This is a genomic window from Phytohabitans aurantiacus (genome assembly GCF_027923225.1).
Lineage (GTDB): Bacteria > Actinomycetota > Actinomycetes > Mycobacteriales > Micromonosporaceae > Phytohabitans > Phytohabitans aurantiacus.
The window spans coordinates 1-56,215 of sequence record NZ_BSDI01000008.1; the positions used below are offsets into that span (position 1 = coordinate 1).

General features: G+C 71.6%; 53 protein-coding genes, 2 pseudogenes and 3 riboswitches. Of the genes and pseudogenes, 26 read left to right on the top strand and 29 right to left on the bottom strand.

The features are described 5' to 3' along the window. Window positions 1-783: 783 nt before the first annotated feature. Both QMG73_RS11320 and QMG73_RS11325 read right to left on the bottom strand, forming a co-directional pair. Window positions 784-2,175: pseudogene (locus QMG73_RS11320) on the bottom strand (mechanosensitive ion channel family protein); the annotation flags it as partial. Between the two features lie 136 nt (window positions 2,176-2,311). After that, window positions 2,312-2,635, bottom strand: a complete 324-nt coding sequence (locus QMG73_RS11325) for a hypothetical protein (protein ID WP_281894410.1) — start codon at window positions 2,633-2,635, stop codon at window positions 2,312-2,314. Window positions 2,636-2,696: 61 nt separating this feature from the next. Here QMG73_RS11325 and QMG73_RS11330 point away from each other — a divergent pair, with 61 nt between their 5' ends. After that, the gene (locus tag QMG73_RS11330; protein ID WP_281894411.1) at window positions 2,697-2,981 is read left to right on the top strand and encodes a GNAT family N-acetyltransferase; all 285 of its coding nucleotides are present in this window, start codon (window positions 2,697-2,699) and stop codon (window positions 2,979-2,981) included. Between the two features lie 12 nt (window positions 2,982-2,993). Beyond that, window positions 2,994-3,593, top strand: a complete 600-nt coding sequence (locus QMG73_RS11335; RefSeq protein WP_281894413.1) for a GOLPH3/VPS74 family protein — start codon at window positions 2,994-2,996, stop codon at window positions 3,591-3,593. 103 nt (window positions 3,594-3,696) lie between these two features. Here the strand turns inward: QMG73_RS11335 and QMG73_RS11340 are convergent, their stop codons facing one another. Continuing rightward, window positions 3,697-4,461: a DUF6042 family protein gene (locus QMG73_RS11340; RefSeq protein ID WP_281894416.1), complete on the bottom strand. Its 765-nt coding sequence runs from the start codon at window positions 4,459-4,461 to the stop codon at window positions 3,697-3,699. 60 nt (window positions 4,462-4,521) lie between these two features. After that, window positions 4,522-6,003: a glycoside hydrolase family 3 protein gene (locus tag QMG73_RS11345; protein ID WP_281894419.1), complete on the bottom strand. Its 1,482-nt coding sequence runs from the start codon at window positions 6,001-6,003 to the stop codon at window positions 4,522-4,524. 246 nt (window positions 6,004-6,249) lie between these two features. Between QMG73_RS11345 and QMG73_RS11350 the strand changes: the two genes are divergently transcribed. From QMG73_RS11350 to cobM, 6 genes are all read left to right on the top strand, one after another. Further along, window positions 6,250-6,864, top strand: a complete 615-nt coding sequence (locus QMG73_RS11350) for a MarR family winged helix-turn-helix transcriptional regulator (RefSeq protein WP_281894421.1) — start codon at window positions 6,250-6,252, stop codon at window positions 6,862-6,864. A gap of 40 nt (window positions 6,865-6,904) precedes the next feature. Further along, window positions 6,905-8,539 (top strand): RecQ family ATP-dependent DNA helicase, encoded by a 1,635-nt coding sequence (locus QMG73_RS11355; RefSeq protein ID WP_281894423.1) that lies wholly within the window; start codon window positions 6,905-6,907, stop codon window positions 8,537-8,539. Between the two features lie 22 nt (window positions 8,540-8,561). Next, window positions 8,562-9,065, top strand: coding sequence for a hypothetical protein (locus QMG73_RS11360; protein WP_281894425.1), 504 nt, complete (start codon window positions 8,562-8,564; stop codon window positions 9,063-9,065). A 175-nt stretch (window positions 9,066-9,240) separates the two neighbouring features. Continuing rightward, a complete protein-coding gene (locus QMG73_RS11365) occupies window positions 9,241-9,615 on the top strand; it encodes a pyridoxamine 5'-phosphate oxidase family protein (RefSeq protein ID WP_281894428.1) in 375 nt (124 codons plus the stop codon). Beyond that, on the top strand, window positions 9,608-10,801 hold the full coding sequence (cbiE, locus tag QMG73_RS11370; protein ID WP_281894430.1) for a precorrin-6y C5,15-methyltransferase (decarboxylating) subunit CbiE: 1,194 nt from the start codon (window positions 9,608-9,610) through the stop codon (window positions 10,799-10,801). Before QMG73_RS11365 ends, cbiE begins: the two co-directional genes overlap by 8 nt. Further along, on the top strand, window positions 10,798-11,538 hold the full coding sequence (gene cobM / locus QMG73_RS11375; protein WP_281894432.1) for a precorrin-4 C(11)-methyltransferase: 741 nt from the start codon (window positions 10,798-10,800) through the stop codon (window positions 11,536-11,538). The genes cbiE and cobM overlap by 4 nt, the downstream gene beginning before the upstream one ends. Window positions 11,539-11,607: 69 nt before the next feature. On the opposite strand, the gene QMG73_RS11380 is transcribed toward cobM, so the two are convergent. Next, window positions 11,608-12,804 (bottom strand): cobalt-precorrin-5B (C(1))-methyltransferase, encoded by a 1,197-nt coding sequence (locus tag QMG73_RS11380; RefSeq protein ID WP_407676782.1) that lies wholly within the window; start codon window positions 12,802-12,804, stop codon window positions 11,608-11,610. Here QMG73_RS11380 and QMG73_RS11385 point away from each other — a divergent pair. Further along, window positions 12,739-14,217: an outer membrane protein assembly factor BamB family protein gene (locus QMG73_RS11385; RefSeq protein ID WP_281894437.1), complete on the top strand. Its 1,479-nt coding sequence runs from the start codon at window positions 12,739-12,741 to the stop codon at window positions 14,215-14,217. The two genes, QMG73_RS11380 and QMG73_RS11385, sit on opposite strands and share 66 nt — an antisense overlap. Window positions 14,218-14,261: 44 nt before the next feature. Continuing rightward, window positions 14,262-14,984, top strand: coding sequence for a cobalt-precorrin-6A reductase (locus QMG73_RS11390; protein ID WP_309299456.1), 723 nt, complete (start codon window positions 14,262-14,264; stop codon window positions 14,982-14,984). On the opposite strand, the gene QMG73_RS11395 is transcribed toward QMG73_RS11390, so the two are convergent. From QMG73_RS11395 to cobG, 3 genes are read right to left on the bottom strand one after another with little or no spacing between them, the layout of a single operon-like run. Continuing rightward, window positions 14,962-16,452 carry a precorrin-2 C(20)-methyltransferase gene (locus QMG73_RS11395; protein WP_281894440.1) on the bottom strand — a complete coding sequence of 497 codons (1,491 nt, stop codon included), beginning with the start codon at window positions 16,450-16,452 and terminating at the stop codon, window positions 14,962-14,964. The two genes, QMG73_RS11390 and QMG73_RS11395, sit on opposite strands and share 23 nt — an antisense overlap. Continuing rightward, window positions 16,452-17,072, bottom strand: a complete 621-nt coding sequence (locus QMG73_RS11400; RefSeq protein ID WP_281894443.1) for a precorrin-8X methylmutase — start codon at window positions 17,070-17,072, stop codon at window positions 16,452-16,454. Before QMG73_RS11400 ends, QMG73_RS11395 begins: the two co-directional genes overlap by 1 nt. After that, window positions 17,069-18,163: a precorrin-3B synthase gene (cobG, locus tag QMG73_RS11405; protein ID WP_281894445.1), complete on the bottom strand. Its 1,095-nt coding sequence runs from the start codon at window positions 18,161-18,163 to the stop codon at window positions 17,069-17,071. The genes QMG73_RS11400 and cobG overlap by 4 nt, the downstream gene beginning before the upstream one ends. A 54-nt stretch (window positions 18,164-18,217) precedes the next feature. Then, window positions 18,218-18,291: riboswitch (cobalamin riboswitch) on the top strand. A gap of 56 nt (window positions 18,292-18,347) precedes the next feature. On the opposite strand from cobG, the gene QMG73_RS11410 reads away from it, so the two are divergent. Continuing rightward, a complete protein-coding gene (locus tag QMG73_RS11410) occupies window positions 18,348-21,863 on the top strand; it encodes a cobaltochelatase subunit CobN (protein ID WP_281894447.1) in 3,516 nt (1,171 codons plus the stop codon). A gap of 166 nt (window positions 21,864-22,029) precedes the next feature. Here QMG73_RS11410 and QMG73_RS11415 read toward each other — a convergent pair whose 3' ends face one another. Further along, a complete protein-coding gene (locus QMG73_RS11415; RefSeq protein WP_281894450.1) occupies window positions 22,030-22,197 on the bottom strand; it encodes a hypothetical protein in 168 nt (55 codons plus the stop codon). A 92-nt stretch (window positions 22,198-22,289) separates the two neighbouring features. Further along, window positions 22,290-22,742: a phosphoribosyltransferase gene (locus QMG73_RS11420; protein ID WP_281894451.1), complete on the bottom strand. Its 453-nt coding sequence runs from the start codon at window positions 22,740-22,742 to the stop codon at window positions 22,290-22,292. A gap of 174 nt (window positions 22,743-22,916) precedes the next feature. Here QMG73_RS11420 and QMG73_RS11425 point away from each other — a divergent pair, with 174 nt between their 5' ends. Then, window positions 22,917-23,363, top strand: coding sequence for a hypothetical protein (locus QMG73_RS11425; protein WP_281894452.1), 447 nt, complete (start codon window positions 22,917-22,919; stop codon window positions 23,361-23,363). Window positions 23,364-23,379: 16 nt separating this feature from the next. On the opposite strand, the gene QMG73_RS11430 is transcribed toward QMG73_RS11425, so the two are convergent. From QMG73_RS11430 to QMG73_RS11440, 3 genes are read right to left on the bottom strand one after another with little or no spacing between them, the layout of a single operon-like run. Then, window positions 23,380-24,717, bottom strand: a complete 1,338-nt coding sequence (locus QMG73_RS11430; RefSeq protein WP_281894453.1) for a cobyrinate a,c-diamide synthase — start codon at window positions 24,715-24,717, stop codon at window positions 23,380-23,382. After that, window positions 24,711-25,313 (bottom strand): cob(I)yrinic acid a,c-diamide adenosyltransferase, encoded by a 603-nt coding sequence (cobO, locus tag QMG73_RS11435; protein ID WP_281894455.1) that lies wholly within the window; start codon window positions 25,311-25,313, stop codon window positions 24,711-24,713. The genes QMG73_RS11430 and cobO overlap by 7 nt, the downstream gene beginning before the upstream one ends. A gap of 16 nt (window positions 25,314-25,329) precedes the next feature. Beyond that, window positions 25,330-27,270 (bottom strand): magnesium chelatase subunit D family protein, encoded by a 1,941-nt coding sequence (locus QMG73_RS11440; protein ID WP_281894456.1) that lies wholly within the window; start codon window positions 27,268-27,270, stop codon window positions 25,330-25,332. 40 nt (window positions 27,271-27,310) lie between these two features. Then, a riboswitch (cobalamin riboswitch) is annotated at window positions 27,311-27,439 on the bottom strand. Between the two features lie 8 nt (window positions 27,440-27,447). Then, window positions 27,448-27,622: riboswitch (cobalamin riboswitch) on the top strand. A 32-nt stretch (window positions 27,623-27,654) separates the two neighbouring features. On the opposite strand from QMG73_RS11440, the gene QMG73_RS11445 reads away from it, so the two are divergent. From QMG73_RS11445 to QMG73_RS11455, 3 genes are read left to right on the top strand one after another with little or no spacing between them, the layout of a single operon-like run. After that, on the top strand, window positions 27,655-27,840 hold the full coding sequence (locus QMG73_RS11445) for a CbtB domain-containing protein (RefSeq protein WP_281894457.1): 186 nt from the start codon (window positions 27,655-27,657) through the stop codon (window positions 27,838-27,840). 6 nt (window positions 27,841-27,846) lie between these two features. Beyond that, window positions 27,847-28,566, top strand: a complete 720-nt coding sequence (locus tag QMG73_RS11450; RefSeq protein WP_281894458.1) for a CbtA family protein — start codon at window positions 27,847-27,849, stop codon at window positions 28,564-28,566. Then, window positions 28,563-28,967 carry a hypothetical protein gene (locus QMG73_RS11455; RefSeq protein WP_281894459.1) on the top strand — a complete coding sequence of 135 codons (405 nt, stop codon included), beginning with the start codon at window positions 28,563-28,565 and terminating at the stop codon, window positions 28,965-28,967. Before QMG73_RS11450 ends, QMG73_RS11455 begins: the two co-directional genes overlap by 4 nt. A gap of 18 nt (window positions 28,968-28,985) precedes the next feature. On the opposite strand, the gene QMG73_RS11460 is transcribed toward QMG73_RS11455, so the two are convergent. From QMG73_RS11460 to QMG73_RS11505, 10 genes are read right to left on the bottom strand one after another with little or no spacing between them, the layout of a single operon-like run. After that, a complete protein-coding gene (locus QMG73_RS11460; RefSeq protein ID WP_281894460.1) occupies window positions 28,986-29,957 on the bottom strand; it encodes a DNA topoisomerase IB in 972 nt (323 codons plus the stop codon). After that, window positions 29,941-30,822: a glycosyltransferase family 9 protein gene (locus QMG73_RS11465; protein WP_281894463.1), complete on the bottom strand. Its 882-nt coding sequence runs from the start codon at window positions 30,820-30,822 to the stop codon at window positions 29,941-29,943. The genes QMG73_RS11460 and QMG73_RS11465 overlap by 17 nt, the downstream gene beginning before the upstream one ends. After that, window positions 30,819-31,496, bottom strand: a complete 678-nt coding sequence (locus QMG73_RS11470) for an SDR family oxidoreductase (protein WP_281894464.1) — start codon at window positions 31,494-31,496, stop codon at window positions 30,819-30,821. The genes QMG73_RS11465 and QMG73_RS11470 overlap by 4 nt, the downstream gene beginning before the upstream one ends. Continuing rightward, entirely contained in the window at window positions 31,493-32,845 is a 1,353-nt protein-coding gene (locus QMG73_RS11475; RefSeq protein WP_281894671.1) for a PfkB family carbohydrate kinase, read from the bottom strand. The genes QMG73_RS11470 and QMG73_RS11475 overlap by 4 nt, the downstream gene beginning before the upstream one ends. Next, window positions 32,845-33,459: a D-sedoheptulose-7-phosphate isomerase gene (locus tag QMG73_RS11480; protein ID WP_281894465.1), complete on the bottom strand. Its 615-nt coding sequence runs from the start codon at window positions 33,457-33,459 to the stop codon at window positions 32,845-32,847. The genes QMG73_RS11475 and QMG73_RS11480 overlap by 1 nt, the downstream gene beginning before the upstream one ends. Further along, a complete protein-coding gene (locus QMG73_RS11485) occupies window positions 33,459-34,670 on the bottom strand; it encodes a glycosyltransferase (RefSeq protein ID WP_281894467.1) in 1,212 nt (403 codons plus the stop codon). Before QMG73_RS11485 ends, QMG73_RS11480 begins: the two co-directional genes overlap by 1 nt. After that, window positions 34,655-35,599: a glycosyltransferase gene (locus QMG73_RS11490; protein WP_281894470.1), complete on the bottom strand. Its 945-nt coding sequence runs from the start codon at window positions 35,597-35,599 to the stop codon at window positions 34,655-34,657. Before QMG73_RS11490 ends, QMG73_RS11485 begins: the two co-directional genes overlap by 16 nt. Continuing rightward, entirely contained in the window at window positions 35,596-37,185 is a 1,590-nt protein-coding gene (locus QMG73_RS11495; RefSeq protein WP_281894472.1) for an HAD-IIIA family hydrolase, read from the bottom strand. The genes QMG73_RS11490 and QMG73_RS11495 overlap by 4 nt, the downstream gene beginning before the upstream one ends. After that, on the bottom strand, window positions 37,185-38,153 hold the full coding sequence (locus tag QMG73_RS11500; protein WP_281894474.1) for a glycosyltransferase: 969 nt from the start codon (window positions 38,151-38,153) through the stop codon (window positions 37,185-37,187). Before QMG73_RS11500 ends, QMG73_RS11495 begins: the two co-directional genes overlap by 1 nt. Next, window positions 38,150-39,802: a carbamoyltransferase family protein gene (locus QMG73_RS11505; protein WP_281894477.1), complete on the bottom strand. Its 1,653-nt coding sequence runs from the start codon at window positions 39,800-39,802 to the stop codon at window positions 38,150-38,152. The genes QMG73_RS11500 and QMG73_RS11505 overlap by 4 nt, the downstream gene beginning before the upstream one ends. A 64-nt stretch (window positions 39,803-39,866) precedes the next feature. Between QMG73_RS11505 and QMG73_RS11510 the strand changes: the two genes are divergently transcribed. Continuing rightward, window positions 39,867-40,307 (top strand): SRPBCC family protein, encoded by a 441-nt coding sequence (locus tag QMG73_RS11510; protein WP_281894480.1) that lies wholly within the window; start codon window positions 39,867-39,869, stop codon window positions 40,305-40,307. 49 nt (window positions 40,308-40,356) lie between these two features. Further along, on the top strand, window positions 40,357-41,094 hold the full coding sequence (locus QMG73_RS11515; RefSeq protein ID WP_281894483.1) for an ABC transporter permease: 738 nt from the start codon (window positions 40,357-40,359) through the stop codon (window positions 41,092-41,094). On the opposite strand, the gene QMG73_RS11520 is transcribed toward QMG73_RS11515, so the two are convergent. Continuing rightward, complete coding sequence (locus tag QMG73_RS11520) at window positions 41,091-41,786, bottom strand: DUF4097 family beta strand repeat-containing protein (protein ID WP_281894485.1); 696 nt, start codon at window positions 41,784-41,786, stop codon at window positions 41,091-41,093. The genes QMG73_RS11515 and QMG73_RS11520 overlap by 4 nt on opposite strands. 135 nt (window positions 41,787-41,921) lie before the next feature. Here QMG73_RS11520 and QMG73_RS11525 point away from each other — a divergent pair, with 135 nt between their 5' ends. Both QMG73_RS11525 and QMG73_RS11530 read left to right on the top strand, forming a co-directional pair. Beyond that, window positions 41,922-42,692, top strand: a complete 771-nt coding sequence (locus QMG73_RS11525; RefSeq protein ID WP_281894673.1) for an SAM-dependent methyltransferase — start codon at window positions 41,922-41,924, stop codon at window positions 42,690-42,692. Next, the gene (locus tag QMG73_RS11530; protein ID WP_281894487.1) at window positions 42,689-44,515 is read left to right on the top strand and encodes a putative bifunctional diguanylate cyclase/phosphodiesterase; all 1,827 of its coding nucleotides are present in this window, start codon (window positions 42,689-42,691) and stop codon (window positions 44,513-44,515) included. The genes QMG73_RS11525 and QMG73_RS11530 overlap by 4 nt, the downstream gene beginning before the upstream one ends. Before the next feature lie 58 nt (window positions 44,516-44,573). Here the strand turns inward: QMG73_RS11530 and QMG73_RS11535 are convergent, their stop codons facing one another. Then, complete coding sequence (locus tag QMG73_RS11535; RefSeq protein WP_407676779.1) at window positions 44,574-46,157, bottom strand: phytoene desaturase family protein; 1,584 nt, start codon at window positions 46,155-46,157, stop codon at window positions 44,574-44,576. Window positions 46,158-46,209: 52 nt separating this feature from the next. Between QMG73_RS11535 and QMG73_RS11540 the strand changes: the two are divergent. Continuing rightward, window positions 46,210-47,628, top strand: a pseudogene (locus QMG73_RS11540) (aldehyde dehydrogenase family protein). On the opposite strand, the gene QMG73_RS11545 reads toward QMG73_RS11540, so the two are convergent. Beyond that, complete coding sequence (locus tag QMG73_RS11545) at window positions 47,625-48,023, bottom strand: ChaB family protein (RefSeq protein ID WP_281894493.1); 399 nt, start codon at window positions 48,021-48,023, stop codon at window positions 47,625-47,627. The pseudogene QMG73_RS11540 and the gene QMG73_RS11545 overlap by 4 nt on opposite strands. 91 nt (window positions 48,024-48,114) lie before the next feature. Between QMG73_RS11545 and QMG73_RS11550 the strand changes: the two genes are divergently transcribed. The 4 genes from QMG73_RS11550 (at window position 48,115) to QMG73_RS11565 (ending at window position 51,279) form a co-directional block, all read left to right on the top strand. Beyond that, window positions 48,115-49,068 (top strand): YihY/virulence factor BrkB family protein, encoded by a 954-nt coding sequence (locus QMG73_RS11550; RefSeq protein ID WP_281894495.1) that lies wholly within the window; start codon window positions 48,115-48,117, stop codon window positions 49,066-49,068. 1,022 nt (window positions 49,069-50,090) lie between these two features. Then, window positions 50,091-50,495, top strand: coding sequence for a DUF2795 domain-containing protein (locus QMG73_RS11555; RefSeq protein ID WP_281894498.1), 405 nt, complete (start codon window positions 50,091-50,093; stop codon window positions 50,493-50,495). Window positions 50,496-50,507: 12 nt separating this feature from the next. After that, a complete protein-coding gene (locus QMG73_RS11560; RefSeq protein WP_281894499.1) occupies window positions 50,508-51,005 on the top strand; it encodes an SRPBCC family protein in 498 nt (165 codons plus the stop codon). Between the two features lie 67 nt (window positions 51,006-51,072). After that, window positions 51,073-51,279 (top strand): hypothetical protein, encoded by a 207-nt coding sequence (locus QMG73_RS11565; RefSeq protein WP_281894501.1) that lies wholly within the window; start codon window positions 51,073-51,075, stop codon window positions 51,277-51,279. Here QMG73_RS11565 and QMG73_RS11570 read toward each other — a convergent pair. Further along, complete coding sequence (locus tag QMG73_RS11570) at window positions 51,276-52,448, bottom strand: MFS transporter (protein ID WP_281894503.1); 1,173 nt, start codon at window positions 52,446-52,448, stop codon at window positions 51,276-51,278. The genes QMG73_RS11565 and QMG73_RS11570 overlap by 4 nt on opposite strands. Window positions 52,449-52,560: 112 nt before the next feature. Here QMG73_RS11570 and QMG73_RS11575 point away from each other — a divergent pair, with 112 nt between their 5' ends. Both QMG73_RS11575 and QMG73_RS11580 read left to right on the top strand, forming a co-directional pair. Further along, window positions 52,561-52,776 carry a hypothetical protein gene (locus tag QMG73_RS11575; RefSeq protein WP_281894504.1) on the top strand — a complete coding sequence of 72 codons (216 nt, stop codon included), beginning with the start codon at window positions 52,561-52,563 and terminating at the stop codon, window positions 52,774-52,776. A 73-nt stretch (window positions 52,777-52,849) separates the two neighbouring features. Continuing rightward, window positions 52,850-53,188, top strand: a complete 339-nt coding sequence (locus QMG73_RS11580) for a DUF6401 family natural product biosynthesis protein (RefSeq protein ID WP_281894507.1) — start codon at window positions 52,850-52,852, stop codon at window positions 53,186-53,188. 212 nt (window positions 53,189-53,400) lie between these two features. Here the strand turns inward: QMG73_RS11580 and QMG73_RS11585 are convergent, their stop codons facing one another. Continuing rightward, window positions 53,401-54,363: a mechanosensitive ion channel family protein gene (locus QMG73_RS11585; protein WP_281894509.1), complete on the bottom strand. Its 963-nt coding sequence runs from the start codon at window positions 54,361-54,363 to the stop codon at window positions 53,401-53,403. A gap of 93 nt (window positions 54,364-54,456) precedes the next feature. Then, on the bottom strand, window positions 54,457-55,305 hold the full coding sequence (locus QMG73_RS11590; RefSeq protein ID WP_281894512.1) for a cellulose binding domain-containing protein: 849 nt from the start codon (window positions 55,303-55,305) through the stop codon (window positions 54,457-54,459). Window positions 55,306-56,215: the final 910 nt, after the last annotated feature.

The window sequence follows — 56,215 nt, forward strand, 5'->3', positions numbered from 1 at the left end:
AACACAAGACCCCGAATGACCCTCGGCTGGGCCAACCCAGCTGACAAAATGGCCCAACTACTCGGTGTTGCAACCACCGGTTGAGCTCGCCAGGGGCGACGGTAGCGCTCCAAGATCTACGGCCAGCAGCACCGCCACGCCCGAGCGCCGCGCGGGCACCAGGCCGACACGACCCCACGGCCAGGCCGCATCGCCACAAACCGGACCTCACGACCCCCAGCCGAGCCTCGCCGCCGAACGTCCCACCTCGGCCGGATCTCGCCGCAGCCAGGCCTCACCGCCACGCCAACCCGCCGCCTCCGCTAGGCACGCCCGCGCGCCGGCCATCTCGCCAGGCCCATCGGACATTGTCGACGAATGTCGGCATAGCGCGCAGCCATTCACCCCTCCTGGCCGCGTCGATCAAGGAGATCTGCATGGATCAAGGGCAAACACACGCGGAAAGAGATCGAATCACGCGCATTCGCCCTTGATCGACGAACCAGGAAGATCAAGCGGACCAAGCAAGCCACGCAGAGAGCGGACCAAGCAGGACCAAGCGGACAAAGCAGCCCACGGACCAAGCAGGGCCACGGACCAAGCAGGGCCACGGACCAAGCAGGCCACGCGGACCAAGCGGGCCACACCGAGAGCGGGCCACGCGTGCCGAGCGGAAGCGGATCAGGCGGGCCGGGTGGGGCGGCCGGCCTCGCCGGCCGCTGTCCCCGCCGCGACCCCGGCAAGGGTCGGCAAGGGCGGCTCGGGCCGCGGGGCAGCAGGGTCGGGACTGGCCGGTTCCGGACGAGCGGGCTCGTCCGGGCCGACGAATGCCTCCGCGCGGGAGTCACCATCGTCGCTGCCACCGAAAACGCGAGCATCGTCGTCCGGCGCCGCACCATCACGGCCCGCCCGTTCCCGGGCGGCGGCCCCATCCCGCGCGCCGCCGTCACGAACACCACCGCCCGGCCCAAAGCCGTCACGAGCAGCACCATCGCGCCCAACACCGCCACGGCCCGCGCCATCACGCGAAGCGGAACCGCGCCCAACACCGCCGCGGCCAGCGCCATCACGCGAAGCGGAACCGCGGCCAGCGCCATCAAGCCCAAAACCGCCGCGCGCAGCGCCATCATGGGAAACGCCATCGCGGCCAACGGGTGAAGGCCAGAGGGCGCCATCGGCAGCAACGTCGGCACGCATGCGCGGCAACGCGTCCGCGTGGTGGTCGCGGATCCAGTTGACCAGGTGCTCACGCACCAAGCAGCGCAAATCCCACAGCGTCGGCGCGTCGACGGCACTCACCAGCGCGCGTACCTGGATCATCCCGCCGGTCGCCTCGGTGACCTGGAGTACGCACACCCGGCCGTCCCAGAGCTCGCTGCTCTCCACGAACCGGCGAAGCTCCTCGCGCATCTCCGTCACCGGCACCGACCAGTCCAGGTCGAACTCGGCCGTACCCAGTACCGCCGCACGAGTGCGGGTCCAGTTCTGGAAGGGCTTGGTGGTGAAGTACGACGTGGGCAGGATCAGCCGCCGATCGTCCCAGATCTGCACGACAACGTAACTGAGGGTCAGCTCCTCGATCCGGCCCCACTCGCCCTCGACGACGACCACGTCGTCGAGCCGCACCGCGTCGCTGAACGTGAGCTGGAGCCCCGCGAACACGTTGCCCAGTACGCTCTGTGCGGCCAGCGCCGCCACCACGCCGATGACGCCGGCGGACGCCAGCAGGCTCGCGCCGATGGCCCGTACGTGCGGGAAGGTCATCAGCATCACGCCGGCGGTGACCACCACGATCCCGGCGACGGTGACCCGGCGCAGCATCACCACCTGGGTGTGGAGCTTCCGGGCGCGGCGGTTGTCGGGTACGTCGGTGCGGAACCGGGCCAGCGCCACGTCTTCGCTCACCAGCAGCAGTGCCGCGACAAGCCACGCGAACCCGGCGATCGCGGCGAGCACCAGCAGGTGCAGCACGACCGCCCGGCCGGGAAACTCACCGGCTGAGCTGCGTACCGCCGCCTGGCAGGCCACGAGCACGACGGCGACCTGGAAGGGCCGGTGCGCGTGCTCGGTGAGTTCGCGCAGGAGCACGGACCGGCTGCCCAGCCGGCGGATCACCCGGTGTACGACCTCGACCACTGCCAGTGCGATCGCCACGGCGGCGACGGTCATGGTGACCGTCCACAGGGCGGCCTCCACTGGAGTACCTCCTTCTCATCGGCGTCGGGCGGAACGCCCGCCGAGGCGGCGTCGCACGGAGACGCCCGCCGAGGCGGCGCCCGCCGAAAGGGGCAAGCCGCCAACGATGCCCGAGTTGGAGGGGTTGTAACCAGCGTCAGCGCGAGATCTTGATTACTACTTCGGTGTCGGTGACGCTCTGCACAGCGACGTTGAGGCCACCCACGTCGGTGCCCTGCTCGCCGACGGTGAGGGAGAGGCTCTCGCCGGCGACCTCGACGGTCACCTTGTCGCCGTCTACACCGACCAGCTTCGCGTCGACGCCGAGGACGCTGGTCTTTGCGTCGACGCCGCGATCGAAGGTGACGGTGCACTGGTCGAGGCCGCAGTTGGTGTCGGAGCCCTCCGAGCCGCAGCCAGCGAGAAGGACCAGGCCGAGGGCCAGACCGGAAGCGAGCCGGGCGGCGGTCAGTCGGTTCATCACATGATCCAGGGTACGTGGCGGGATCCACGGGGTTGCCGTTGCCGCTACCCTGGCCCTCGTGAACGTGCTCGTGGCCGACAATCCCGCCCGGCGCCGCTTCGAGATTCTGGTCGATGGCGGGCTGGCCGGTTTCGCGGCTTACCGCGTCCGCGACGGCCTCATCGTCTTCACCCACACCGAGATCGACGACGCGTTTCAGGGCAAGGGCGTCGGCGCCCAGCTCGCGGCGGGCGCGCTCGACCAGGTGCGCGAGCGGGGCGAGAAGGTCGTGCCGCAGTGCCCCTTCATCGCCGCGTTCGTCAAGCGGCACACCGAGTACGCGGATCTCGTCGTCGAGGAATGACCGAGTCGGCGCATGAACCACCCGCTCGCTGACGAGCTGTTCCTCGTCGGCCATGACGAATACACCGGCAAACCGACCGGCAACGCCGAGGTGCTGGCCAGCGCGCTCGCTGGCGCGGTAGTCGGGGAGTTGCTGCTCGACGGCCGGCTGACCATCGTCGAGGGTCGCGTCGCGGTACAGGCGGCTCGCGCGTACGGCGAGAAAGTGACCGATGCCGTCCTGGGTGAGGTGTGCCGGCAGGGCGATCCGCAGCCGGTCCGGCACTGGGTGGATTACCTGCGCGGCGACGTGCGTGACGTGGTGGCCCGGCGGCTCGTGGCGACCGGGTTGGTGCGGCGCGAGCAGCCGCGCGGCCTTGCGCGGCGCGGGCACGCCCGCTATCCGGCATACGACCCGCAGCGCTACGCCGAGCCGCGCCGCCGCCTCGCGCAGGCGCTGGCTGGGCAGGGTCCGATGGACGCGCAGCTCGCGACCCTGGCCGCGCTGGCCGGGATCGCGGTCCTGGTCCCGGATCCGGCGCGGATCCGCGAAAACCTGCCGTGGGTCCTGCGCGACCTGGTGTCCGGGGTCGACGAAGCGGTCCACGCCCTGGCCCTGGCCACGGCAAGCTAAAGCAAAAGAAAAAGCTGCGGGCTACCGCGATGTCCGCCGCGGTGCGGACCGCCGCTCCCGCGGCCTCACCCTGCGCGGCACACACCCCGACCGGCGGAACTGGTCAAACCGCGTGCTCCGGCGCCGGCAGGTCTTCGAAGGGAAACCGCCGCGCGAAGTCCGGCCAGGTCACGGTGATGCGAATGCGGTCGGCAGCGGCCTCGGGCGCCGGCTCGGTGGCCAGATCGGCGATCTCACCAAGCTGCGCCAACGCCCGCCGCACCTCGCTCACCGGCATGCGCAACCCCGTGGCAAGCGCCCCCAGATACGTGGTGAGCTGCCGGCGCCGCCACCGCCGCCGGCCGCGGCTGGCCATCTCGCGCACCGTGATCGCGACGAGCACAGTGCGGTCGTCTTGCTGTGCCTGCTCCTCGTGCACCAACTCCTGCCCGACGAGCGGCAGTACGTCGATCGGGTTCTGGTCAAGTCGCGGCCGCACCACCTCACCGTCCAATGTAAACAGTCCGAAGCCGCAGAGGCAGGTCAGCAGCTCATCGAGGGTGTGTGGCACGGGCAGCCCGCGACGGTGGCACATCTCGGTGAACAGCTCGATGCGGGCCGCCCGCACCTGCACCACCCGGTCGTAGTGCTCGCGCGCGCGGCGCTCGGCGTGACCGGCGTCACGCCGCGGATGCCGCCGGCGAGCACGGGCGATCCAGTCGTCGACCGATCCGGGGTCGCACCACACCGGCGTGTCCCAGGGCAGGATCGACCACGCCGATCGCGGGAACTGCTCCTGGTCAGGGACCACTGTCAGGTAGGCGAACGAACAGGGAAGCCAGCGAATCCAGGACGGCACCATCACTGCCCGCTGCCAATCGACGGCCACGACAGGCACGATACTGCCACAGCGCGTATCCGTGGGGGCACGCTCCGCTGTGGACAGTAGTCACAGCCCCGCGAGCACCTCGGCCGCCGCCTCGCCGCACGCCCGGGTCGCCCCGTACGTGGCCAGGTGCACCGCACCGGTGACGCGTTCCGGTACCCCCATCTCGACGACCACGGCGTCCGGCCGTTCGGCGAGCAGCATCGCCACGGCATGCGCCATCCACCGGTACCGGTGGATGTCACGGACGACGACCACCAGCGGACGCCCGCGGGCCGGGCGGAGCGCCGCTTCGGGGTCGGCGGCGCTGAGCCGCACCGCGGTCGTGCCCGGCATGCGCGCGCGCAGCGGCGTCGCGATGCCCCACGGCGTCTGCGTCCCGGCGGCCATGTTGGCCGGCGGCGCGAACTCCACGACGTGCGGCGCGGCGGTCAGCGGCGGCGGTGTTGCCCCGCCGGCGACGGTGAGGCGGATCGCGCGCCGGGCGGCGAGCAGGCCGACCGGGGTCCCGTCCGGTCGGTCCGGCGCGGCTGAGCCGGCCTGAACTGTCCACTCAGCCAGTTGCTGCACCCGTTTCGCAGCCTCGGCGAGGCGCTCCTCGGGCAGCTCGCCGGTGGTGACCGCCTCGACCACGGCGTCGCGCAGCCGCAGGGCGTCGGCCTCGTCGAAGTGGTCGCCGCCCACGCACACCGCGTCGGAGCCGGCGGCGAGCGCCCGCACGGCGGCGCCTTCGAAGCCGTATCGCCGCGCGATGGCCGCCATCTCGATGCCGTCGGTGACCACCACCCCCGCGAACCCGAGCTCGTCGCGGAGCAGGTCGATCAGCACCCGGCGGCTCAGGGTCGCCGGCCACTCCGGATCGATCGCCGGCACGACCAGATGTCCGGTCATGATGGCCTGCGTGCCGGCGGCGATGGCCGCCCGAAAGGGCGGCAGCTCCACCGCGTCCAGCTCCGCACGAGAGGCATTGATCTTTGGTACGTCGACATGCGAGTCGACGCTGGTGTTGCCGTGACCCGGAAAGTGCTTGGCGCAGGCCGCGACGCCCGCGGACTGGAGTCCCGTGATCCAGGCGACCGTGTGCCGCGCGACCAGGGCCGGATCAGACCCGAACGAGCGCACGCCGATCACCGGGTTGCGGGCGTCGGTGTTGACGTCGGCGTCCGGCGCGTAGTTGAGCGTCACGCCCGCCGCCGCGAGATCGTGGCCCAGGTCGCGGGCGACCGCCTCGGTGAGCGCCACGTCGTCGACCGCACCGAGCGCCAGGTTGCCCGGTCGCGAGCTGCCCCGCCGGGTCTCCAAACGGGTGACATCGCCGGCCTCCTCGTCGATGGCCACGATGACGTCGGGCCGTTCGGCGCGCAGGGCGGCGGTGAGGGCGGCCAGCTGCTCCGGGTGCTCGATGTTGCGCCCGAAGAGCGCGACGCCCCCGAGTCCCTCGCCCAGAAGGCGCGGCACCCACGGCGCCGGCGTCGTGCCCGCGAAGCCGGGCTGCAGCACCATGCCCGCGAGCCGGACCAGGTCACGGCTCCTCTGTCCTGTCATGCTGCCATAGTAAACAAACTTTTCTATTTTCGTGTGGGACAGTTTTCAAGCATGGAAACCAGTTGGTACGACATCCCGGCGGTCCGGGTGGTCGGTGCGATTCTTGGCACGCTGCTGCTGGTGGCTGCGATACGGTCGATGTTCGGAAAAGGCCGTTAAGCCGATTTGTGACTCGTCACGCGCGGTACGCCTCGGGTAACGTGACCGCCGTCACAACCAAGCGCTTCGATCGTGGGGCAGATACGCGTGGACCTGGAAACCTCTTCCCGCCAGCTCGCCACCGGCCTGGCACGCGTCGCAGTGGCGGTGCACGCCGCTGAAGGCCCCGGCGGCGAGCTGGAGCGGACGATCGCTCAGCAACAAGTGCTGCTGCTGTTGAGCCGGCGCAGTGAGGTCTACCCGCTGACCGACCTCGCCGGTGACCTCGGCATGACCACGCAGGCCACCATGACGGCGGTGTCGACGCTGGTCCGCGAGGGGCTGGTGTCGATGGGCCCGTCCCCGTCATACGCGCCGGCCGCCGTGCGCGTGACGCTCACCGAGGCCGGCCGCCAGCACGCCCCCGAGGTGCGCGGATGGGCCGCCGACCTCCTCGCCGAGCTGCACAACCTCGACCACGAGGGCCAGCATCGGCTGCTCGCCGTCGTCGCCGGCCAGATCCGCCGCATGCAGCGCGAGGGCCAGATTCCGGTCACCAAGATGTGCGTGTCGTGCCGGTTCTTCGACGGGTACGCCCATCCGGGCAGCGCCCAGCCGCATCACTGCTGGCTGGTCGACACCCCGTTCGGGCACCAGGAGCTGCGGCTGCGCTGCCCCGAGGCCCAGCCCGGCGAGGGCCCGGTCAAGCCGACGCGAATCTAGCTGTTTCTGCCTTGGTCCACTGGGGCAAGATGGCGGGGCCATGAGACTGCTGCTGCCGCTGTTGCACGCCCGCCGCCTTCGCCGGGCCGCCCGTGATCACTTCGGTTGGCGGCGGCTGCGCGCCGGCCAGCTCGATGCCATGAAGGCGGTCCTGCGCCGCCGCGACGTCCTCGTCATCCTGCCGACCGGTGGCGGCAAGTCCGCCGTGTACCAGGTGCCGGCCTCCGTCCTACCCGGACCGACGGTGGTGATCTCGCCGCTGCTGGCTCTCCAGCAGGACCAGATCGCCGCGCTCAACGAGCGCGGCAAGCCAGAGCTGCGTGCCGTGCGCGTCAGCTCCGCCGAGTCACCCAACCAGCAGGCCGCGGCCTTCGAAGCGGTACGCCGGGGCGAGGCGCGCTTTCTGTTCATCACGCCCGAGCAGCTCAGCAACCCCGACCGGCTCACCGAGGTGCGCCTGCTCCGCCCCGCCCTGGTGGCCGTCGACGAGGCACACTGCATCTCCGCCTGGGGCAACGACTTCCGCCCCGACTACCTGGCGCTCGGCCACCTGATTCGCGGCATGGGCCGGCCGCCGATCGCGGCGCTCACCGCCACCGCCTCCCCTCCGGTGCGCGACGACATCATCCGCCACCTCGGGCTGCGGCGCCCGCGCGTGGTGGTGTCCGGCCTCGACCGCCACAACCTCTTCCTGGAGGTCGGCCACTGCCCGACCGAGGACTACCGGTGGCGCCGGCTTGTCGCGCTGCTGAAGGAGGGCGAGAGGCCCGGCATCGTGTACGTGCCGACGCGGCGCGCCGCCGAGGAACTGTGCGAACGGCTCACCGCCGCCGGCTTTCCCGCGCAGGCGTACCACGGTGGGATGGCGGCCGGCCCGCGCGAGCAGCGGCACAACGACTTCCTCGACAACCGGGTACCGCTGATGGTGGCGACCTCGGCGTTCGGGATGGGCATCGACAAGGCCGACATCCGCTGGGTGGCGCACATGGCGCTGCCCGACTCGCCCGACAGCTACTTCCAGGAGATCGGCCGCGCCGGACGAGACGGCGCACCGGCACGGGCCCTGCTGCTGTGGCGGGCCGAAGACGTGGGCCTCCAGCGCTTCTTCACCGGCGGCGCCCCGGACGAGACCGAGTTGCGTGACCTGGCCGCCGTCCTGCGCACCGGCGACCCGCTCAGCCGCACCGCGCTGCGCGACCGCAGCGGCCTCAGCCCGCGCAAGCTCGGCCGCCTGCTCAGCCTGCTGGAACAGGTCGACGCGGCCGTCACGCTCGGCACCAACAAGATCACCGCGCCGTCCTACGCGCCGGCTCCGGCCGAAGCGGCGCGCGCGGCGCTCGCCGAGGCCGAGCGCCAGCAGACGGTACAGCGATCGCGCACCGACATGATGCGAGCCTTCGCGGAGAGCCGGTCGTGCCGCGGGCAGGCCCTGCTCGCGTACTTCGGCGAACACATGGAGCGACCGTGCGGCCACTGCGACAACTGCGCCGCCGGCTCCTCCGCCGAGACGGTGACCACCGGACCGTTCCCGTTACACAGCACCGTGCGACACGCCGACTGGGGCACGGGAATGGTGATGGGCTACGAAGCGGACCGGATGACGGTGCTCTTCGACGACGTAGGGTATAAGACTTTGTCGGTGCCGGTGGTCCGTGAGCAGGGACTGCTAACTTGACTCGTTGGAGAGGGGCGCGCACGTGACGGAGCAGCCGATGTACTCGAGGCTGGGGTTCACTGACGAGGAGTGGGGGCTGCTGGTCGGCCTGCCACAGTCGGTGCTGACCGCGGCCAGCGCGGCCGAGCCGGACGGTGCGAAGCGCACCCACCAGGAAAACGCCGCCGGCCTGGAAGCCATCGCAGAGGGCCGGGAAGACGCCGACCCGCTGGTCGCGGCCGTGGCACAGGAGCTGGTCAACCGCGTCGGCGACCCCGAGATGGGCGAGGAGCTCCCGTCCATCCAGCCCGCCGACCCGGAGGCGTACATCGCCGACGTGCTCGCCAGGGCCGGCGAGGCCGCGAAGCTGCTGGCCACGAAGGTCGACGAGGGCGCGGCCGGCGCCTACAAGCACTGGCTGGTAACCATCGCCGAACAGGTCGTAACGGCCGCCCCGAGCGGCGGCATCCTGGGCATCGGCGGCGACGTAGTGACAGACCCCGAACGCCGCTTCCGCGACCGCCTAGCCCACGTCCTAACCGACTAACCGCGCCGCGGGCGGCCGCGCCGCCGGCGCCCCGCGCCCGGCGCGCCGCCGGCCCCCTTTCCGTCGATCAAGGGCGAATGCACGTGGTTGGATCTCTTTTCCGCGTGCATTTGGCCTTGATCGATGCGAATGCCCTTGATCGCCGCGCGGCGGCGGCGCGGTAGCGTGGCGCACGATGATGACCAGCGAAGAGTTCCGGCTGTTCTGGCGCGAGCGGCACCTGTGCACGCTCACCACGCTGCGCCGCGACGGCACACCGCACGTCGTGCCGGTCGGCGTGACGCTCGACCCTGACGCCGGCATAGCGCGCGTCATCACCTCCGGCTCGTCGCGCAAGGCGCGCAACGCCGCCACCACCGGGCGCGTGGCCGTCTGCCAGGTCGACGGCCGTCGTTGGTCCACGTTGGAGGGACAAGCCGTCGTCCGCGCGGACCCGGAGGCCGTCGCCGAGGCCGAGCGCCGCTACGCCGAGCGGTACCGTACGCCGCGCGTCAACCCCGAGCGCGTGGTCATCGAGATCACGGTCACTCGGGTACTGGGCAATGTCTGACGTCACCGTCGTCGGCATCGGCGCCGACGGTTGGGCCGGCCTGTCCGAGCCCGGGCGAGAGGCGGCCCGCTCAGCGGAGGTACTGCTCGGCAGCCGCCGCCAGCTCGACCTGCTGCCCGACGAGGTCAAGGCCGACCGGGTGCCATGGCCGTCGCCTCTGCTCGCCGCCCTGCACGGACTACTCGACGCACACCGGGACCGCCGCGTCTGCGTACTGGCCAGCGGCGACCCGATGTTCCACGGCATCGGGTCCACTGTGGTCAAGCTGCTCGGCGCCGGTCGCGTAACCGTGCTGCCGCACCCGTCGTCGGCGTCCCTCGCCTGCGCCCACCTCGGTTGGCCGCTGGACACCGTCGAGGTCGTCAGCGCGGTCGGCCGCCCGGTCACGTTGCTGCATCCGGCACTCCACCCCGGACGCCGGGTTATCGTCTTGAGTGCCGATGGCGCGACTCCGGCAGCGGTCGCGGCTCTGCTGGACGCGCGCGGGTACGGCGACAGCGAGCTGACCGTGCTCGAACAGCTCGGCGGGCCGGGCGAACGCGTCGTCACGGGCCTGGCCCGCGACCACTGGCCGGTCGCCGACCCACTCAACGTGGTCGCGGTGCACTGCCGCGGCACCGCCCTGGTGCCGACCGTGCCAGGCTTGCCCGACGACGCATACCTTCATGATGGACAGCTCACCAAGCGTGAGGCACGCGCCGTCACGCTGGCTCGCCTGCAACCGGTGCCCGGCCAGTTACTCTGGGACGTCGGCGCGGGCGCCGGCAGCATCGCCATCGAATGGTCACGCGCGCATCGCGCGTGCCGGGCGATCGCCGTCGAAGCCGACAGCGAACGCGTGTCGCGCATCGGTGCCAACGCGCAGGCGCTGGGCGTACCATATCTGTCTGTTGTGGAGGGTCGTGCGCCCGAGGCTCTCGACGGCCTCGACCCGCCCGATGCCGTCTTTGTCGGTGGCGGGGTGACCGCGCCCGGCATGCTGGAGGCGTGCTGGGCCGCGCTATTGCCCGGCGGGCGTCTGGTGGTCAACGCGGTGACGTTGGAGTCCGAGCGCTTGGTGGCCGAGTGGCACGCTCGGGTGGGCGGCGACCTGGCCCGCATCGCGATCCAGCGGGCGGCGCCGATCGGCGGCTTCACCGGCTGGCGCCCGCTCCACCCTGTGACACAGTGGACAGTGGTGAAGTGACAGTCCACTTTATAGGCGCGGGCCCCGGTGCTGCCGACCTGATCACCGTCCGGGGGCGCGACCTCATCGCGCGCAGTCCGGTCTGCCTGTACGCGGGCAGCCTCGTGCCGGCGGAACTGCTGACCTACTGCCCGCCCGGTGCGCGCACAGTGGACACCGCGCGGCTCACGCTCGACGAGATCGTGGCCGAGATGGTGGCCGCGCACGCCGCGGGGCTCGACGTGGCGCGGCTACATTCGGGTGACCCGTCGGTGTTCAGCGCGATGGCCGAGCAGATGCGGCGGCTCGACGCGGCCGGAGTGCCGTACGCGGTGACGCCGGGCGTGCCCGCGTTCGCCGCGGCGGCCGCCACGCTGAGCCGCGAACTGACTGTGCCGACAGTCGGCCAGACCGTCATCCTGACCCGCATATCAGGCGGCGCGACCCCGATGCCGCCGGGCGAGGACCTCGCCACGCTGGCGGCCAGCCGTTCCACCGTGGTGCTCCACCTGGCGGTCCAGCGCATCGACGACGTCGTACGCGAGTTGCTGCCCCACTACGGCGCCGACTGTCCCGTGGCCGTGGTGGCGTACGCGAGCCGCCCGGACGAGGTGATCCTGCGCGGCACGCTGGCCGACATAGCCGGCAAAGTGCACGAGGCCGGCCTGGTCCGCACCGCGGTGATCGTCGTAGGCAAGGTCCTCTCCGCCGAATCTTTCCCCGACAGCCACCTCTACTCCCCCAAGCGCACCCGCTAGCTCCCCGCTCCGCGCTCCCGTGATCAGGGCGTCCCTGAAGTCGCTCTAACGACTTGAGGGACGCCCTGATCACGAAGGGGTGGTGCGGCCTACCACTCGGCCGGCGCGGTCGATTACAACTACGTCGACCGTCACGGGGGCCTCGCGGAGGACGGACAGTGCTGTCTTGCGGGCGCCGGCCGCGACCGCGTCACCGAGCGGGATGCCCGCGGCCTCGCAGTGCTGGAGGGCTTCGAGCGCGGTGTTGGACGCGACCACCCGCTCGGCCAACTCCCCCGTGCCGCCAGAGGAACGCGCCAGTGCGGCAAGGCTCCTCAGGTCCACTTGCGAGCGTCCAGAGTGGAGGTCGAGGTGGCCGTCAGCGAGCTTGGCGAGCTTGCCAATCCCGCCCGCGATGGTCAGCCGCGGCACCGGGTGCCGTCGCAGATACTTCAACACCGCACCCGCGAAGTCGCCCATGTCGAGCAGCGCGTCCTCCGGCAGGCCGTACAGCTCCGCCGCGACCCGCTCGGATGTGCTCCCGGTGCAGCCGGCGACGTGCTGGCGTCCGGCGGCGCGGGCGACGTCGATGCCGCGGCGGATGCTGTCGATCCAGGCGGCGCACGAGTACGGGACGACGATCCCGGTGGTGCCGAGGATGGACAGGCCACCCAGGATGCCGAGGCGCGGGTTCCAGGTGCGGGCGGCCAGCTCCTCGCCGCCGTCGACGGAGATCTCGACGATGACGTCGCCGGTGCCGCCGTGCTGCGTGGCCACCTCGGCGACGGCGTCCCGCATCATCTGGCGCGGCACCGGGTTGATCGCCGGCTCGCCGACCGGGAGTGGCAGGCCGGGTTTGGTGATCGTGCCCACGCCCGGGCCGGCGCGAAAGACCACACCCGCTCCGGGCCGGGCCAGTGTGACTGTTGCACGGATCAGGGCGCCGTGGGTGACGTCGGGGTCGTCGCCGGCGTCTTTGACGATACCGACCGTAGCTGACCCGTCACTCAGGTACTCCACCGCGAGCGCGAACGCCGGCCTCTGCCCCTTGGGCAGCACAATCTCCACCGGGTCCGGGAACGCACCGGTGAGCAGCGCGGTGTACGCGGCCTTGGTCGCCGCGGTCGCGCACGCTCCGGTGGTCCAGCCGTACCGCAAAGTCACGGTCACAGGATGCCCCACGGGCTTTCGTCGCTTGCCCGCAACCTGCACACTTGGGCGGTGAAGAGACGGTTCGCGATGCTCCTGATACTGAGCGTGGCGGCGTGCGGTTCCGAGCCGGCGCAGCCGAAGTTCGTGCAGGGCACATCCGGGTCGACGGCGCCCGCGACGGCACCAGCCACGGCAGGCACCACCTTCGAGGGCTGGTCCGACCCCGCCGGAGTAGGCAAGCCGTACGGCGACAAGGTGACCGGATTGCTCACCTTCCGCGGCAACCCAACCCGCACGTACTACGGCACCGGTCCCGTGTCGCGCACGGCACCAGCGAAGCGATGGCAGTTTCCCCGCAGCGGCGGCCTGTGCGCGAAGTCGACGGACGGCAAGGGCGAACGGGTCTGGTGCGGCTCCGGTTGGACCGGCCAACCATCCGTCTTCGAGCGCGACAACCGCACGTGGGTCGTCTTCGGCGCATACGACAAGGCGATCCATTTCCTGGACGCGGCTACCGGCGAGCGCATCCTGCCGGACTTCCCCACCGGCGACATCATCAAGGGCTCGGTGACGGTGGATCCGGACGGCTTCCCGCTGGTGTATTCGGGGTCGCGCGACAACTTCTACCGCATCATCGCGATCGACCGCGGCAAGCCGACCGAGCTGTGGAAGCTGTCGGCGAAGGCGGTGTCGCCGACGAAGTGGAACGACGACTGGGACAGCACCGGGCTCATCATCGACGACTACCTGTTCGAGGGCGGGGAAAACAGCCAGTTCCACATCGTGAAGCTGAACCGGAAGTACGGCGCGGACGGCAAGGTGACCGTCTCGCCGAAGGTGGTCTTCAACGCGCCGGGCTGGGATGCGCAGCTGCTCAAAGACGTCGGCGACCAGAACGTCTCCATCGAGACGTCGGTGGCGATCCACGGCAACACCGTGTACTTCAGCAACTCGGGCGGGCTCGTCCAGGGCTGGGACATCAGCGGCCTGAAGGAGGGGAAAAAGCCCAAGCGGGTGTTCCGCTTCTGGACCGGTGACGACACCGACGCCACGATCGTGGTGGACTCCAGCGGCGCGCTCTACGTCGGTTCGGAGTACGAGCGGGGCACGGCGCGTTCGAAGGCGGTCGGCCAGATGATGAAACTGGACCCGACGAAGAAGGATCCGCTCGTGTGGAAGGTCGACGACCAGAAGGGCAACCCGGCGGGCATCTGGGGTACGCCGGCGCTGCACAAGGACATCGTCATTTTCGACACGAACGGCGGTGACGTGCTCGGCATCGGCCGCGAAGACGGTGCGGTGCGATGGAAGTTCGCGTTGCCGGGGCCCACCTGGCAGTCGCCGGTGGTCGTCGACGACGTGCTCCTGATCGGCGACTGCAAAGGCGACATGCACGCATACGACGTCAGCGACACCACTGTCACGCCGAAGAAGCTGTGGACGGTCAACATCGGTGGCTGTGTCGAATCCACACCGGCAGTGTGGAAGGGAAACCTCTACTTCGGCACCCGCGCGGGCGCATTCCACTCGATCGGCGTCAAACAGTGAGTGAGCGAAGCGCGGAGCGAACGAACCATCAAACACTGCGGTTGTTGATTCTGGGGGGCACGGCGGAGGCGCGGGAACTGGCCGCTGCCGCGCCGAGCGGGCACGTTGTCACCTCATTGGCGGGGCGGGTCAACGCGCCCCGCCTGCCCGCCGGCGAGGTGCGGATTGGTGGCTTCGGGGGCCCTGACGGCCTGGTCGCATGGCTGGTGTCCGAGCGCATCGACGCGGTCGTCGATGCCACACATCCTTTCGCGTACCGGATCAGCGCATCGGCAAGGCAGGCGACCGGCCTCCTGGGACTGCCGTTACTGGCGCTGCACCGTCCCGGGTGGACGGAAGGACCGGGCGACGACTGGCGCAGGGTACCGAGTGTCGAGGCGGCCGCCGAGGCGCTGCCGGGACTCGGCAGCCGGGTACTGCTCACGACCGGCCGCCAGAGCCTCGCGGCGTTCGCCGGCAACACTGAGTGGTTCCTGATCCGCACCGTCGATCCGCCGTCACCGCCCCTTCCCGCACGCCACGAGGTGGTGCTGGACCGCGGACCGTACACCGTGGACGGCGAAGCGGCACTGATGCGGGGGCACCGCATCGACGTACTTGTCACCAAAGACAGCGGCGGGGCGCTGACCGCCGCGAAACTGGTGGCCGCCCGCCACCTCGGACTGCCCGTGCTGATGGTCGACCGCCCCGCCCCGCCCGACGGGGTCCCCACCGTGACCACCGTCCCCGAAGCAGTGGATTGGCTCAGGGATAACGCCGGGGCGTGAACACCGCACCACCGGATGCCAGCCGCGTCTTCGACGAGCCGACGATCAGGAGGCATCGCATGTCGATGGTGGACGGGTCAAGGTCAGACAGGCGCACCACGCGCACGCTCTCCTCCGCTCCCCCCACGTCCCGACCGATCACCACGGGCGTGTCCGGCGAGCGGTGCTCCAGCAACAGATCGCGCGCCTTCTCCACCTGCCAGGTACGCGTCCGCGACGCCGGGTTGTAGATGGCGATGACGAGATCGGCACGGGCGGCGGCGGTGAGACGATCCACAATGGTGTCCCACGGCTTGAGCCGATCGGAGAGCGACAGCACGCAGTAGTCGTGCCCGAGCGGCGCGCCCGCACGGGAGGCCACCGCCTGCGCGGCTGTCAGCCCCGGCACGACCCGTACCGGCACACCCGCGAAGCGGGGCTCGGCGGCCACTTCGAGTACGGCGCTCGCCATCGCGAACACGCCCGGGTCTCCGGAGGACACGACCGCGACCCGCGACCCGCTTCGCGCCAGGTCGAGCGCGAACGCCGCGCGCTCCGCCTCCACGCGATTGTCGGACAGATGCCGCTTCTGGCGCGGGTTCGGTGGGACGCGGTCGAGGTACGGGCCGTAGCCGACAAGTTCGTCGGACTCGGCGAGCACCGCCTGCGCCTCGGGCGTCAGCCAATCCCGCCCGGCCGGCCCGAGGCCGACCACGACCACCTCGCCCCGATCGCGTTCCGCCACCGCCTCGGGGTCTACTACCGGCATCGCCGCCACGCGACTCGGCAGTACCGCGATGGAGAAGTAGGGCACCGACGTCGGGTCCACTTCGGACAGCGGTGCGACGCGCTCGCGGCCGGTGCTGGCGCGCTCGACATACCAGGCCTCACCGAGCCGCCCCGACTGGTCGAGCGCCTCCCGCACGGCCGGAAACGTGCGGCCCAGCTTGAGGATCGCCGCCGAGTCGGTGCCGGACAGGCGCTCCGCGAGCACGTCCGCGGGCAGCGTGCCGGGCAGTACCGTGAGCACCTCGTCGCGTTCGACCAGTGGACGGCCCAGTGCCGCCGACGCGGCGCTCATCGACGTGACGCCGGGCACCACCTCGGTCTCGTACCGGTGCGCGAGCCGCTTGTGCATGTGCTGGTACGAGCCGTAGAAGAACGGGTCACCCTCGCACAGCACCACGACGTCGCGGCCCGCGTCGAGGTGGGCGGCGAGCCGCTCCGCGCAGCCGGTGTAGAACTCCTCGATCGCGCCCCGGTACCCGCCCGGGTGGTCGGTCGCCTCGGTCGTGACCGGATACACCAGCGCCTCTTCGATCTGGCCGTCCCGCAGGTAGGGCGCGGCCACCGATCGGGCGATGCTGCGGCCGTGCCGCGCGCAGTGGTACGCCACCACGTCGGCGTCCGCGACGAGCCGTGCGGCCTTGACCGTCACCAGTTCCGGGTCGCCCGGACCTAGCCCCACTCCCCACAGTCGACCGGCCACTACTCCTCCTCGCTCGCGATGGCGTTGATAGCCGCCGCCGTCATCGCACTGCCGCCCCGCCGGCCGTGCACCACCAGATACGAAAGGTCACTGGCCGCGAGCGCCACTTTGGACTCCGCCGCCCCGATGAACCCGACCGGTATCCCCAGCACCGCCGCCGGGCGGCCGGCTCCCTCGGCCATCAGCTCCAGCAGCCGGAACAGGGCGGTCGGCGCGTTTCCCACCGCCACAACGGATCCGGCGAGGCGGTCGCGCCACAGCTCCAAGGCCGCCGCGCTGCGGGTGGTGCCGAGCCGCGCGGCGAGGTCGGGCACGCGCGGATCGCTCAGCGTGCACACCACCTCGTTGTCGGCGGGCAGCCGCCGTCGGGTCACCCCTGCGGCGACCATCGCGGCGTCACAGAGGATCGGGGCGCCGGCCCGCAGCGCGGCCCGGCCGGCCTCGACCACGCCGGACGACCAGGCCAGATCCTTGACCAGGTCGACCATCCCGCACGCGTGGATCATCCGGACCGCGACCCGCGCCACATCATCGGGTATCGCCGACAGGTCGGCTTCGGCCCGGATGGTGGCGAACGAGCGGCGGTAGATCTCCGCACCGTCCCTGACGTAGTCCCTCATCGGCTCTCGTATCCGTCCTCTGTGGCCAGTTTCAGTTCGTGCGCTCCGGTGGGGCGGCCGCAGGCCCGTTCACAGCCGGCCCAGTGGACGGGAAGCGACGGCGCCGGCCGCCCACTGTGGAAGGCCAGCGCGTCGGCGCGTACGTCGGCGAGTGACCGGGCGCACCCGGGTCTTCCGGCGCAGGCGGTCACACCGGCCCACGGCGAACCGGGCTCGACCGCGAACCCAGCCGCCACAAGGGATTCGACGAGGTCGGCGTCCGGTAGGTCGGCGAGGACCACGCCTCGCCAGGGCGTGACGCACACCCACGACTGTCCGGACAGGACGCTGATCTGCTCCGGTGTGAGCCGACCCAGCGGCACGGCAGCGCCGATCGCGACGCGGCCGTCGACCTGATCGATGACCCCGATCGGCGGCCGCCCGCTCACCGACACCGGTGCGCCGATCGATCCACCCAGGCGCCGCGCCACCCGCCCCGGACCGCTGTCCAGTTCGGACAGTCGCCATTCGTCACCCCGTTCGGCGAGGAACGCGTGCGCGGCGGCCAGTAGTACCGGTACAGCATCAGCCGGCTGGACGCGGAGGCCGCTGTCGCGGCCGGCGAGAAGCACGGCGGTGCCATGAATCGCCACGTCGGCACCGAGTCCGGCGACGTCACCGCGCCCGTCGTCGAGCGCGAACAGGAACCGCCCCGGCAAATCGGCCAGCACCGGATCGGCGCACAGGGCCCGGTCCAGCTCCGCGACGAGCGGCCGCGCGTCGAGTACCCCGTGCCCGTCACGGCCGGTGAGCGGCGACGCCACGATGTTGCGTACCCGCTCATGGGTGGTCGACGGCAGCAAGCCGGCCTCGGACAGTACCGCCGCGAACGCCGTCTCCGCGCCCGGCGCCAAACCGCGGACCTGAAGGTTGCCACGTGAGGTAATTTCGAGGCCGTTGCCGGCGCTGGCGACGGCGGCGAGTTGCGCGCCGGTCAGCCACCCGCCTGGTATCCGCACGCGCGCGAGCCCGCCGTCGGCGGCGGCGTGCACCTGAAGCACGCCGGGGCACGCGTCGGCGTGCTGGCGGCGAGGGGTGATGGGGCTGACCACGGGCCGGAGCATACGACCCGCTAGGCTGGCGGACGCAACCCGCGGCGACAAGCGGAGGAAGCCGGTGCGAGTCCGGCGCGGTCCCGCCACTGTCACCGAGAGCGACTGTTCTCGGAAGCCAGACACTCCCGTCGCCGCGTTCCTGCTGACCCGGGACGAGGATCCCGGAGGGGAGTCGTGCCGCGTGTTCCTGTTGCTGTCGACGTCCGACACCGACCTGCTCAGCGCGCGTGCCAGCCGTGCTGATTTCCGCCTCGCCAACCCGGCCCGGGTCACCGTCGACGACCTGCCCGCTCTGGTCGATGGCGTCGACCTGGTCGTGGTGCGCATCCTCGGCGGCCGGCGGGCGTGGGAAGACGGGCTCGACGCGCTGCTGGCCGGCCCGTGTCCGGTGGTGGTTCTGGGTGGCGAGCAGGCGCCCGACGCGGAGCTGATGCGGCTGTCGACGGTGCCGAGTGGCGTGTGCGCGGAGGCCCACGCGTACCTCGCGCACGGCGGCCCGGCGAACCTGGCCGAGTTGCACCGGTTCCTGTCCGACACCGTGCTGTTGACGGGTCACGGCTTCGCACCGCCGGTGCCGACACCGACGTGGGGCGCCACCCGCCCGCTGAGCGGCGGCTCAGGTCCCGTCGTCGCCGTGCTCTACTACCGGGCGCACCACGTGGCAGGCAACACGGCGTTCGTCGACGCGCTGTGCGCCGCCATCGAAGGCGCCGGCGGGCGGCCGCTGCCGGTGTTCTGCGCGTCGCTGCGCACGCCGGAGCCCGAACTGCTTGCCACGCTTGGTCAGGCGGACGCGCTCGTCGTCACCGTGCTGGCCGCCGGCGGCACGCGGCCAGCCGAGGCGAGCGCGGGCGGTGACGACGAGGCGTGGGACGTGGGTGCGCTGGCCGCGCTCGACGTGCCGATCCTGCAAGGGTTGTGCCTCACGTCGAGCCGCGAGACGTGGGACGCGAACGACGATGGCCTGTCTCCTTTGGACACCGCCACGCAGGTGGCGATCCCGGAGTTCGACGGGCGCATCATCACGGTGCCGTTCTCCTTCAAGGAGATCGACGAAGACGGCCTCACCGTGTACGTGGCCGACGCGGAGCGGGCCGCTCGGGTCGCCGGGATCGCGGTGGCACACGCCCGTCTGCGGCACATACCGCACGCCGAGAAGCGCGTCGCGCTCATGCTGTCGGCGTATCCCACCAAGCACGCGCGGATCGGCAACGCGGTCGGCCTCGACACGCCCGCCAGTACGGTGCGGCTGCTGGCGGCGCTGCGCGAGCGCGGGTACACGGTTGGCGACCTGCCGGACGGCGGCGACGCGCTGATGCACGCGCTCATCGCGGCCGGCGGCCAGGATCCGGACTGGCTCACCGAAGAGGCGCTCGCCGCGAACCCGGTGCGCATCCCGGCTCGCGACTACATCGCCTTCTACGAAACGCTTCCGGCGGGTCTGCGCACCGCCATCGAGGAGCACTGGGGTCCGCCGCCCGGCGAGTTGTACGTTGACGGCGACGACATCGTGCTCGCCGCGCTCCTCGCCGGAAACATCGTCGTGATGGTGCAGCCGCCGCGCGGCTTCGGCGCCAACCCCATCGCCATCTACCACGACCCCGACCTGCCGCCCAGTCATCACTACCTGGCGGCGTACCGGTGGCTGGCCGCCGACTTCGGGGCGCACGCCGTCGTCCACATCGGAAAACACGGTAACCTGGAGTGGCTGCCGGGCAAGACGCTCGGCATGTCGGCCGAGTGCGGTCCGGACGCGGCGCTCGGCGACCTGCCGCTCATCTACCCGTTCCTCGTCAACGATCCCGGCGAGGGTACCCAGGCGAAGCGCCGCGCACGCGCGACCCTCATCGACCACCTCGTGCCGCCCATGGCGCGCGCCGAGAGCTACGGCGACATCGCCAAGCTGGAGCAGTTGCTCGACGAGCACGCCAACATCGCCGCGCTCGACCCGGCGAAGCTGCCCGCGATCCGCGCGCAGATCTGGACGCTGATCCAGGCGGCCAAGCTCGACCACGACCTGGGGATCGGCGACCGCCCGCATGACGCGGAGTTCGACGACTTCCTGCTGCACGTCGACGGCTGGCTGTGCGAGGTCAAGGACGCGCAGATCCGCGACGGGCTGCACGTGCTCGGCGAGGCTCCGAGCGGTGCGGCGCGCGTCAACCTCGTCCTGGCGATGCTGCGCGCCCGGCAGATGTGGGGCGGCCAGTTCTCCTTTCCGGGCCTGCGCGAGGCGCTGGGCCTCGCCGAGGAAGCCTCGCGCTCCGATGTGGACCGGATCGAGGCGGAGGCACACGCGCTCGTCGCGGACATGGAGGCGCGCGGCTGGTCGCCTGAGCACGCCGGCACCGGCCCGGTGGGTGATGTGCTGCGGTTCGCGGCCACCGAGATCGTGCCGCGGCTCGACCGCACGACCGACGAGCTGACCAACCTGCTGCACGCGCTCGACGGCGGCTACGTACCGGCCGGGCCGAGCGGCTCTCCCTTGCGCGGCCTCGTCAACGTGCTGCCGACGGGCCGCAACTTCTACTCCGTCGACCCCAAGGCGGTGCCGAGCCGACTGGCGTGGGAGACCGGCCAGGCGATGGCCGACTCGCTGCTGGCCCGGTACCGCGCCGACACCGGCGAGTGGCCGCGCTCGGTGGGGCTGTCGGTGTGGGGCACCAGCGCGATGCGCACCTCCGGCGACGACGTGGCCGAGGTACTGGCCCTGCTCGGTGTCCGTCCACAGTGGGACGACGCGTCCCGCCGCGTCAACGGGCTGGCGCCGATCCCGCTGGCGGAGCTGGGCCGGCCGCGCGTCGACGTGACGGTGCGGATCAGCGGCTTCTTCCGCGACGCCTTCCCGCACGTGGTGCTGATGCTCGACGACGCGGTCCGGCTGGTGGCCGGGCTCGACGAGCCGCTTGAAGACAACTTCGTCCGCGCACACGTGGCCGCCGACGTGGTCACGCACGGCGACGAGCGGCGGGCCACCACGCGGGTCTTCGGGTCCAAGCCGGGCGCGTACGGTGCCGGGCTGCTCCCGCTCATCGACAGCCGGAACTGGCGTGACGACGCCGACCTCGCCGAGGTGTACGCGGTGTGGGGCGGCTACGCGTACGGCCGAGGGCTCGACGGCGCGGCAGCCCGCCCCGACATGGAGGCCGCCTACCGCAGGATCGCGGTGGCCGCCAAGAATGTCGACACCCGCGAGCACGACATCGCCGACTCGGACGACTACTTCCAGTACCACGGCGGGATGATCGCCACGGTGCGCGCGCTCACCGGCACCAACCCGGCCGCGTACATCGGTGACAGTACGCGGCCGGAGGCGGTGCGCACGCGGGCGCTGAGTGAGGAGACAGCCCGCGTCTTCCGGGCCCGGGTGGTCAACCCGCGCTGGCTGGAGGCGATGCGCCGGCACGGGTACAAGGGCGCGTTCGAGATGGCGGCCACCGTCGACTACCTGTTCGGGTACGACGCGACGGCCGGCGTGATGGCCGACTGGATGTACGACAAGCTGGCGTCGACATACGTGCTCGACGAGGAGAACCGGGCGTTCTTCGAGCGGTCCAACCCGTGGGCCCTGCACGGCATCGCCGAACGGCTGCTGGAAGCCGCCGATCGCAAGATGTGGGAGTACCCCGACCCGGCGGTGCTCGACGCGCTCCGCGAGGCGTATCTGGCGACCGAGGGCGACCTCGAAGACCGCTAGGGCGTGTCTGATGGATCTTGTGGGTGCGAGGCGAGGTCCAGGCGGCGGTCCGGGGGTGCCGGGCGGAAGGTCGCATACCGGTGTTGTATGTGGCCTTCCGCCCGGTGCCGCCGGTCGTCGTCTGGGCCCGCCGCAGCCCCACAAAGATCCGTCAGACACGCCCTAGTTACTCGGTGACGGTCAGGTATGGCCAGGCGCCCTCCAGGGCCGCCCGTGCCAGCCGTTCACGCTGCTCCCAGGTGATGTCGACACCGGCCGCGGCCGCCTCAGCGGCGATCGCGTTGGCGGCGACCGAGATGGCGACCTCTGGCGGTCGATCGGGAATCGTGGTCACGGTGGGGCTCCTCCGATCGCGAGAGTTTTGTGTGATCGCACTATCTCGCGCCCAAGAGCGTTGGCGCATCCTGCCCAAGAAAAACGGCGAAGTTACGACCACGGAAAATTTATCCACAGATTGGTGCGGTGCCACACGTACTCGCACCTCACCTGCGTGTGGGGCTTCTCATAGAGCACCGCGCAGCGCACCTCCGCCACGTGCTCGCCGCAGAAGTCGTGCACCAGCTTGAGGGTGGCGCCGGTGTCGGCCACGTCGTCGGCGATGAGGACGCGCGAGCCGGCCAGGTCGACCGCCTGCGGCACCGGCGGCAGCATGACCGGCATCGGCAGTCGCTCGTCGACACCGGTGTAGAACTCGACGTTCATCACGTGGACGTTCTTGACGCTCAGGGCATACGCCAGCGACCCGGCCAGAAACAGGCCGCCGCGGGCGATGCCCAGGATCAGGTCGGGCCGGAACCCGTCGGCCGAAACCTGAGCTGCCAGTTCGTGGCCGGCCCGGCCAAACGTGGCCCAGTCGAGCTCCTCGCGCACCTCACTCATGGCGCAACCTTAGGACAGTGACCGCGAGCGCCGGCCCGGCCAGCGCGACGCTGAGCACTCTCGGGACGATTCTCAAGTTTCGCTCAAAGCGGGCGCGTGGTTCGTCAGGCGGCGGTATCGCGATGGCAAGGTACCCCATGAGTCGCCCCACTCTGGTCGCGAAGGAGATTTGACGTGCGTGTTCCCCGTCGGGGTCTACTATTTGTGGCTGCCGTGTTCGGTGCCGCAATGACATTGTTGAGTCCCAGTGCTGCCCTCGCGGAATACCACGGCAGCGAGACGGACTACGGTGTCGCCAGAGGTATTCCGGACGACGACAAGTACCGTACCTGCATCATCTATCTTGGATCCGACTCCCCGGGTGGCGTCTGCTTTGAATCCGGCGGCGATTACTTCTACGTCATGGATAATTTGGTGGACGGGTACGCAGCGGTGGCCGAGTGGTACACCGAGGGAAATATGCGGGCGGGCAGTTGCGTCAACAAGCTTGGTGGCCACGACACGACTGCGTTCTGTAACAAGAATTTTCCGGAAGGGGACTATATCTACTTCCGGCTGGCACTCTACAACAGCGGAGACTACGTAAGGGCCGTGTCAGGCTGGAAGAGAGCCATCATCTGACGTAGCGCTTCATGTCTTACGACAGGCCCTTGGCAGCACGGTCCACTAGGCGGCGTGGGATGTCGGAGTAGCCGGCCCAGTGCAGGTGCAGGTACGAGGCGTGCACACCGCCTGTGACGAAGCCCTCCGGCGCCGCGCCGCGCCAGGCCCACGCCGGCCCGGCGCTGGCGCGCGGCGTGACGGCGGTGCGGTGGAACTCGTGGCCGGTGACCCGGGTACCGGCCGGTGCCAGCGCGCTGTCGGTCAGCGCCACCGCGTCGCGGTAACCGAGCGTGAGCTGGTCGGTCATCACCGCGTCCGCCTCCAGTACGCCGCACATGGGGGCACCGTCGAGGCTGCGGCACAGCCAGAGCAGGCCCGCGCACTCGGCCGCTATCGGCGCTCCGGTCGCGGCCAGTGCGGCCACCGCGGCGCGCAGCGGTGCGTTGGCGGCGAGGCGGTCGGCGTACACCTCGGGGAACCCGCCACCGACGACGAGTGCCCGCGTGCCGGCCGGCAGCGTCTCGTCGCGCAGCGGGTCCACAGTGGCCACATCGGCGCCCGCCGCGCGTAACAGCTCGACGGTTTCGGTGTACCCGAAGGTGAACGCCGGACCACCCGCCACCGCCACCAGCGGACGGCCCGAAACCGGTTCCAGTGCGGGCGACCAGGGTGCAGCGTCGAGCAATGGCGCCGAGCGTGCCACCGCCTCGACCGCGGCCAGGTCCACACCGGACGCCACGAGCGCGGCCAGCACGGCCACCGAACCTTGCGCCTCCGCCGAGCGTTCGGCCACCGGCACCAGCCCGAGGTGCCGCGACGGCGCGGCGACCGCTGAGTGCCGGCTCAGCGCACCGAGCACGGGTACGCCGACCTCCTCGCACGCGTCGCGAAGGATGCTCTCGTGGCGCTCGGAGCCGACCCGGTTGAGGATGACGCCCGCGATCCGCACCTGCCCGAACGACCGGAAGCCGTGCACCAGCGCCGCCACCGACCGCCCCTGCGCCGACGCGTCGACCACCAGCAGCACCGGTGCCCGCAGCAGCGCGGCCACGTGCGCCGTCGAGCCGAAGTCACCGGCACCCACGCGCCCGTCGTACAGGCCCATCACGCCCTCAACGACCGCGAGGTCGGCGCCCCCGCTGCCGTGCGCGAACAGCGGCCCGATCAGCTCCTCGCCCACCAGCACGGGGTCGAGGTTGCGGCCCGGCCGTCCGGCGGCCAGCGCGTGGTAGCCCGGATCGATGTAGTCGGGGCCCACCTTGAACCCCGCGACCCGCGTCCCCCGCGCGGCGAACGCCGCCAACAGTCCTGTCGCGACGGTGGTCTTGCCGTGACCCGACGCGGGCGCCGCGACGACGACCCGGGCTACCATTCGATCCCTTGCTGGCCCTTGCGACCGGCGTCCATCGGATGCTTGACCTTCGTCATGTCGGTGACCAGGTCGGCCAGGTCGACCAGGGCGGCGGGCGCGTCCCGGCCGGTGACGACCACATGCTGGCCGTCCGGGCGGTCGCGCAGCGTCGCGACGACGTCGGCCACGTCGACCCAACCCCACTTCATCGGGTACGTGAACTCGTCGAGCACGTAGAACCGATAGGATTCGGCGGCGAGGTCGCGTTTGATCTGGGCCCAGCCCTCGGCCGCCTCGGCGGCGTGGTCCCGCTCGGTGCCGGGGCGCTGGATCCACGACCAGCCCTCGCCCATCTTGTGCCACGTGACGTGGCCGCCCTTGCCCGTCTCGCCGAGCGCCCGCAGCGCCGCCTCCTCGCCGACCTTCCACTTCGGACTCTTCACGAACTGGTACACCACGATGGGCCAGCCGGCACTCCACGCGCGCAAGGCCATCCCGAACGCCGCCGTCGACTTGCCCTTGCCCTGTCCGGTGTGGACGGCCAGTACCGGCTGCCGCCGGCGCTGCCGGGTGGTGAGCCCGTCGTCCGGCACCGTCTCCGGCTTCCCTTGCGGCATCAGCGATCCCTTCCAGTCACGCGGCTTGGCGGAGTGCACCAGCGGACAAGGCGTCCAATGGGATGCAGTCGCCGTCGAGGGCGCGCGCCAACCGGCGGGCCAGGCCCAGCCGCACCGGCCCGGCCTCGCAGTCGACGACCACCGCGGCGGTGCCGCCCAGTTCCGCCACCACGGCCAGCGGGTCGGGGCCGGCGGTGGCACGCCCATCCGTGACAAGCACGAGGAGCGGGCGACGGCGCGGATCGCGGCGGCGCTCGGTACGTAGCGTGGTGGCCGCCGCGCGCAGGCCGGCCGCGAGCGGGGTGCGCCCGCCGGTGCGCAGCTCCGCCAGCCGCGCCACGCCCACCTCGTGGCTGGAGGTCGGCGGCAGCACCTCGTCGGCTCCGGCGCCCCGGAACGTGATCATGCCCACCCGGTCGCGCCGCTGATACGCGTCGCGCAACAGCGACAGCACCGCCGTCTTGACCGTACGCATCCGCTTGCGGGCCGCCATCGAGCCGGACGCGTCGACCACGAACAGTACGAGATTGCCCTCCCGCCCTACGCGCACCGCCTCGCGCAGGTCTCCACGATGGACGGTACGACTGCCCCGAGCGGCCGCGGCCCGCAATGTGGCGGGCAGGTGCATGGGAGCGCCCCGCTCGCGCGGCAGCCGCGCGCCGACCACCCGGCCACGCGCGGCGTACGCGGGCGAGCGCCGCCCGGTGTGCGCCCGCTGGCCGGTCTTCGGAAGCGTGATCGCCTTCGGCCGGTAGGGCGTGCCGGGCGCCGTGGCCGGACGGGTGGAGGACGCGTCCTCGGCCGGGTGCGGCGCACCACCACCGCCGGGGTCGTCGTCACCGGGTCCGCGATCGCGGGGCCCGTCGCGGCCATCTGGCCGGCCGTCCGGCCCGCCAGAGCCTGGCCCGTCCTCGGGCGCCGCGCTGCCGGGATCACCGAGCGCCTCGTCCGCCGACCGCAGCGCGTCCTCCAGCGCCTGCTCGTCCGCTCCCGGCGGATCCAGCGGGTCACGGCGGCGCCGGTGCGGCAGCGCCAGTCGGGCCGCCTCGCGTACCTCGTCGGCGGTCACCTCGGTGCGCTCGTGCCACGCCGCGAGGGTCAGCGCGGCCCGCGCCACCACGATGTCGGCGCGCAGCCCGTCGACGCCGTACGCCAGGCAGACGCGCGCGATCCGGTCGAGTTCCCGATCCGGCAGTACCACGGCGGGGAGCCGCTTTCGCGCGGCCTCGATCCGCTTCGCCAAAGTCGCGTCGGCGTCCGACCACCGGGAGGCGAAGCCATCGGGATCCGCGTCGTACGCGAGCCGCCGGCGCACCACCTCGGCGCGCGCGGCCGGCTCGGTGGGCGCCCCGACGGACACCACGAGCCCGAAGCGGTCGACGAGTTGCGGGCGCGGCTCACCCTCCTCCGGGTTCATCGTGCCGACAAGCAGGAACCGTGCCGCGTGCTTGACCGATACGCCGTCCCGCTCGACGTGGGCGCGTCCCATCGCGGCGGCGTCCAGCAACAGGTCGACAAGGTGGTCCGGGAGCAGGTTCACCTCGTCCACATAGAGCAGTCCACGATGGGCGGTGGCAAGTAGCCCCGGCTCGTACGCCTTGACGCCGTCGGTGAGCGCGCGCTGGATGTCGAGCGTGCCCACGACGCGGTCCTCGGTCGCACCGACCGGCAGCTCGACGAGCGTGGCGCGGCGTGTACGCACGGCCACGCCGGCCGGGTGCGGCCCGTCCGGGCACTCAGCGTCCGGCAGTACCGGGTCGCAGGCGAACCGGCACTGCGCGATGGCGTCCAGTTCTGGCAGCAGTCCGGCGAGCGCGCGCACCGCCGTCGACTTCGCGGTGCCCTTCTCACCACGCACGAGCACTCCCCCGATAGCGGGATTGACGGCGGTGAGCAGGAGTGCCGTACGCAGATCGTCGAGGCCGACGACGGCGGAGAACGGATATGCCACGGGCATGCGCGAGTCCCTTCCGCGGGTGTCCACGCCCGCGTGTCGGTGCGAGTACGCCGAGCGGGCGAAGTGTCTGACTCCCGGGTTTGACCCCGGTCACAGTGGCGGGACCGTCCCGGACTCACACCGGGTTCCTCCGTCACGCGCTCGTCCGGCCAGCCTAGCGGTGCAGGTCAGGAAGCGATACGCTGCCCGTGCCACGGTGCTCGGGAAGCCGGTGTGAATCCGGCGTGGTCCTCGCCACTGTGACCGGGGAGCGCTCCGCTCACCACGCCACTGGGCCAGCGATGGTCCGGGAAGGCCGAGCGGAGTGTGCTGATCCGGGAGCCAGGAGACCGGCCGTGGCATTGACCAGATCGCCACGAGGCATGGACGAGAGGAACACCTGGCATGTCGTCGCCCGCACCCTCCACATCGGTCGCTCCCATCCGCGTGCCCGTCGTCGCGTGGCTGCTCGTCGCCGTCGCACTGGGGGTCATCTACGTGCTGCTCCAGCTCAACGGCACCGCGTTCGCCGAGCAGCTGCACGAGTTCACACACGATGGTCGGCACGCGCTCGGCGTGCCCTGCCACTAGCCGCCAATGACGTCTTTGACACTCGGCGCCGTGCTGCGCCGGGGGGCGCTCTGCGGCCTGATCGCGGGGCTCGCGGCGGCGCTCGTCGGGCTGCTGCTCGTCGAGCCGCGCCTCGACGACGCGATCGCCCTCGAGGAAGCCTCACACGAAGAGCCCATGTTCAGCCGGGCCACCCAGGTCTTCGGCGGGGCGGTCGCCGCGGTCGCGGTCGCGGTGTGCCTCGCGCTCGTCGTGGCCGTGGTCTTCGCCGGCGTACGGCACCGGCTGCCGGCCAGCACCGACTTCGGCCGCGCGGGACTGCTGGCGCTTCTCGGGTACGTGACGGTGGCGTTGCTGCCGGCGGTCAAGTACCCGGCGAACCCGCCCGGCGTCGGCGATCCCGGCACGGTGACCGAGCGCACCATGCAGTACCTCACGCTCATCGCGGCGGCGATCGCCATATCGTGGCTTGCGCTGTTGGTGCACAGCCGGCTCGCCGGCCGCTCGTGGTCGGCGCAGCACCGCACGGCCGCCGCTGTGGCGGTCGCCGCGGTCGGATACGTCGCGCTGCTCATGACGTGGCCGGCCAACCCCGATCCGGTGCCAGACACCATCCCGGCCGGCCTCTTGTGGGACTTCCGAATGGCCTCGCTCGCCGAGCTGACAGCACTGTGGACGGTCTTCGGACTGGCGTTCGCGCTGTCGTTGACGCCCCGCCGCGCCCTCACGCCCGCCTTTTCCGCGTGAATCGCGTCACCGTCACGGTCTGCCGCGGCTGCTGCTGCGGCACCGTGTCGAAGCACCCGGACGTCGACCACGACGGCCAGCTGCGGGAGTTGCGCGCCGCGGCGGGTCAGCAGCATCGGGTACGCGCCAGCGACTGCCTCAACGCCTGCGAACAGTCCAATGTGGTCGTGGTACAGCCAGCACCGGCCGCCCGGCGCGCGGGCGCCCGCCCGGTGTGGCTCGGCGGCATCCTCGACGACACCACCGTGTCCGCGATAGCGCAGTGGCTGTCAGCCGGCGGCCCGGGTGTGGCAGCACTCCCCGAGCCACTCACAGCCCACATGTTCCCAGCTCCCCGCTGGACGCACGCCCGCACGCTCCTCCGTGATCAGGGCGCCCCTGAAGTCGTTAGGGCGACTTGAGGGACGCCCTGATCACGGTTAGTCGGCTAGGAGGGTGAGGACGGCCTTCTCCGGGTTGCGGCCGTTGCGCAGGTCGGCGACCACACCGTCCGCGTAGAGGTCGAGGACGCGCGGGTCCACATAGGAGGCCCTCGCTACGGCTGGTGTGTTGCCGAGCAGATCGGCCACCTCACGCATGACGGCGCTCACCGTGCGGCGGCGCTTCGTCATCGACGGCTGCGGTCCGGCCGCCGCCAACTTCGCCGCCGCCAGTACCGTCGCGTGCCACGTGCGGAAATCCTTCGCGGTCATCTCGCTGCGGCTGATCTCGCGCAGGTAATCGTTTATCTCGTCGCTGCGCACCTCGTGCCACTGGCGCCCGTCGCGGTACGCGAACAGCCGCTCGTGCCCACGCCTGGCCCGGCGCAGCGAGCGCAGTACCTCACACACCGCCGGATCGCTCACCGTGCTGACCTGTTCGATGCCGCCCTTCGCCGGGTACTCGAACACCACGCAGCCCTGCCGCGCGCTGGTGTGCTCCGGTCGCAGCGTCGCGACACCGAACGTGGGATCCTCGCCGGACGCGTACTCCTCGCCTCCCACCCGGAAGGCGCCCATGTCGAGGAGCTTGGCGATGGCGGCCAGCACCCGGTCACGGCCGAGCCCGCGCCCAGCCAGGTCGGCGTCGATCCGCTTGCGCATCCCGGGCAGGCGGCGCGCCACCCGCAACACGTGATCGTGCTTGGCCTCGTCGCGCTTGGTCCGCCACACGGGGTGGTACAGGTACTGCCGGCGGCCGGCCGCGTCGACGCCGGTGGCCTGGATGTGGCCGCGCTCGTCGGGACTGATCCAGACGTCGCGCCACGCGGGCGGGATCACAAGCGACCTCAGCCTGTCGAGCTCCTCGGGATCACCGATCCGCTCGCCTTTCTCGTCGACGTACGCGAACCCCCGCCCGTAGCGGCGCCTGCCGTATCCGGGCCCGTTCGGATCGCTACGACGCAGGCGCACAGAGCACTCCGTCCACAGCCGACAGCATATCGTCGACGGTGACGTCGAGTAGCCGTCCGCGCCACAATGGCCGATGCTCGGGCCGGTCGGGCGGTGGCCCCCACAGCGCCGGCGAGACCTTGTCGAACACGGTCACCGAGGGCGTCCGGTACGCGGTCGCGAGGTGTGCGATGCCGGTGTCGCCGCTGACCACCAGGCGAGCGTGCGCGACGAGCGCGGCGAGGTCGCCGAGGTCGGTCTCGCCGGCGAGCACCGCCCCGGGCGGCAGGCTGGCGAGGGCGGCCACATCGGCGGCGCGCGGCGCGTCTGCCGGCGAACCGGTGACCACGACGCGGTGCCCGCGGTCACGCAGCGCGGCGGCCACAGCGGCGAACCGGGCCACCGGCCACCGCCGCTCCGGTGCCTTGGCGCCCGGATGCACGATGGTCAGCCCGACCGACCGTGGCGGGGGGCGGCGCAGCGCCAGGTCTGACGGGTCGGTCGCGATGCCGTACCAGGACAGCATGCGGCACCACCGGCGCACCTCGTGCTCGTCCGCTGTCCACACCGGACCCTCGTGGTGCCCGGCCTCACGGCACGCGAACGCCATCATCGGTGCCTGTCCGGCCGAGTGGAGCAGCCGGTGCGACTGCGGCCCTCGCCCGTGCAGGTTGACCGCCACGCCCGGCGCAGGCAGGCGGCGTGGCGCCAGCCCGTCACACGGTACGAGCGCGTCGACGCCACCGATCAGGTCGACCAGCGGGCCCAGCCAGGCGGGCGCCGCGAGGGCGAGGGGGCGGTCCGGAAACGCGGCGCGCAGGCCGCGCAGCGCCGGCACCACGGTGAGCAGATCGCCGACGCCCAGCGCGCGCATTGCCAAAATCATGGGTAGGAGGTCTCCTGATCGGCACACACGACCAGCTCGCGCACGACGCAGCCCGGTGGTTGGTTGAGCGCGAACATCACGGCTCCGGCGACGCTGGCCGGGTCGTTGAGGACCGCGTCGGCGCCCGGCCGGTACCGCTCATCGCGCTCGTCGAAGAACGCGGTGCGCATGCCGCCCGGCACCAGCAGCGTGACGTCGACGCTGCCCGCCAGCTCCGCCGCGAGCGCCCGGGTGAAGCCGACGACGCCAAACTTCGCCGCGCAGTAGGCGGTGGCGTCGCTGACCGCCTTGACGCCCAATGTGGATGCGACGGTGACGACCGTGCCATGCACCTGTTCGAGCGCCGGCAGTGCCGCCCGGACCACAGCCGCGGTGGCGAGCAGGTCGACGGCGATGACGCGTTCCCAGGTGTCCGCCGGCACGTCGGCGAGCCGGCCAGGCACGTCCATGCCGGCGGCTGCGACGACCGCGTCCAGCCCGCCGAGCGACGCCGCCGCGGCTCGGGTCGCCTCCTCGGCCGCTCGGGTGTCAGCGAGGTCGCACTCGGTCCAGGGCACGCCTTCGGCCGGTGGCCGGCGATCCAGCACGTACGGCCGCCAGCCTTCCTTCGCGGCGGCCGTGACGACGGCGGCGCCGAGCCCGCTCGACCCTCCGGTGACCAGTACCCTCCTCATCGTGCTCCCTCCCGCGCTGTGGCGATCATGGTGGTGGTGGAGCGCCCGTCCAGGTACGGCACGAGCACGGCCTGGCCGCCCCAGCGCCGCACCAGATCGGCCTCGGGCAGTTCGGCCACATCGGAGCCGTAGTCACCGCCCTTGACCCAGACGTCGGGGCGCAGCCAGGACAGCACGGCCTCCGGTGTGGACTCGTCGAAGACCACGACAGCGTCGACACAGCCGAGCGCGGCGAGCAGCCGGGCCCGGTCCGTCTGGCCAACGACCGGCCGGTCGGGGCCCTTGAGACCGCGGACGCTGGCATCGGAGTTGAGGCAGACCACGAGACAGTCACCGAGCCTGCGGGCAGCTTCCAGCGTCGCGACGTGGCCGGCGTGCAACAGGTCGAAGCAGCCACCGGTGGCGACCACCCGCCCGCCGGCGGCCCGTATCCCCGACACCACCTTGCCGGCGGCATCCCGACCAACCTCGCCGGTCGCCGCTGGTTCCGCTGTGGATGGTGGAGACACGTAGGCGGTCGCCTCCCGCACCGCCTGCTCGACGGCCTGCGACACGAGGGCGCCGCCCGCGAGCGCCACGGTCGCGGACGCGGCGAAGCAGTCGCCGGCACCGCAGGGGTCGCCACCGTCCACAGCGGACGCCGGTATGACCAGCGGGGTCGAGCCGGCGTGGCACAGCAACGCGCCATCCGCGCCCATCGTGACCGCCACCGCGCCGGCACGCCAGCGCCTCCGCAACTCCTGCGCGCCGCGCGTCGCCGCGGCGATCCTGCTACCTCCGTTGGCGCCGGCGAGCCGGCGCACCTCCGACTCGTTGGGCGTGGCGAGCCGTACGCCGGGCACCGGTGCGGGGCCGCGCGGGTGCGGGTCCCACACGACCGGCGCGGACAGGTTTCCCAGCGCCGCACGCAGCTCCGGCTGCCGGACCAGCCCGCGACCGTAGTCGCTGACCAGGATCGCGGTCGCGTCGCGGAGCGCGGCAAGCGCCGCTTCGGGCGGTTCGGCCACCGCGCCGGGCGCGCCGCCGCGGTCCAGGCGCAGCATCACCCGGTCGTGGGCGCGCAGCCGCACCTTCTCCGGTGTCGCACCGCGCATCGGCAGGGCGAACACCGTGACACCGGCCGCGGACAGCAGCTCGCTCAAGCGGGCACCGCCAGCATCGTCGGCGAGCGCGGTCACCAGTACGACATCGCCCCCGTACCGCGCGGCGAGCACCGCCGCCAGTCCCGCCCCACCGGGACGATCCGATGTGGACTGTTCATCGAGGACCGGCGCGGGAGCGTCCGGGCACAACCGGTCGACCTCGCCGTCCACGTCACGGTCCAGCAGGGTGTCTCCCACCACGACGATCACGACGACCTCCCCAGCGACGACAGGGCCGGCCGGCGCGCCGACAGCGAGGGCAACGCCATGTCGATGTGCTCGCACAGCACGTGTACCGAGACGAGATGCAGCTCCTGCACGACCTGCGGGTCGGGCGACGGCACCGCCAGCACGTCGGAGCACAGCTCGGCCAGCGGGTTCGGGGACTGACCGGTGAACGCCAGCACCCGGAGCCCGGCCACGGCACCCGCCTCGGCGGCGGCGAGCAGGTTGGTACTGCGCCCACTGGTCGACATCAGCAGCAACACGTCGCCGGGCCGGCCATGGGCGTGCACCTGCCGCGCGAAGACCTCGTCGAAGCCGTAGTCGTTGCCGATGGCGGTCAGCGACGAGGTCTCGGCGGTCAGCGCGATGGCCGACAGTGGCCGCCGGTCTTCGCGCAGCTTGCCGACCAGTTCCGCGGCGAGGTGTTGCGCCTCGGCGGCGCTCCCGCCATTGCCGGCGACAAGCATCCGCCCGCCGTCGACGAGCAGCGCCGCCAGTTCCGTGCCCCAGCGGGCGAGCTTGTCGCCGGCGACCTGCCGGTACGGCACGAGTGCGGAGGCGAGGCCGGCCAGGTGGCTGTCGAGCGCCGACGACATCAGGCCATCACCCCGCTCGGGCGGCGCAGGCCGCTCACCGCCTCGTATACCGCGATGAGCTGTTCGGCGGCGCGCTTCCACGAGTAGCACTGCCGTGCCCGGTCGACGGCCGCGCTGGCGTAGGCGAAACGCCTTACGGGATCGGCGAGCAGCCTGCGCAGTGCGACGCCGAGCGCGCGAGGATCGCGCGGCGGTACGAGATCGCCCGTCAGTCCATCCACGACGGTGTCGGTGAGCCCGCCGACAGCGGCCGCCACGACGGGTATCCCGCAGGCCATGGCTTCCAGCGGCGCCAGCCCGAACGGCTCGTACCAGGGCGCCGCGGCGAGCACGTCGGCCGACCGGTACCAGGTGGGCATCTCGCTCGCCGGCACCGCACCGACTAGCCGGATCCGGTCGGCCACGCCGACCGCGTCGGCTTCGGCGCGCAGCCGCTGGGCGAGCGGATCGCCGTCCACACTGGATCCAGGTGGCCCGCCGACGACGACGCATTCGGCGTCCGGCACGGAACGCATCGCCCGGATCACGTCGGCGAAGCCCTTGCGCTCCACGAGACGGCCGACGGTGAGGATGCGCGGCCGCTCCAGCTCGCGCGGCGCGGCCGGCCCGTCGGGCGCGAACTTCTCGCTGTTGACGCCCGACGGGATGACCGCCAGCCGCGTCCGTGGCACGCCCATGCGCACCAGTTCCCGTACCTCGTCCTGGCACTGCGCGACCACGCGGTCGACGGCCCGGCCGAGCGCCCGCTCGTACCCGATCCGCTTGGGCGGGCTGGTGTCCGCCGCTCCCTGGTACCGGCGCTTGACGGTGCCGAGCGCGTGGTAGGTCTGCACCACCGGTACGCCGGTCTGCTTGGCGGCGGTGAGCGTCGCGAGCCCACTCATCCAGAAGTGCGCGTGCGCGACATCCGGCGTCCAGTCGCCGCGCCACTGCTCCACCAGCCAGCGCCCGAAGTCCTTCATGTACGGCAGGAGGGCGTCCTTTGGCAGCGCCTCAGGGGGACCCGCTGGCACGTGCACGACCGTGACACCGTCCATCCGCACCAGCTCGGGCGGCTCCGGTGCGTCCCTGCGGGTGTAGACCCGTACGTCATGGCCTTGCTCGACGAGCGCGGCAGCCAACTCGGCGACATGCGTGTTCTGGCCGCCCGCGTCCTCGCCGCCCAGCGCGGCCAGCGGGCTCGCGTGCTCGGAGATCATCGCGATGCGCATACTTCCTCCTCCAGCAGCCGGTCCCAATCGGCGAGAAACCGATCAAGGCCGTAACGGGTGCCGGCGACCTCACGCGCCCGGGCACCGAGACGGCGTGCCGCCTCGGGCTCGTCGAGCAGCCACTCGGCGGCGTCGACGAGAGCGTCGAGCCGGGTACTGAGGACGCCGGCGTCCGGTGGGACGGCAGCCACGGCTTCGGTGGTGGCGAGCGCCACGACCGGCATACCCATCGCCATCGACTCGATGAGGCTGAGCCCGAGCGACGTCCAGCGACACAGGTGCAGATAGGCGCGGCGGCGAGCCACCTCGGCGTGCATCCGCGCCTGTGGAACATCGTCGTGGGGTGTCACGTCCGGCAGGGAGAGGCCGGCCACGCCCATGCCGTACACGTCGAGCGGCGCCACGGCCGCGAACCGCGGCATCAGGTCGGTGCCGGTGACCCGGCCACGGCGTACCGGCTCGTTGGTCACCACCGCGAACCGGTCCAGTTCACCGGTATACGAGGCGGTAGGCGGGACTATGCCGTGCTCGACGACGGTGCTGCGAGTGCCACCGGTGTCCCAGAACAGGTCGTTGAAGTGGGTGACGTGCACGACGAGCAGATCGCCGCGGTCGGCCATCGGGTGCCGGCTGTCCGGCACGTCACCCTTGGGGGTGTTGTGCTCGACATATATCCGGGGCACGCGCCGGCCAAGAAGGGCGTCCACCAGGTCCACTTCGGATGGTCGCTGGAGGATCGCGATATCGACGTCTTCCGCGGCGAGCCGGTGTAACGGCACTTCGACGACGGTGTCCGGCCACGCGTAGGTGCGCGCCCGTCCCCGGCCCCACGGCCCGCGGTCGGGTGTCACCGGCACGAGGTACCGGTGCTTGCCGTGCACGAACGCGGTCGTCCACGACCCGTGCACGTGCCACAACAACACGTTCATCCCGCACCCCCGGGTCCACCCACCTGGCGCACGGCTTCGACGACCGCGTTCGGGTCCACACTCGACAGGCAAGGGTGGCCGGCCACCGGGCACACGGACGCCCTGCTGTGCCGGCAAGGGGCGGCGGCCTCACCCAGTCGCGCCCACGGCACCCGGTACGGGCCCCACTGCCCGAAGGGGACGGTCGGCGCGAAGAGGCTCACGACGGGCGTGCCGACAGCGGCCGCCAGATGCGCCGGCCCGGTGTTGCCCACGACCAGGCAGCCGGCGCTGGCGATGACAGCGGCGAGCGCGCCGAGCGACGTCTGACCGCCCATGTCCACCCCGGCGGTGCCGGCGACGCGGCGGCTGAGCGATCGCTCGTCCGGGCCACCGGTCACGATGACGCGGTGCCCCGCGTCGGCCAGCGCCGCGACGATCTCGGCGCACCGCTCCGGCGGGCAGGCGCGGGCCGGCACCGAGGAGCCCGGATGCACCACCACATATCCCGGAGCCAGGCCGGCGGGAGGCAGGTCGCGTAGCCGCAGCGCCGGCCGGTCGTCCGGCGGGAGCGCGAAGCCGGCCGCCGCGGCCAGCGACAGCGCCCGCTCCGCCTCGGGCAGGCCGAGCGGCACGCGGTGCCGTACGTCCACAAGGGAGCCCGGGTAGTCGTCGCTGATCGCGGAGATCCGGCCGACGCCCGCAATCCGCAACACCAGCGCCAGCGGCAGCGGCGACTGGTGGAAGGAGGTGAAGATGACCGCCTCGTCGACGCCGGCCGCCACGACACGAGCCACCAAGGACTCCACCATGGACCGATCGATGGCCGGCGGTGCCGGATCGATCCACGGCACCCGCCACTCGATGATGTCGTCGATGCCGGGCAGCAGTTCCGCGGCGGACCGCCCGCGCGGCCCGCACAGCATCACGACGCGCTCGGCACCGGCCGCCACCGCACGGATCGCAGGCCCGGTGAGGAGCACATCGCCCGCCGAGTCGGGGCGGGCGACGAGGACAGCGCGGCGGCGTACTCCCCTTGACCCGACCACCATCCGCTGCCGGCGCAGGATCAGGTCGGCGGCTCCAGACAGGTCGCCGGCCACAGCCGGCGCGGCGGCCACCTCCTCCATCCTCGTGACCTCGGTCGGCACCAGGATTCCGGCGGCACCGGCGGCACCGGCCGCGGCCATGTCGCTGCCGATGTCACCGACCACCACGCAGCGCTCCGAGGTTGTACCGAGCGCTTGCGCCGCGTCATGGATCATCCCGGGCGCGGGCTTGCGGCACCTGCACCCTTCGCCGGGCGCGTGCGGGCACATCTGCCAGGTGTCGAACGGTCCGAGCAATTCCTCGACGCGCGCGTTCACCCGGTCCAGGTCGGTGGCGGTGAACAGCCCGCGCGCCAGGCCGGACTGGTTCGTCACCACGCCGAGCTTCAGCCCAGCGGCCCGAAGCCGGTCGAGCGCGGCGCGCGCCCCGGCCACCGGACGCACCTGATCCGGATCCCCGTTGTACGGCACATCCAGGACGAGGGTGCCGTCGCGATCGAACAGAACCGCGTCGAAAAGCACGAGGGGCGAGTGCCCGTGGGAAGGGGAGGTAAACATCAACTGACCTCGTCCAGCGGGCGCGCGCCACGCCCCGCCCACCAGGCGCGCAGCCAGTGCGCGGTGGCCAGCGGCGGTATTGCGAGGCTGGTCACAGCCATGGTCGCCACCTCACGCGGCGTCCGGGGTCCGGGCCTGACCCGCGCCAGCGCGAGCTCCGCGGTGCCCGCCGCCCAGCCCGCGGCGCCCAGCATGGCCACCGGTCGACTGGGCGCGATCAAGGCCGTGACCAGGGCGGCTGTCACCGCGAAGTGCCGGCGGCGCCGCCCGGGCGGGACCTCCAGCAGCGCCCGCCACCGCGGACCGTACATCCGGCGCAGCAGGGCATCGTCCGCGTTCCCGCGCTGCACGCGCAGGCTCGCCCACGGCCCCTCGGATCGCACCGGGTGGCTCACCGACCTTGCACCGAGCATCAGCCGCCAACCGGCCCGACGCACTCGGTGCGCCAGCTCGGTGTCCTCTCGGTACGCACGTGGAAATCGCTCGTCGAACCCGCCGACGGCCGCCAGCGCGGCCCGCCGGTACGCCATGTCCGCGGTGATCCAGCGAGCGGTGGCGAGGCCGGCCGTGGAGCGCTCCCAGTCGGTCGGCCGCCGATGCGTGGGCAGCGGCACCCGCACCCGGCCCTGCACGCCACCGACATCGGGCGGCGCGTCCAGATCGCGTGCCAGGCGCGCGAACCAGTCCGGGTCGGGCACCACATCGTCGTCCAGGAACGCGATCCATTCGGATCGGGCGGCCCGCCAACCCAGGTTGCGCGCCGCCGCCGGTCCCGCGCCGCCGCCCGTCAGCACCTTCGTGTACGCGGACAGCGTCACCGGCACCACGAGTGGCTCGGCGCGATCCACCGCCCCACGGTCGTCGACAAGCAGGATCTCCACCCGATCGTCCACGCTCGGCGCGAGCGTCTCGAGCAGTACTCCGAGGCTCGGCCGCCCCACCGTCGGGACGACGATCGACACGCTCATGGAAGCGCTCCGGCGTGAAACGCTCCGACCCTGTGCACCGCGAACGGTCCCATCGCCAGCAGGTCCACCGGTGCGGAGCCGAACAGCTCCATCGCCTCGCGCGGCGTGTCGACCATGGGGCGACCCGCGGTGTTGAGGGACGTGTTGACCACGACCGGCAGCCCGGTCAACCGGTCGAACTCGGCCAGCATCTCCGCGACCAGCGGCTCGTTCTGCCGGTCCACCGTCTGCACCCGGGCCGTACCGTCGACGTGCACGACGGCGGGGATGCGCTCGCGCCACGCGGGTTTCACCCGGTGCACGAAGAGCATGTACGGGCTCGGAAGATTGCCCTCGAAGATCTCGGCCGCCCGCTCGGAGCGCACCATCGGTGCGATCGGACGAAATTGCTCGCGCCCCTTCACGTCATTCATGCGGGCGGTGGTGTCGCGGTCACCCGGGTGGGCGAGCAGTGATCGGTGCCCGAGCGCCCGCGGCCCGTACTCGCTGCGCCCCTGGTACCACGCGACGATGCCGTTGTTGGCCAGTACCCGAGCCGCCTCGGCAGCGATCGACGGCGGCCGCGTGTAGGGCAGCGCCGCGCGCCGGAGCTCGGCCTCGATCTCGTCGTCTGACCAGCCGCGGCCCAGGTCGGCGCCCGGCACGGGCGCGGTGCGCTCCCCCAGCTCGCGCGCCACGTGCAGCGCCGCGCCCAGCGCGGTGCCCGCGTCACCCGCCGCCGGCTGCACCCACACCCGGTCGAACGGCCCTTCGGCGTCGATCCGGGCGTTCGCGACGCAGTTGAGCGCCACTCCGCCGGCCATCGCGAGCGTGCGCGGCCCACCGGCTGCCTGGTACACCCACCGGGCGAGGTCGAGCATTACCTCTTCGAGTCGCACCTGCACGCTCGCGGCAAGGTCGGCGTGCTCCTCGGTGAGCTCGGCGTGCGCGGGTCGGGCCTTTGCGAGTGCGTCCCAGTCGATCCGCTCGACCGTGAAACCGCCCTCGCCGGTGCTCCGAACCAGCTCGCGCAGCGCACCGAGATGCTTCGGAGCACCGTACGAGGCAAGCGCCATCACCTTGTACTCGTCGCTCGAGTGCATGAAGCCCAGATGCCTCGTCAGGTCCTCGTACAGCAGTCCGAGCGAGTGCGGGAGCGCCTGGCTGTACAGCGGCTCCAGCACACCATCGCGATACGCCCCGGCCAGGTGGCTGGCCGACTCGCCGCGGCCGTCGAGCACCAGTACGGCGCTGTCGCCGTCCCGGTACGGCATGGCGAGCCCCGCCGACGCGGCGTGCGCCACGTGGTGCGGCACGAAGCGCACCGCGCCCGGGTCGAGCCCGGGCAGCGCGGTCGCCAGGAAGTGCGGCGCGCGCTCGGCGTACCGCTGGCGCAGCCAGTCCCACGGATCGCCGTCACGCTCGGGTTCGCAGAGCGCGGGGTCGAACGAGTACGCCACCGCGTCCAGGTCGCCGGGTTCCAGGCGCGCGCTGGCGAGGCACCAGGCGGCGGACAGTTCCGGGAGCTCCCACGCGGAGAACGGCACCGGCCGCTTGCCGTGCTTGCGCCGGCTGAACCGCTCCTCCTCAGCGGCCGCAACCACCTGGCCGTCGACGACCAGCGCCGCGGCCGGGTCGTGGAAGATCGCGTTGATACCGAGAACCCGCATGGGCCGGGTGGTACCCGTGGACTTCCCGGTTACACATCACGTCATGGCGGGTACCTGCACTGATATGGCGGTAGTGGAGCGGGTCATCGATGCGTCGCCCGAACGGGTCTGGGCGGTACTGGCCGACGGCTGGACGTACAGCGACTGGGTGGTCGGCACCTCGCACATCCGCGATGTCGATCGGTCGTGGCCGGCGCCCGGCGCGCATCTCTACCACAAGGCCGGGCCCTGGCCGCTCTCGCTGCGCGACAAGACCGTCGTGGTGCACTCCGACGCGCCGCGCGAGCTGGTGGTGCGCCCGCACCTGTGGCCCCTGGGCGAGGCCATCGTGACCATGAAGCTCACCGAGGTCGCTCCCGACCGCACCAAGGTCACGATCGGGGAGGACTTCACCGCCGGCCCGGCGCGCTGGGTGCGGACCAAGCTGAATGACCTGATCCTGCACCGGCGCAATGTCGAGTCCCTGCGCCGGCTGTCCGACGTCGCGACGCGCCAGGCGCCCTGACCGCTCCCCGACCTGACACCTTCAAGATCGCCGCGAGATCATCAACGGTGTGACTGAGACTGATGTGCCCATCGGGGCGCTGCTCGGGGTCGTTCTCGGGGTGCTCGCCCTCGCTGGAGCGGGGGTGGCCTACGCCGGGCGGCTCGGCGTTGGCCGCCAGGTGCTCACGGCCTCGGTGCGCGCCGCGGTGCAATTGGCCGCGGTGTCGGCGATCATCGTCGTGGTCCTGCGGCACGGGGTGTTCACGGCCGCGTTCATCGGTCTGATGTACATCGTGGCGGCCCTCACCGCGGCACGGCGCGTCGGCAATGGCTGGTCCGCCTGGTGGATCGCCGCCGCCGCCATCGCGGCCGGGGTCGCGCCGGTGCTCACGCTGCTGCTCGCGTCGGGCCTGGTGCCGCTCAAGGGCATCTCCGTCGTGCCCATCGCCGGCATCCTCATCGGTGGCGCGATGACCGCCACCTCGCTGGCCGGCCGGCGCGCGCTGGACGAGCTGCGCACCCGGCACGGTGAGTACGAGGCGGGCCTCGCGATCGGCCTGATGCGCCGCGACGCCGCGCTCGAGATCGCCCGGCCGAAAGCCGCGACCGCGCTCGTGCCGGCGCTGGACCAGACCCGGACGGTGGGCCTGGTGACGCTGCCCGGTGCCTTCGTCGGTGTACTGCTCGGCGGCGCCAGCCCGGTGCAGGCCGGCGCCATCCAGCTCCTCGTGCTCATCGGTCTGCTCGCGGTGGAGACCCTCGCGGTGCTCGTCACGATCGAGGCGATCTGTACTCGATACAACTAGGCAGCGTGCACCGAGACATCGCCGACATTGCCCTTCATTGTTACGAGCGTCTTGGCGCCCGGGCTCGTGGGCAGGTCGATGTTCTGGTCGCCGAGTTCCACGTCCACGTCGAACCGGTACGTCCCGGTCGAGGGCAGGTACACCGTCGTGCTGCCCACGTCGTTGGAGGTGTCGACGCTGGCCGGTACGGTCGCGAACCGCAGGTCGACGTCGCCCACGTGGGTGTGCGCCTTGGTCGCACCGGCGAGCCCGGTGCCCTTGATCGCCCCGACGTCGGTGCGGATGTCGAGCGCCCCGGTGATCCCGGTGAGCGTGACCTCGGCGGCATCCGCCTCCAGCGTCACCGTCACGCCGGCCGGTACCTCGATCCGGTAATCGGTCTCGCACTTGAATTTGAACCCCCGCTTGCCCTCGCAGCCGTCGTCGGCGAGCAGGAGGGTGCCGCCCTCGGTGCGGTGGCTGGTGCGCGGCGGCTTGTCGGAGTACCGGCGCGTCTCCCGCACCTGGACCGGCCCGTCGGTGGCGACGATCGTGACCGAGCCGGCGTCGGTGCGGATGTCGAGCGCGGTGACCGTGCCCGGCACGCCGTAGCGGTCCTCCTCCTCGGACGTGTCGATATCGGCGACGCCGCAGGCCGCCACGGCGAAGAGGGTGACGCCGGCGAGGCCCAGTGTGGACAGTGTTCGAAGCATGGAGAGATGGTGTCGCGGGACACCCCGCCATGGATCAGGTGCCGCCCGGATTTCACCCCTTACGGGCCCTGGACGTTTGAGGTGTGACGCCGGACACAGGATACTCAGACCGTGACGAACCCCGATGACGTCGACATGGGCACGGCCACCCTCGCCAGGGCATACGACTATCTGCTCGGCGGATCGCACAACTTCGCCGCCGACCGTGAGCTAGCCAAACGCATAGTCATGCTGCTGCCCGACGCCCGGCAGCAGGCCCGGGTCAACCGCGCCTTCCTGCACCGCGCGGTCCGGTTCGCGCTCGACGCGGGCATCCGCCAGTTCCTCGACATCGGGTCCGGCATCCCGACTGTGGGCAACGTGCACGAGATCGCCCAGAAGGTCGACCCCGGCGCGCGGGTGGCGTACGTCGACATCGATCCGGTCGCGGTGGCGCACAGCCGCCAGATCCTGGCCGGCAACGCCAACGCCGTCGTGATCCGCGAAGACCTCTGCGAGCCGCGGGCCATCCTCGATCACCCGGACGTTCGCGGGCTGCTCGACCTCGACCAGCCGATCGCAGTGCTGATGGTGGCGGTACTGCACGCGGTGCGCGACGAGCAGGATCCGTACGGCGCTCTGACCGTCTACAAGGAGGCGATGGCGCCGGGCAGCTACCTGGTGATCGGTCACGCGACGTACGAGAGCCGCCCCGACGAGTACCGCAAGCTCATGGAGGTGGCCAAGAACACGACCACCCCGCTGGCCATGCGGGCGCACACCGAGATCCTGCGCTTCTTCGACGGCTTCGAGATGGTCGAGCCGGGCCTTGCCTGGGTGCCGATGTGGCGGCCCGAGTCGCCGGACGACGTCCCCGAGCACCCCGAGATGTCGGTGAACTACGGCGGCGTGGGACGCAAGCCGTGACCGCCGCCCGCCGGTTCGCGCTCGCCTGGGGCCAGGCGGTGCACGAGGCCAGCTACGTGCTGATGACCCGGCCCGAGCGCGAGGCGTACTTCCTCGACCTCACCGAACGGCTAACCGCCGCGCTGATCGCCGACCCGTTCGACGCGTACGGCGGCTATCAGGTCGGCGCCGACCTGGCCGAAACCGACGCGATCGCCCCCGAGGCCCTCGGCCGCACCGTCACGCTGCTCGGCACCCGCCTGCTCACCGACCTGGACCTGCACGGTCGGGTCAGCCGCGACCGGCTGACCACGCTGGTCGAGGCGCTGTGCATGGGATACACCGCCGCGCTGCAGGACCGCACACTCGACAAGCAAGACTCATTGCGCCGAGCCGACATCACCGCGCGCACCGAGGCCGAGCAGGCATTGCGTCGGAGCGAAGAGCGGCTACGCCACGCCGCGCTCCACGACGCCCTGACCAACCTGCCCAACCGCGCGCTCGTCACGCACTGGCTCGCGTCGCTACGCACCGCACCGGACGCGCCGGAGCGCTTCGGCGTCTGCGTGATCGGCATCGACCGCTTCACCGCGGTCAACAACAGCCTCGGGTACCCGGTGGGCGACCGCCTGCTGGTGGCGGTGGCCGAACGCCTGTCCCTGTTCTGCGACGAGGTGGGCCACTGTGACTCCGAGTTCGCTCGGTCGCGCGGCGCTGAAGGCGACGCCTTCCCTCGTCGCGCCGTGGTCGGGGAGGCGGGCGGGCTGTCCAGGCGCCGCCGCGCCAGTTCCCTCGCTCACCTTGGCGGCGACCAGTTCGCATTGCTGATCCGCGACACGAGTGGGCCGGAAGACGCGGTGAAGCCGGCCGACCGGGCGCTCGCGGCGCTCCGGGCACCGTTTCACATCGACGGGCACGAGCTGCCGATGACCGCCAGCGCCGGCGTTGTCGAGCGCGCGGTCGGCGCCGGTGACCCGGTCGACGCGCTGCGCGCCGCCGCGATGAGCCTGTACTGGGCCAAGGCCGAAGGGCGTGACCGGTTCGAGCTCTTCGACGAGGTGCGCAGCGCCCGCGAGGTCGCCCGGTACAAGCTGTCGGCGGAGATGCCCGGCGCGCTGGCCCGCGGCGAGTTCGCGCTCGCGTACCAGCCGCTGATGAGCCTGGCCGACGGCTCCGTGGCCGTGATCGAGGGCCTGGCCCGCTGGCACCACCCCGAACTCGGCGAGCTGCCGCCGGCACGCTTCATCCACCTGGCCGAAGACTCGGGTTTCATCGTCCCGCTGGGCATCCACCTGCTGGAGCGGGCGTGCCAGCAGGCCATGCGGTGGCGTGCCGCCCGGTCCGATCCGCCGGTGGTGAGCGTCAACCTGGCCGCCCGGCAGCTCTGCTACCCCAGCCTCGCCGCCGACGTGGCCACCGTGCTCGACCGCACCGGCCTCCCCGCCGAGCTGCTCCAGCTGGAGATCACCGAGAGCGACGTGATGACCGCCGAGGCCGACGCGGTGGGCAACCTGCACGCGCTCGCCGGTCTTGGCGTACGGGTCGCGCTCGACGACTTCGGCACCGGGTACTGCAGCCTGGCGTACCTTCGACGGCTGCCCGTGCACGGCATCAAGCTCGCCGGTGCGTTCAGCGCTGGCCTTGGCCGGCCCGGTCTCGCGGGCCGCACCGACGAGGCGGTGGTCACCACACTCGTCCACTTGGGACACACATTGGACCTGACGGTCACCGCGGAGGGCATCGAGAGCACCGCACAGTTGGAACGGCTTCGCGCGATCGGCTGCGACCTGGGCCAGGGCTGGCTACTCGGCCGCCCCACGACCGCCGACCGCGTCTTCCCGTGATCCTCCGCGTCTTCCCTTGATCAGGGCGGCGCGCGGTGCGTCGCGGTGGGGGCGCGGGTCAGCGGTAGATGGCGCGGTGGGCCGCCGCGATCAGCGCGCGATAGGCGGCTCCGGTCAGGGCGCGGTCACGGGCCAGAGCGGCGCGCGCGGCGTTGGCGCCCGGGCCGCCGTGCACACCGCCACCGGGGTGCGCCGACGAGCTCGCCAGGTACAGCCGGTCGATCGGCGTGTCGGCCCGGCCCAGTCCGGGAATCGGGCGCAGGAACAGCTGCTGGTACGCCGCCGCGGTCCCGCCACCCACCGCACCGCCCACGAGGCTGGGGTTTTCCCGTTCCAGGTCGGCGGGACCGGCCACGTGCCGCCCGACCACCAGGCTCCCGAAGCCCGGCGCGTGCTCCTCCAGTACCGCCTCCATGCGCGCCACGTGCCCGGCCACGTCGTCGGCTGTCCAGTTAGGACGGAACGGCAGATGCGTGTACGCCCACAGCGACTCGGTGCCCGGTGGCGAGTGGGCCGGGTCGGCGGTCGTCATCTGACCGACGAGCAGGAACGGGTGCCTCGGCACCTCACCGCACGCCAGCGCGGCCGCGTACTTCGTCAGGCCGTCCAGGTCTGCGCCCACGTGGATGGTGCCCGCACCGACCGCCGCACTGTGCTTCCACGGCATCGGGCCGGCCAGCGCCCAGTCGACCTTGACCGTCGAGCCGTCCCACTTGAAGTGCTCCAGGTCGGCCACCAGCCGCGGTGGCAGCAGCGCCCCGCCGACCAGGTTCAGGTACAGCGAAGGGGCCGGCACGTCGGCGACCACCGCGCGCCGGGCCCGCCAGCGTCGACCGCCCACACTGGACACTCCCATCGCCCGGCCACGCGCGGTCAGCACCCGGTCGACGCGCACTCCGTACTCGATGCGCCCACCGCGGGCCCGCAGCCGGCGCACGAGCGCGTCGGTGATCTGTTGCGCGCCACCGACCGGCACCGGCCAGCCGAACTCCTGTCCCAGCATGGCGAGCAGCCAGCCGTAGACGCCGCTGCCAGCGTCCTCAGGGGACAGATCAGTGTGGAGCGCGCAGCCGGCCATCAGCAGCTGAGCGCCTTCGCCCTCGAACATCTCGCCGCCGAGCTGTCTGCTGGGCAGCACGAGCCGGCGCGCGATCCGCAGCGCCCCGGCGGTACGCAGTCGCCGCAACGCCGCCAGCGTGCCGGCCACCGGCGGGAACGGCGTGAACAGCGCGTCGAGCAGTGGCTTGGAAAGGTCGGCCCACTCGGCGTACGCGTCGAGCCAGCGCTGCCCGTCACCCGGAGCGAACTCCTCGACGGACGCCGCCGTCGTCTCCAGCCGGCGGCTCAGCGTGGCCGCCCGCCCGTCGGGCAGCAAGTGGGTGAGCACCTCGGGCGCGTGCCGCCAGCTGAGCCCGTGCTCAGTCAGGCCCAGCCCGCGCATCACCGGCGAGGCGTATCCGAGCGGGTAGAACGAGCTGAACAGGTCGCTCAGGTAGCCGGGCGCGGTGACCTCGCCCGACCGCACGGCGCCGCCCGGCGCGCCGGTGGCTTCCAGCACCAGGACGTCCCAGCCAGCATCGGCGAGCAGGTTGGCGGCGACGAGGCCGTTGTGCCCCGCCCCGATCACGACAACGTCGACCATCGGTGCCATTGTCGCGCGTTTCGCGCCGTCCCGCCCGGGGGATCACCACCTCATGTACGAGGTGGAACAACTTATTGACGGTGCGTGGTCGCCCGGCGGCGGTGACCTGACGGTGTGCGACCCGGCGGACGGTCAGCCGGTGAGCCGGGTACCCGTCGCGTCGCCCGCCGACGTGGGCGCGGCCGTGAAGGGCGCCCGGGAGGCCGCGCCGGCCTGGGCCCGCACGGCGCCCGCCGAGCGGAGCACCGCCCTGCGGCGGGCGGCCGACGCGGTCGAATCCGCGGCCGACCGGCTCGCCGAGGCGATCACCGCCGAGATGGGCAAGCCCCTGGAAGGCGCGCGGGCGTCCGTCGAGGCCGGCGTCGGGACGCTGCGCCAGTACGCGGAGCTGGGCCCGCTGCACCGCGGCGCGGCACTGGCCGGCGGCGCGCACGCGGTCGACCTGATGGCGCATGAGCCGCGCGGCGTCGTCGCGGTCATCACGCCGTGGAACGACCCGGTCGCGGTCTCCTGCGGCCTGCTCGGCGCGGCGCTGGTGACCGGCAACACGGTCGTGTACAAGCCGAGCGAGCGCACGCCCGCGACCGGCTGGCTGCTCGCCCGGCTCCTCAACGAGTACCTGCCGGCGCGGGTGCTGTCGCTGCTGACGGGCGGCGGCGAGGTGGGCGCCGCGCTGGCGCGACACGAGGTCGACGTGGTCGCGCACGTGGGCTCCACGGCGACGGGCCGCTCGATCGCGGCCGCGTGCGCGCGCACCGGCGCCAAGGCGCTACTGGAGAACGGCGGAAGTGACCCGCTGATCGTCGACGAGAACGTGGACCCGCAGTGGGCGGCGGAACAGGTGGCGCTGGGCGCGTTCGCGAACTCGGGGCAGATCTGCGTCGCCGTCGAGCGGGTGTACGCGCACCGAGCGATCGCTCCGCAGTTTCTCGCCGCTCTTGTCCAGGCATGCCACGAGCTGCGTGTCTGAGCGGGACGCGACCCTCGCACCGACCTTGGCCCGCTCGTTGATCGGAGGCACCGCGACCAAGTGCACGCGCAGGTCACCGAGGCGGTCTCCGAAGGTGCACGCCTTTTGTGCGGAGGCACAATACCGGACGGCCCCGGCGCGTTCTATGCACCGACCGTGCTCGCCGATTGCACCGACGAAATGACCGTCATGTGCGAGGAGACATTCGGCCCGGTCGCACCGGTGATGGTGGTGAACTCGTTCGACGAGGCCCTGTCCCGTGCCGCCGCCTCGCCCTACGGGCTGGCCGCGACAGTGCTCACCGCCGACTGGGAGCACGCCCAGCGAGCCTGGCGCGACCTGCCGGTGGGTACCGTCAAGGTCAACGCGGTGTTCGGCGGGGCACCCGGCGGCGCCGCCCACCCGCGGCGCGGCAGCGGCCAGGGCTTCGGATACGGCCCGGAGCTACTGGACGAGATGACCGTTGTGAAAGTCGGCCACCTCGCCCAGCCGCCCCGTTAGCGACGCGCCTTCGCGGTCTTCCGATTGTTCGCCTTTTGGATCGCCTCGACGAGTTCCGGCTTGGTCATCCGGGAGCGGCCCCGGATGTCGAGCCTCTTCGCGATCTCCATCAGGTGCTCCTTGGAGGCGTTCGCGTCGACCCCGCCCGCCGTCTTCCCCGGCTTGGCCCGGCGGCTGCGGGCGGCCTGCGCGTCGCTCGGCCCCTTGCCGTCCTTCGGCTCCCAGTGGTCACCGACCTTCTCGTACGAGTGCTTGAGCGACGAGAAGGCGGTGCGGTGCGCCCGTTCGCCCTCGCCATACGTCTCGACCGCCGAGTCGTGCGTCTTCGCCCACGTCTCCTGAGCCTTCTTCGGCGAGCGCTTCAGCGTGCTAGGCATCTCCTTGCGTGCCGGCATGATGACCTCCTCACGTTGCCCTAAGATCGCGGTTCCCCGGAGTCTCGCAACGCAAACGTTTGTGCCGGGTGACACCCGGGTACCGGCGGGCATGGCAACCACGGCCGACCGGATCAGCGTCCCCCGCGGGCTGCGCGACCTGCGCTGGTCCACCTGGCGGGGCGTACTGACCCGCAGCGTCAAGGGCTTCATGAAGGACAACTGCACCGACTGGGCGGCCGCGCTCACGTACTACGGCGTGCTCGCCCTCTTCCCCGCCCTCATCGTCATCGTCGCGCTCGTCGGACTCGTCTCCCAGGGGGAGCAGACGGTCACCACGATCACCGACCTCGCCAACGACGTGGGCGCTGGATCGGTGGTGGCCAACGACAGCGTCGTCAGCATCATCAAGGACGTCACCGATCAGGATTCGGCCAGCGTCCTGCTCAGCTTCGGCCTCGTCGGCGCACTGTGGTCCGCGTCCGGCTTCATCGGCGCCTTCACCCGCGCCTCGAACGCCATCTACGGGGTTGCCGAGGGCCGGCCGATCTACAAGCTGCGCCCGCTTCAGCTGCTCGTCACGGCCACGGCGCTGGTACTGCTCGCGGTGGTCGCCGTCATCCTGATCGTCAGCGGCCCGGTCACCGACACGATCGGCGAGAAACTCAGCCTCGGCGACGCACCGAAGACACTGTGGACAATCGCCAAGTGGCCGGTACTGGTGATGGTGATGCTTCTGCTGCTCGCGTTGATGTTCTGGATCGCGCCGAACGTGCAGCCGCCGCGGTTCCGGTGGCTCACCGTCGGCGGGTTCGCGACGCTGGTCGCCTGGGGGCTCGTGTCGTTCGGCTTCGGGCTATACGTGGCGAACTTCGGCTCGTACGGCGCGACCTACGGGAGCCTGGGCGCGGTGATCGCGTTCCTCGTCTGGCTGTACCTGTCGAATTGCGCCCTGATGCTCGGCGTAGAAATCAACGCCGAGCTTCAACGCGGCCGCCAGATCCAGGCCGGCGCCGACGACACCGACGACCCCGTCCTCCCCCCACGCACCCCACCCTCCGCCTAACCCCCACCCCTCCCCTCGCCCCGGGCCCCGGGGGCCGCCCTCGCCGCGCACGCCGCGCGCCGCGCCCCCGCACGTCCGCCCCCAGGCCAGCCCAACACGGCGTGTCGCCACGCCGCTTCGCCGATCAAGGGCGAACGCACGCGGTTCGATCTCATTTCCGCGTGCATCCGCCCTTGATCCATGCGAATGCCCTTGATCGACGCGCAGGGCGCGGCGACAAACCGCCGCCACCCCCTCAACCCCGACGCGCCCGCGCGACCCCGTGCTGCCCGCGCGACCCCGCGCTGCGCCCGCCGCGCCGCCCATGCCGCGCCGATCAAGGGCAAACGCACGTGATTCGATCTCGTTTCCGCGTGCATTCGCCCTTGATCCATGCACATGGCCTTGATCGACAAGCTGTCGCGGAGCAAGATCAAAACCGGGATCGAGGTCTGAGCTACCGCGATGTCCGCCGCGCACAAGGCCGCTGCTCCCGCAGCCTCGCCCTCCGTGGCTCACGACCGACCCGCGCACGGTGAACGGTGCCACGTTGGCCGCACCGTTCGGCTGTGGATCAAGCCGGCCGCGCCGGCAACGCGGACGTGCTCCGCCCTGACCCGAAGGTCTCTTGAGATCCTCCCGCGGGGCCCGTCCGCACGGCTGGGTCCGGCTATGTGCCGCCGGCTTTCAGCCGGCCCAGATGCCGGCGTGTCACGCCCGCCGATCAAGGGCGTTTGCATGGATCAAGGGCAAACGCACGCGGAAAAGAGATCGAACCACGTGCATTCGCCCTTGATCGGCGCGGCATGGGCGGCGCGGCGGGCGCAGCGCGGATCGCGCGGGCAACGCGGGGTCGCGCGGGCAACGCGGGGTCGCGCGGGCAGCGCGGGACGACGCGGCGCGGGGCGGTGGGGGTGGGTGTGGGGGCGCGGAGGGTGAGGCTGCGGGAGCGACGGTTTGGAGCACGACGCACGTCGCGGCAGCTCAAATCATGAAACTAGGTCTGGGGTTTGGCTCTGGGGGCGTCGGGTACCGCAAAACGCATGGAACGTGGCAGCAACAAACACGGTCCGCGTCTGGACGATCAGATGGCCGCTGAGGTGCGCGGCATGGTGCAGGGAAACGTCGCCGGCTCCAGGGTCGAGGAGTGGCGCCAGCCGGAACCCGCCGGCGAGGACCAGCCCGAACCGACCACGGTGCCGGCCGGTGACTACCGCACCGGCGCGCCGGAAGGCATGACGAGCGAGGAGGTGGAGCAGCGCAGCCGGCTGGGTCGGTACCTGGACCTGTCGGCGCTGCCCGCCGACCGTGAGGGCCTTCGGCGTTCCGCCGAGCGCCACCAGGCGCCGGACGACGTGCTGGACGCGTTGGACCGGCTTCCCTCGGGCACGACGTTCGAGACGGTCACCGAGGTGTGGGCCACGTTGCGACACGAGAACGATAGTTAGGAGGAATGCCACATGGGTGGGGTTACCGAGTCTGTGGACGTTGCGGTACCGGTCCGCACGGCCTACAACCAATGGACCCAGTTTGAGGAGTTCCCCCAGTTCATGGAAGGGGTCCAGGAGGTCCGGCAGATGTCGGACACGATGACCCACTGGAAGGTCGAGATCGCTGGGGTGAAGCGCGAGTTCGACGCGCAGATCACCGAGCAGCTACCCGACGAGCGGGTGGCGTGGACCTCGACGCAGGGCGCCAAGCAGGCGGGCGTAGTGACGTTCCACCGGCTCGACGACACGCACAGCCGCGTGACGGCGCAGATGGAGTTCGATCCGGAGGGCGTCGTGGAGAAGGGCGCCGACAAGCTCGGCGTGCTGAAGACGCGCGTGAAGGGTGACCTCAAGCGGTTCAAGGAGTTTATCGAGCAGCGCGGCGGCCAGGAGACCGGCGCGTGGCGCGGCGAGGTGCCGCGTCCGGGCAGCGAAATGCCGCGCCCAGGCCCGGGACCGGCTCTGTAAGACCGCGATAGGCGTGGGGAGCCGGCGGGCGGCCGCCGGCTCCCCACTTTCGCATCGAGGAGGAACCATGACCGACGGCGATGGCGTGTGGCGTGACGAGGAGAAGCTCCCCGTCGAGGAACTGACGCGAGCGATGGGCGTCTCGTCACAGGATGGCCAGGTCGACGACGTCACCGGCAACGACGCGGGCGCGGAGGCCGCGTTCGGCCACGACGAGGACATCCCGAACCACGAGGACCGCCCGACCACGACGGGCCGGACCGGCCCGCACTAATTCTTGCGGGCCGACGCCACATAAAGCGCCAGCAGCAGTACCGACAGCACCACCAGCGCCGGGCCCAGGTACTCGACGTCGAAGCGGTTCAGCAGCACACCGACCGCACCGGGCAGGAGCGCGCCGCCGAGTCCCGCCGCACCGATCTGTACCCCGATCGCCCGGTCCGCGTGTGCCGGCCCGACCCGGTTGGCGGTCGTGAGCGTCATGAGGGGAAACACCGGCGCCGCCGCGAACCCGATGATGGCGAGCCCGACGACGGCCACCCAGCCGGGCGCGGGCAGCGCCACGAGTACCGCCCCGACCACCATGCCCGCCAGGCTGGCCTTCAGCACCTGGTCGCTGCCCAGCCGCTCAGCGACCACGCCCTGGACCACTCGGCCCACGAACAGGCTGGCCCAGTACCCGGAGACGCAGATACCGGCGATCGCACCGCTGAGCCCGCGCCCCTCGGTCAACAGCAGGTACGCCCACAACCCGGCCGCCACCTCGACCGCCACGTACACCGCGAACGCCAGCGCGCCGAACCACACGGCGGGGATGGCGAGCGTGTCCCGGATCGGCACCTTGAGTACCGGTGAGTCACCGTCTTCCACCGGCCGGTGCGCGGCCCAGTTCCGCGCCGTGAGCGCGAACGCCGTGGCCAGCACCGCCTGGGCGGTCGCCACCGCGGCGTACCCCCAGCGCCAGGACAGCCCCGCGCTGATCACCGACGTCATGATCAGTGGCCCGATCGCGACGCCAAGCCCGAAGAACGCGTGCATCCAGTTCATGTGGCGGGGCCCGAAGGCGGCCGCCGCATACGCGTTGAGCCCCGAGTCGATCGCGCCCGAGCCCAGCCCGAGCAGCAGCGCGCATCCGATCATCATCGCGAGCACCGGCGACGTCGCGTACCCGGTCAGCGCCAAGCTGGCCAGCAACGTGCTCCCGGCGAGCAGCCAGCCCACGCCCAGCCGGGCGATCGTGAAGCCGGCCGCCACGCTCGACGTGATGTACCCGGTGGTTCCCGCGATCAGCAGCAGGCCGACCGCGTCGAGTGGTACGCCCAGGTCAGGGCTGATCGACGGCCAGCCCACACCGATCAGGCCGTCGGGCAGTCCGAGGCTGATGAAGGCGAAGTACGCCAGCAGGAGCAGCGACCCGCGAGTCGCGGTCTTGGCGGTCGACATAAGTCTGATCTTTCCCGATGGACGCCCCGCACGGGTGTCTCAACCGGACAGCTCACTCGTAATCATCCGAACGTCCCATGGCAGTCCAGAAACCGCGCGGCAGACTTTCCGGATGCGCCAAGCCCCCGGCTTCCTCACCCCACGCCAGCGCCTCTTCGCGTGGGTCGGCTTCGTGCTCACCGCGATGCAGGCCCCGCTCTCCGCCCGCCTTCTGCCGGACGAGTCGTGGCTCTTCAGCGTGGTCGTGGCACTGATGGTCGCGACCGTCATCATGGCTGACGACTCGATGCGTCGCCGCCGCCCGGTCAAGGTGCGCAGCGACGAATAGTGCGTCGTGGTGACCCGAAAATCAGCCGAGCGGCCGAAGACCAACGCTCCACCGGCAACTACGCTGAGTCATCATGACCGGGTTCTTCAGCGGCGCATCCGCACGTTCAGCCACCAAGTCAGCACGCTCCGTGTTGGCCAGCTTGATGGCGTCCATCGGTGCGGCCGGTCTCGAGGCGGCCGCCCGGCACCCCGGCCTGCTCGCCGCGATCGACCAGCACGCCGCTGCCATTCGCGACAGCCTCTTCGGTGATCTGCGCGAGCTGACCCCGGTGCATTTGGCGGGATACGCCGAGGGCGTTCACGAGGCCGCGGTCGAGCACGGCTGGCAATTGCCCGAGGCAATCGACTGGAGCGCCGCGCACGACTGGGTCCTGACCCGCCTTCTGGCGGTCTGCGCCCTCGCTCGCTAGCGGTCTGCACACTCGCCACCAGCGGCCCGCACACTCGCCCGCCAGCCATCGGCGCGCCGTCCGCGAGCCCCGCGAGCCTCTGCGGGCCGTCCGCTCGCGGTCCGCCGGTCTCGAGCCGTCCTCGGGCCCCGCGAAGCGTCCACAGGCCCCGCGAGCCGTCCGCCGGTCTCGCGGCTGGTTGAGCCACAAGACCGGCGGGACGACAGAGCGCTCTACTGGCGCTCGATGCGCTGCGTTTCGTCGTTGGCCATGGACCCCGTGGCCGGAGCCCCCGTCGTCGGCGCGCCCGTCGTCGGCGCGGGCATCGCCGGAGCGCCCATCGCCGGCGCGGGCGGAGCAGCCGGAGGCGGAGAGCCCGCCGTCGACTGGTACACACCGGGCTGCGACGCCGCCATCGCCGGAGCGTTCGCGGGCAGCGGCTCGGTGCGATCAGCCATCTGCCGGTTGACGTCTTCCCGGCCAGCCGCGTAGGCCTGCGCCTTCTCGCGGATCACCTGCGTCTCGGCAGCCGCCCGGTCGAGCCAGCCCTCCCAACGCTGCTGCATCGGCCGCACGAGACCACCTCCCACGCCGACGATCAGGATGCCGGCCACGGTGGCCAGTACGGCGATCAGCACCGGCGTCGTCACGGTGGTCGCGATACCCACCTGGTTGAGCGCGGCGATCACGCCGAGGCTGATGATGAAGATGGACGCCAGGTTGGCGAGCAGCTTCCCGTACGACAGACCGCCCAGCGCGCCCGTGACCAGGTCGCGCACTGCGCTGGCGATGGCGGCGGCCACCACCACGATGACGATCGCGATGAACGCCTTCGGCAGCCACGAGACCACCGCGCTGATCAGATCGCTGATCGGGTTCGGCCCCCACACCCCGAACGCCAACTGCAGCGTGAACAGCAGCACCGCGTAGTACACGATCCGCGCCGCGATGTCACTCGCGTCATACTTGCTGTTTTGCAACGCGCGGCCGATGCCGCCACGCTCGACCGCCCGGTCGAAGCCGATCCGCTCCAGGATCTTGTCCACCAGCTTCAACACGAAGCGAGCGATGATCCAACCCACGATCAGGATCGCGATGAACCCGATCGCCTTCGGCACGAACAACAGCACTGATCTCCACATATCGGTGAGCGCGCCGTCGATATCGACGTGCTCCACCGCCAAGGGCTCGGACATACGGGTCCCCTCCTGTCACTCGCAGCCCATATACCCCCTGATCATGCAACTCAGTCTGGTGTTATTCGGCGCTTTTCGGACAAAAGCCGGAAATTACGCGCATGATCGCCCATTAATGGCGCAGCCGGTCGGCTCCCCCGCCAGCAGCCCCGGCACGTCGAACGTGAAAACCACCGACCCGCCCGCCGCCACCGCGCCCGCACCGTCTTCCGGCGTGAAGATCACCAGCGCGCCATCCTGCGCGAACTCCGCACCCGACGCCGAGCTCACCGCCAACCCCGCCGGCAGGCTCAGCGTGACCTCCCAGTCCGGCGCCGCACCCGCACCCTCGTTGCGGATGGTCACCTCACCCCGATACCCGCCAAGCCCCAGCAGGCCGGTGTTCGCCGCGCGGGCATAGCTCGCGCGCAGGTCAGCGGCCGCGACAGGCGCGCTGGTAGCCGACTCCGGCGTCGGAGAACCAGACCCCGACCCCCCGCCCGGCACCGTCCGCCCACGCCCCTCACGCCCCAGCCCTCCAAGCGTCGGACCAGGCGTCGGACCGGCCGTCGCAGCCTCCAACGCCGCAGGCGACGCCTCCGGCGACAGCGTCGGCACGACCATCGGAAGCGGCAACGCCACCTCACCGGCAGGCCGCCGCTGCGCCATCACCGCGTACGCCCCACCCACGACGACACTCGCGGCCACAACCACGAAAACCACAGCGAGGGCAAGCTCCGTGCGCGTCCAAGGCAGCTTTTCGTGTACGCGGACCCGCGCGACCGCCTCTTCGGTGGCCGGCTCGATTTGTGGCTCCTCAACCGCCGCCTCTTCCGGTTCGATTACCCGCGACGGCGGCTCCGCGACCGTCATGCTCTCGTCGAACTGCTGCAGCTCAGCCACATACCCCATGACTCCGGCGCTAGGCGCCACGTCATCCCGCTGCTCCCCCGCCCGAGTCACTCGCCGACTATAAGAGCCCGCCCCTTCCCACCCGCAACCCCCGCTAAACCCCCTACCTCACCCCAAATCCGCCCACCCCACCCGACGCACCCCACCGCAGACCCCACCCACTCACCCCGCGCCCCGCGCCCCGCGCGGCGCGCGCCCCGCGCCCGCGCCCCGCGCAGCGCACGCCCTGCGCCCGCGCCCCGCGCAGCGCACGCCCCGCGCACCTTGCGCACCGCGCGCCTTGCGCACCGCGCGCCTTGCGCGCGCGGCAGGTCCCGCGGCCCGCGGGACCTGCTTCCCCGCCGATCAAGGGCGAATGCCCGTGGTTGGATCTCTTTTCCGCGTGTATTCGCCCTTGATCGATGGAGATCTCCTTGATCGGCGAGGCCGCATGGGTCGCAGGGTGTCGTCGTCCCGCGGATGCCGGGTCATCCCCCGACCACGCCCCCGTTCACCGATTACTTCGCGGCGCAAGCGCGCGAAGCGCCGCGCCATGCGCCGGCGGACACCCTCGCGCGGAGATCTTGGCGCTCCACCGTCGCCCTATGGCGACGGTAGAGCGCCAAGATCTACCCGTGTGGCGGGCTGCGGGCTGCGGGCTGCGGGCTGCGGGCTGCGGGCTGCGGGCTGCGGGCTGCGGGCTGCGGGCTGCGGGGATCTTGCCGTTGTCATGGCCCAAACTGGGGCAATCCACCATGACAACTGCAAGATCGCCGCGTGGCTCGGAACAGGGCCGCAGCGGGCGCTGGCGCCGCGCCGCCGGAGGCGGCGGCCCCCCGCCGCCGTTGCCGTCGATCAAGGACATCTCCATCGATCAAGGGCAAAAGCACGCGGAAAAGAGATCCAACCACGTGCATTCGCCCTTGATCGGCGGCGAGGGAGCGCCAGGAGCGCGCGCCGGGCGCGGCGTGAGGAGCGCTGC

Coding starts and splice junctions, on each gene's coding strand:
- QMG73_RS11585 (WP_281894509.1), bottom strand. CDS start 54,363: ATGTCCGAGCCCTTGGCGGTGGAGCACGTCGATATCGACGGCGCGCTC.
- QMG73_RS11510 (WP_281894480.1), top strand. CDS start 39,867: ATGGCGGTAGTGGAGCGGGTCATCGATGCGTCGCCCGAACGGGTCTGG.
- QMG73_RS11580 (WP_281894507.1), top strand. CDS start 52,850: ATGACCGGGTTCTTCAGCGGCGCATCCGCACGTTCAGCCACCAAGTCA.
- QMG73_RS11500 (WP_281894474.1), bottom strand. CDS start 38,153: ATGAGCGTGTCGATCGTCGTCCCGACGGTGGGGCGGCCGAGCCTCGGA.
- QMG73_RS11505 (WP_281894477.1), bottom strand. CDS start 39,802: ATGCGGGTTCTCGGTATCAACGCGATCTTCCACGACCCGGCCGCGGCG.
- QMG73_RS11450 (WP_281894458.1), top strand. CDS start 27,847: ATGACGTCTTTGACACTCGGCGCCGTGCTGCGCCGGGGGGCGCTCTGC.
- QMG73_RS11550 (WP_281894495.1), top strand. CDS start 48,115: ATGGCAACCACGGCCGACCGGATCAGCGTCCCCCGCGGGCTGCGCGAC.
- QMG73_RS11485 (WP_281894467.1), bottom strand. CDS start 34,670: ATGCGCATCGCGATGATCTCCGAGCACGCGAGCCCGCTGGCCGCGCTG.
- QMG73_RS11400 (WP_281894443.1), bottom strand. CDS start 17,072: ATGAGGGACTACGTCAGGGACGGTGCGGAGATCTACCGCCGCTCGTTC.
- QMG73_RS11535 (WP_407676779.1), bottom strand. CDS start 46,157: ATGGTCGACGTTGTCGTGATCGGGGCGGGGCACAACGGCCTCGTCGCC.
- QMG73_RS11430 (WP_281894453.1), bottom strand. CDS start 24,717: ATGGTAGCCCGGGTCGTCGTCGCGGCGCCCGCGTCGGGTCACGGCAAG.
- QMG73_RS11490 (WP_281894470.1), bottom strand. CDS start 35,599: ATGAACGTGTTGTTGTGGCACGTGCACGGGTCGTGGACGACCGCGTTC.
- QMG73_RS11480 (WP_281894465.1), bottom strand. CDS start 33,459: ATGTCGTCGGCGCTCGACAGCCACCTGGCCGGCCTCGCCTCCGCACTC.
- QMG73_RS11365 (WP_281894428.1), top strand. CDS start 9,241: ATGATGACCAGCGAAGAGTTCCGGCTGTTCTGGCGCGAGCGGCACCTG.
- QMG73_RS11440 (WP_281894456.1), bottom strand. CDS start 27,270: ATGCCCGTGGCATATCCGTTCTCCGCCGTCGTCGGCCTCGACGATCTG.
- QMG73_RS11345 (WP_281894419.1), bottom strand. CDS start 6,003: ATGACAGGACAGAGGAGCCGTGACCTGGTCCGGCTCGCGGGCATGGTG.
- QMG73_RS11555 (WP_281894498.1), top strand. CDS start 50,091: ATGGAACGTGGCAGCAACAAACACGGTCCGCGTCTGGACGATCAGATG.
- QMG73_RS11335 (WP_281894413.1), top strand. CDS start 2,994: ATGAACCACCCGCTCGCTGACGAGCTGTTCCTCGTCGGCCATGACGAA.
- QMG73_RS11560 (WP_281894499.1), top strand. CDS start 50,508: ATGGGTGGGGTTACCGAGTCTGTGGACGTTGCGGTACCGGTCCGCACG.
- QMG73_RS11325 (WP_281894410.1), bottom strand. CDS start 2,635: ATGAACCGACTGACCGCCGCCCGGCTCGCTTCCGGTCTGGCCCTCGGC.
- QMG73_RS11545 (WP_281894493.1), bottom strand. CDS start 48,023: ATGCCGGCACGCAAGGAGATGCCTAGCACGCTGAAGCGCTCGCCGAAG.
- QMG73_RS11520 (WP_281894485.1), bottom strand. CDS start 41,786: ATGCTTCGAACACTGTCCACACTGGGCCTCGCCGGCGTCACCCTCTTC.
- QMG73_RS11445 (WP_281894457.1), top strand. CDS start 27,655: ATGTCGTCGCCCGCACCCTCCACATCGGTCGCTCCCATCCGCGTGCCC.
- QMG73_RS11565 (WP_281894501.1), top strand. CDS start 51,073: ATGACCGACGGCGATGGCGTGTGGCGTGACGAGGAGAAGCTCCCCGTC.
- QMG73_RS11570 (WP_281894503.1), bottom strand. CDS start 52,448: ATGTCGACCGCCAAGACCGCGACTCGCGGGTCGCTGCTCCTGCTGGCG.
- QMG73_RS11495 (WP_281894472.1), bottom strand. CDS start 37,185: ATGTTTACCTCCCCTTCCCACGGGCACTCGCCCCTCGTGCTTTTCGAC.
- QMG73_RS11525 (WP_281894673.1), top strand. CDS start 41,922: ATGGGCACGGCCACCCTCGCCAGGGCATACGACTATCTGCTCGGCGGA.
- QMG73_RS11355 (WP_281894423.1), top strand. CDS start 6,905: ATGAGACTGCTGCTGCCGCTGTTGCACGCCCGCCGCCTTCGCCGGGCC.
- QMG73_RS11470 (WP_281894464.1), bottom strand. CDS start 31,496: ATGAGGAGGGTACTGGTCACCGGAGGGTCGAGCGGGCTCGGCGCCGCC.
- cobO (WP_281894455.1), bottom strand. CDS start 25,313: ATGCCGCAAGGGAAGCCGGAGACGGTGCCGGACGACGGGCTCACCACC.
- QMG73_RS11465 (WP_281894463.1), bottom strand. CDS start 30,822: ATGATTTTGGCAATGCGCGCGCTGGGCGTCGGCGATCTGCTCACCGTG.
- QMG73_RS11420 (WP_281894451.1), bottom strand. CDS start 22,742: ATGAGTGAGGTGCGCGAGGAGCTCGACTGGGCCACGTTTGGCCGGGCC.
- QMG73_RS11575 (WP_281894504.1), top strand. CDS start 52,561: ATGCGCCAAGCCCCCGGCTTCCTCACCCCACGCCAGCGCCTCTTCGCG.
- cbiE (WP_281894430.1), top strand. CDS start 9,608: ATGTCTGACGTCACCGTCGTCGGCATCGGCGCCGACGGTTGGGCCGGC.